General features: G+C 51.4%; 39 protein-coding genes and 1 pseudogene (1 of these 40 only partly in view). 14 read left to right on the top strand and 26 right to left on the bottom strand.

Translation table 11 applies throughout. From position 1 onward, the window contains the following. A protein-coding gene (locus K7X24_RS07725) for a zinc-binding alcohol dehydrogenase family protein (protein ID WP_010300540.1) crosses the window boundary here: on the top strand, positions 1-743 show its 3' portion. The gene continues 259 nt to the left of window position 1, outside the view; only the last 743 of its 1,002 coding nucleotides appear in the window; its start codon lies off the left edge, out of view; the stop codon is at positions 741-743. A 54-nt stretch (positions 744-797) separates the two neighbouring features. Here the strand turns inward: K7X24_RS07725 and serA are convergent, their stop codons facing one another. Beyond that, positions 798-2,030: a phosphoglycerate dehydrogenase gene (gene serA / locus K7X24_RS07730; protein ID WP_224554067.1), complete on the bottom strand. Its 1,233-nt coding sequence runs from the start codon at positions 2,028-2,030 to the stop codon at positions 798-800. A gap of 294 nt (positions 2,031-2,324) precedes the next feature. After that, positions 2,325-2,984: a ribose-5-phosphate isomerase RpiA gene (gene rpiA, locus K7X24_RS07735; protein ID WP_224554068.1), complete on the bottom strand. Its 660-nt coding sequence runs from the start codon at positions 2,982-2,984 to the stop codon at positions 2,325-2,327. A gap of 239 nt (positions 2,985-3,223) precedes the next feature. Here rpiA and K7X24_RS07740 point away from each other — a divergent pair, with 239 nt between their 5' ends. Further along, entirely contained in the window at positions 3,224-4,117 is an 894-nt protein-coding gene (locus tag K7X24_RS07740) for a LysR family transcriptional regulator ArgP (RefSeq protein WP_224554070.1), read from the top strand. Between the two features lie 92 nt (positions 4,118-4,209). Here the strand turns inward: K7X24_RS07740 and K7X24_RS07745 are convergent, their stop codons facing one another. The 7 genes from K7X24_RS07745 to tkt all read right to left on the bottom strand — a co-directional run bounded on the left by K7X24_RS07745 (position 4,210) and on the right by tkt (position 12,779). Next, the gene (locus K7X24_RS07745; RefSeq protein WP_103861989.1) at positions 4,210-4,935 is read right to left on the bottom strand and encodes an oxidative stress defense protein; all 726 of its coding nucleotides are present in this window, start codon (positions 4,933-4,935) and stop codon (positions 4,210-4,212) included. Positions 4,936-5,153: 218 nt separating this feature from the next. Continuing rightward, positions 5,154-5,768, bottom strand: a complete 615-nt coding sequence (gene argO, locus K7X24_RS07750) for an arginine exporter ArgO (protein ID WP_224554072.1) — start codon at positions 5,766-5,768, stop codon at positions 5,154-5,156. A gap of 251 nt (positions 5,769-6,019) precedes the next feature. Beyond that, on the bottom strand, positions 6,020-6,868 hold the full coding sequence (gene mscS / locus K7X24_RS07755) for a small-conductance mechanosensitive channel MscS (RefSeq protein WP_224554075.1): 849 nt from the start codon (positions 6,866-6,868) through the stop codon (positions 6,020-6,022). Between the two features lie 135 nt (positions 6,869-7,003). Continuing rightward, entirely contained in the window at positions 7,004-8,080 is a 1,077-nt protein-coding gene (gene fbaA, locus K7X24_RS07760; RefSeq protein WP_039487408.1) for a class II fructose-bisphosphate aldolase, read from the bottom strand. A 137-nt stretch (positions 8,081-8,217) separates the two neighbouring features. Next, entirely contained in the window at positions 8,218-9,381 is a 1,164-nt protein-coding gene (gene pgk, locus K7X24_RS07765; RefSeq protein WP_039305500.1) for a phosphoglycerate kinase, read from the bottom strand. A 72-nt stretch (positions 9,382-9,453) separates the two neighbouring features. After that, complete coding sequence (epd, locus tag K7X24_RS07770) at positions 9,454-10,470, bottom strand: erythrose-4-phosphate dehydrogenase (protein ID WP_039487404.1); 1,017 nt, start codon at positions 10,468-10,470, stop codon at positions 9,454-9,456. Positions 10,471-10,784: 314 nt separating this feature from the next. Next, positions 10,785-12,779 carry a transketolase gene (tkt, locus tag K7X24_RS07775; RefSeq protein WP_224554077.1) on the bottom strand — a complete coding sequence of 665 codons (1,995 nt, stop codon included), beginning with the start codon at positions 12,777-12,779 and terminating at the stop codon, positions 10,785-10,787. Between the two features lie 411 nt (positions 12,780-13,190). Between tkt and K7X24_RS07780 the strand changes: the two genes are divergently transcribed. Both K7X24_RS07780 and K7X24_RS07785 read left to right on the top strand, forming a co-directional pair. Beyond that, entirely contained in the window at positions 13,191-13,943 is a 753-nt protein-coding gene (locus tag K7X24_RS07780) for a M48 family metallopeptidase (protein WP_103861927.1), read from the top strand. A gap of 677 nt (positions 13,944-14,620) precedes the next feature. Further along, complete coding sequence (locus tag K7X24_RS07785) at positions 14,621-15,166, top strand: helix-turn-helix transcriptional regulator (protein ID WP_010295421.1); 546 nt, start codon at positions 14,621-14,623, stop codon at positions 15,164-15,166. A gap of 58 nt (positions 15,167-15,224) precedes the next feature. Here the strand turns inward: K7X24_RS07785 and speA are convergent, their stop codons facing one another. Beyond that, positions 15,225-17,207, bottom strand: coding sequence for a biosynthetic arginine decarboxylase (gene speA, locus K7X24_RS07790; RefSeq protein ID WP_224554079.1), 1,983 nt, complete (start codon positions 17,205-17,207; stop codon positions 15,225-15,227). 708 nt (positions 17,208-17,915) lie between these two features. Between speA and metK the strand changes: the two genes are divergently transcribed. From metK to ruvX, 7 genes are all read left to right on the top strand, one after another. Beyond that, complete coding sequence (metK, locus tag K7X24_RS07795; RefSeq protein WP_103971105.1) at positions 17,916-19,067, top strand: methionine adenosyltransferase; 1,152 nt, start codon at positions 17,916-17,918, stop codon at positions 19,065-19,067. Between the two features lie 123 nt (positions 19,068-19,190). After that, positions 19,191-19,703: a SprT family zinc-dependent metalloprotease gene (locus K7X24_RS07800; RefSeq protein ID WP_224554081.1), complete on the top strand. Its 513-nt coding sequence runs from the start codon at positions 19,191-19,193 to the stop codon at positions 19,701-19,703. 96 nt (positions 19,704-19,799) lie between these two features. Next, positions 19,800-20,498: a deoxyribonuclease I gene (gene endA, locus K7X24_RS07805; RefSeq protein WP_010285795.1), complete on the top strand. Its 699-nt coding sequence runs from the start codon at positions 19,800-19,802 to the stop codon at positions 20,496-20,498. 117 nt (positions 20,499-20,615) lie between these two features. Next, positions 20,616-21,350, top strand: coding sequence for a 16S rRNA (uracil(1498)-N(3))-methyltransferase (gene rsmE / locus K7X24_RS07810; protein WP_224554083.1), 735 nt, complete (start codon positions 20,616-20,618; stop codon positions 21,348-21,350). 11 nt (positions 21,351-21,361) lie between these two features. Continuing rightward, positions 21,362-22,321 (top strand): glutathione synthase, encoded by a 960-nt coding sequence (gene gshB / locus K7X24_RS07815; protein ID WP_224554085.1) that lies wholly within the window; start codon positions 21,362-21,364, stop codon positions 22,319-22,321. Between the two features lie 83 nt (positions 22,322-22,404). Further along, on the top strand, positions 22,405-22,968 hold the full coding sequence (locus K7X24_RS07820) for a YqgE/AlgH family protein (protein WP_224554087.1): 564 nt from the start codon (positions 22,405-22,407) through the stop codon (positions 22,966-22,968). Next, positions 22,968-23,387, top strand: a complete 420-nt coding sequence (gene ruvX, locus K7X24_RS07825) for a Holliday junction resolvase RuvX (protein WP_103861931.1) — start codon at positions 22,968-22,970, stop codon at positions 23,385-23,387. The genes K7X24_RS07820 and ruvX overlap by 1 nt, the downstream gene beginning before the upstream one ends. Positions 23,388-23,709: 322 nt before the next feature. Here the strand turns inward: ruvX and fbp are convergent, their stop codons facing one another. After that, positions 23,710-24,714, bottom strand: a complete 1,005-nt coding sequence (fbp, locus tag K7X24_RS07830; RefSeq protein ID WP_224554088.1) for a class 1 fructose-bisphosphatase — start codon at positions 24,712-24,714, stop codon at positions 23,710-23,712. 169 nt (positions 24,715-24,883) lie between these two features. Here fbp and mpl point away from each other — a divergent pair, with 169 nt between their 5' ends. Next, on the top strand, positions 24,884-26,269 hold the full coding sequence (mpl, locus tag K7X24_RS07835; protein ID WP_224554090.1) for a UDP-N-acetylmuramate:L-alanyl-gamma-D-glutamyl-meso-diaminopimelate ligase: 1,386 nt from the start codon (positions 24,884-24,886) through the stop codon (positions 26,267-26,269). 109 nt (positions 26,270-26,378) lie between these two features. Here mpl and K7X24_RS07840 read toward each other — a convergent pair whose 3' ends face one another. The 11 genes and pseudogenes from K7X24_RS07840 to K7X24_RS07890 all read right to left on the bottom strand — a co-directional run. Continuing rightward, a complete protein-coding gene (locus tag K7X24_RS07840; protein WP_224554092.1) occupies positions 26,379-27,677 on the bottom strand; it encodes an adenylosuccinate synthase in 1,299 nt (432 codons plus the stop codon). A gap of 99 nt (positions 27,678-27,776) precedes the next feature. Beyond that, positions 27,777-27,977, bottom strand: a complete 201-nt coding sequence (locus K7X24_RS07845; RefSeq protein WP_010285804.1) for a DUF2065 domain-containing protein — start codon at positions 27,975-27,977, stop codon at positions 27,777-27,779. 124 nt (positions 27,978-28,101) lie between these two features. Next, on the bottom strand, positions 28,102-29,097 hold the full coding sequence (gene hflC / locus K7X24_RS07850; protein WP_039490670.1) for a protease modulator HflC: 996 nt from the start codon (positions 29,095-29,097) through the stop codon (positions 28,102-28,104). A gap of 3 nt (positions 29,098-29,100) precedes the next feature. Beyond that, positions 29,101-30,360, bottom strand: a complete 1,260-nt coding sequence (gene hflK / locus K7X24_RS07855) for an FtsH protease activity modulator HflK (RefSeq protein WP_224554094.1) — start codon at positions 30,358-30,360, stop codon at positions 29,101-29,103. A gap of 96 nt (positions 30,361-30,456) precedes the next feature. Further along, entirely contained in the window at positions 30,457-31,737 is a 1,281-nt protein-coding gene (hflX, locus tag K7X24_RS07860) for a ribosome rescue GTPase HflX (RefSeq protein WP_224554096.1), read from the bottom strand. 94 nt (positions 31,738-31,831) lie between these two features. Beyond that, positions 31,832-32,131 (bottom strand): RNA chaperone Hfq, encoded by a 300-nt coding sequence (hfq, locus tag K7X24_RS07865; RefSeq protein WP_224554098.1) that lies wholly within the window; start codon positions 32,129-32,131, stop codon positions 31,832-31,834. Positions 32,132-32,374: 243 nt separating this feature from the next. Beyond that, complete coding sequence (gene miaA, locus K7X24_RS07870) at positions 32,375-33,310, bottom strand: tRNA (adenosine(37)-N6)-dimethylallyltransferase MiaA (RefSeq protein ID WP_224554101.1); 936 nt, start codon at positions 33,308-33,310, stop codon at positions 32,375-32,377. Next, complete coding sequence (gene mutL, locus K7X24_RS07875; RefSeq protein WP_224554103.1) at positions 33,303-35,315, bottom strand: DNA mismatch repair endonuclease MutL; 2,013 nt, start codon at positions 35,313-35,315, stop codon at positions 33,303-33,305. Before mutL ends, miaA begins: the two co-directional genes overlap by 8 nt. 51 nt (positions 35,316-35,366) lie before the next feature. Further along, positions 35,367-37,055 (bottom strand): N-acetylmuramoyl-L-alanine amidase AmiB, encoded by a 1,689-nt coding sequence (amiB, locus tag K7X24_RS07880; RefSeq protein WP_224554105.1) that lies wholly within the window; start codon positions 37,053-37,055, stop codon positions 35,367-35,369. After that, positions 37,052-37,534 (bottom strand): tRNA (adenosine(37)-N6)-threonylcarbamoyltransferase complex ATPase subunit type 1 TsaE, encoded by a 483-nt coding sequence (tsaE, locus tag K7X24_RS07885; protein ID WP_224554107.1) that lies wholly within the window; start codon positions 37,532-37,534, stop codon positions 37,052-37,054. The genes amiB and tsaE overlap by 4 nt, the downstream gene beginning before the upstream one ends. Before the next feature lie 5 nt (positions 37,535-37,539). Beyond that, positions 37,540-38,156 (bottom strand): annotated as a pseudogene (locus K7X24_RS07890) (NAD(P)H-hydrate dehydratase); the annotation flags it as partial. A gap of 198 nt (positions 38,157-38,354) precedes the next feature. Between K7X24_RS07890 and ahpC the strand changes: the two are divergent. Both ahpC and ahpF read left to right on the top strand, forming a co-directional pair. Beyond that, positions 38,355-38,918, top strand: coding sequence for an alkyl hydroperoxide reductase subunit C (gene ahpC / locus K7X24_RS07895; protein ID WP_224554109.1), 564 nt, complete (start codon positions 38,355-38,357; stop codon positions 38,916-38,918). Between the two features lie 95 nt (positions 38,919-39,013). Continuing rightward, the gene (ahpF, locus tag K7X24_RS07900; protein WP_224554111.1) at positions 39,014-40,594 is read left to right on the top strand and encodes an alkyl hydroperoxide reductase subunit F; all 1,581 of its coding nucleotides are present in this window, start codon (positions 39,014-39,016) and stop codon (positions 40,592-40,594) included. 784 nt (positions 40,595-41,378) lie between these two features. Here the strand turns inward: ahpF and queG are convergent. The 4 genes from queG to K7X24_RS07925 form a co-directional block, all read right to left on the bottom strand. Next, on the bottom strand, positions 41,379-42,518 hold the full coding sequence (gene queG, locus K7X24_RS07910) for a tRNA epoxyqueuosine(34) reductase QueG (RefSeq protein WP_224554113.1): 1,140 nt from the start codon (positions 42,516-42,518) through the stop codon (positions 41,379-41,381). 131 nt (positions 42,519-42,649) lie between these two features. Continuing rightward, complete coding sequence (locus tag K7X24_RS07915) at positions 42,650-42,904, bottom strand: acyl carrier protein (RefSeq protein ID WP_224554115.1); 255 nt, start codon at positions 42,902-42,904, stop codon at positions 42,650-42,652. A 3-nt stretch (positions 42,905-42,907) separates the two neighbouring features. Then, positions 42,908-43,237 (bottom strand): hypothetical protein, encoded by a 330-nt coding sequence (locus K7X24_RS07920; protein WP_224554117.1) that lies wholly within the window; start codon positions 43,235-43,237, stop codon positions 42,908-42,910. 64 nt (positions 43,238-43,301) lie between these two features. Then, positions 43,302-43,472 (bottom strand): hypothetical protein, encoded by a 171-nt coding sequence (locus K7X24_RS07925; RefSeq protein ID WP_224554118.1) that lies wholly within the window; start codon positions 43,470-43,472, stop codon positions 43,302-43,304. Positions 43,473-43,726 lie beyond the last annotated feature (254 nt).

Consider the following 43,726-nt stretch of genomic DNA (forward strand, 5'->3'; position numbering starts at 1 on the left):
GGTACGCCGGCGACATCACCCGCCCCGGCAGCAACACCACCCATCAGTTGATTGATTCACGCATCGTGGCACGCAAGCCTGTGTCTTTGGACTGGGCAGCGGCCGCAGCACTGCCGCTCACGGCGTTAACCGCGTGGGAAGGGTTGTTCGAGCATCTGAAAATACAGCAGGCCGACAGCGAGAAAACGCTGTTGATTATCGGCGGCGCAGGTGGTGTAGGCTCTCTCGCGATTTCTCTGGCGGCATTGCGCAGTTCGGTGAATATCATCGCTACCGCGTCACAGCCGGACTCGGCAGAGTGGTGCCGCCAGCGCGGCGCCCATAAGGTCGTTGATTACCGCAATCTGGTCGAGTCTCTGGAAAAAGAAGGGATCAAACAGGTCGATTACATTTTCTGCCTGAACGACACGGACGGCCACTGGGATGCCATCAGTAAACTGATCGCGCCGATGGGGCATATCTGCACCATCGTGGAAAACAAAAATCCGCTCGACCAAACGGCGCTGAAACTCAAAAGCGCAGCGCTGCATTGGGAATTAATGTTTACCCGCAGCATGTTCACCACGCCGGATATCGCGGAACAAGGGAACATTTTGCATGAAGTCGCACAGCTGGTTGATGCAGGAAAACTTCAGGGAACCGCGAGCGAAACGCTGCAAGGGTTAACGGTAGACACGTTGAAGCAGGCTCACGGTAAAGTGCTGGAAGGGCATATGCGCGGCAAGATCGTTATCGCGCTGTAATAACGCAATCAGCCCCTTTCGGGGCTGATTAATAACGCACTACTCAATCACACATCAGAACAGCAGACGGGCACGAATGGTGCCAGGAATTGCCTTCATCAGTTGCAGTGCCGTTTGCGCACCGTCAGTTTCAACATCAATCACCACATAACCAATTTCAGGTGTCGTTTGCAGATACTGCGCGGCAATGTTAATGCCCTGCTCAGCAAAGATCTGGTTAATTTTGGTAATCATGCCAGGACGGTTTTCATGGATGTGCAGCAGGCGACTTGCGCGTGCGCCATGAACAGGCAGCGACACTTCCGGGAAATTCACCGCAGAAAGCGTAGAGCCGTTGTCTGAATATTTCGCCAGCTTACCGGCAACTTCATCACCGATATTTTCCTGCGCTTCCTGCGTGGAACCACCGATATGTGGCGTCAGCAGCACGTTGTCAAACTCGCACAGCGGCGACAGGAACGGATCGCTGTTAGTTGCCGGTTCCTGTGGGAATACGTCAATCGCCGCACCGGACAGATGCTTGCTTCTCAACACTTCGCACAAAGCAGGAATATCAACCACCGTGCCGCGAGCGGCGTTAATCAGGATTGAGCCAGGCTTCATCAGCGCCAGCTCTTCCGCCCCCATCATATCCTGCGTGCTGTCATTTTCCGGCACGTGCAGGCTCACCACGTCGCTCATATTCAGCAAGTCGGACAGGTGGCGCACCTGCTGAGCATTACCCAGCGGCAATTTACTTTCGATATCATAGAAGTAAACGTGCATACCCAGGCTTTCAGCCAGAATACCTAACTGCATACCGATATGGCCGTAGCCGATGATCCCCAGCTTTTTACCGCGTGCTTCAAACGATCCCACAGCCAGCTTGTGCCAGATACCACGGTGCGCTTTCGCGTTGGCCGCCGGGATACCGCGCAGCATCAGCAGCATTTCGCCGATCACCATTTCTGCCACGGATCGGGTATTGGAAAAAGGTGCGTTAAATACCGGGATACCGCGTTTGGTCGCGGCCGACAGTTCAACCTGATTAGTCCCGATACAGAAACACCCTACCGCGATCAGTTTTTCCGCAGCAGCAAAAATCTCTTCTGTCAGATGGGTACGCGAGCGGATACCCACAAAATGCGCATCGCGGATGGAGGCTTTCAGCGCCTCTGGATCCAGTGCACCTTTATGGAACTCGATGTTGGTGTAACCCGCTGCACGCAGGTTATCCAGCGCGCTCTGATGCACGCCTTCCACTAACAGAAACTTAATCTTGTCTTTTTCCAATGATACCTTTGCCATTTCCCGACCTTATTTTCAGACTTCAAATGTGACAGAGTGCTCAATAGCTTCTGCCAACATAACAAAAATTACGCAGTCAGCAATACAAACGATTGCTTCGCCCAAATCGCGCCACAGACGAGCGCGCCTGATTTATGGCAAAAAATACTGCCAAAGATGTGCATCGCCATATCGGCGATAAACAAAATAAGAAAATGTGATATTAAGTACCAAAAATGAGCTATTAACTAAATAGATTTTTTTAGCTAAAAAATTTCTGACGCGGGCATCCGCCACGTCAGAACGATCATGAACTCATCTAACGACGGTTTTTACACCCTCAGCCGTGCCGACTAACGCAACATCTGCACCGCGGTTGGCAAACAGCCCAACGGTCACAACGCCAGGGATTCCATTAATGTGGTTTTCTACCGCGACCGCATCCATGATATTCAGGTTGTGTACATCCAGAATGACGTTGCCGTTATCCGTCAGTACGCCCTGACGATAGACCGGCTGCCCGCCCAACTTCGCCAGTTCACGCGCCACGTAAGACCGCGCCATCGGGATGACTTCGACCGGCAGCGGGAATTTGCCCAGCACATCAACCTGTTTGGATGCATCGACAATGCAGATGAACTGCCGCGACAGTGCTGAAATGATTTTTTCGCGGGTCAGCGCGGCTCCACCGCCCTTGATCATCTGCATGTGTCCGTTGATCTCATCCGCGCCATCCACGTAGACATCCAGCGAATCCACATCATTAGCGTCAAAAACCGGGATACCCAGACTTTTCAACTTTTCCGTCGAGGCATCCGAACTGGAAACCGCGCCTTTGATTTGATGTTTTATCGAACCCAGTGCATCAATAAAGTGTGCGGCCGTTGATCCGGTTCCTACTCCCACAATGGTGTCTGAGCGGACGTAGTCGAGCGCTGCCCATCCCACTGCTTTTTTCAGTTCATCTTGCGTCATAATCTGCTTCTGGCCTGTAGAATCGATATACGAAAACGTGTGCGTATTATAGAACATGCACGTTGGGGAAAGCGTGCAAATTTACTTCACCGCCGATGCATTATTTCATGCACATCATTCCACACCTACCCTGCTGAATCGTGATTGCGCACAATAGCCAAAATAAGATTTCTGCATGGCAAATCTGCAAAATGTGGCATAGTGAAAAAAACAGACTCATTCAGAGGATTTTTACTTTCATGAAACGCCCGGACTATCGAACGCTTCAGGCTCTGGATGCCGTCATCCGCGAGCGTGGTTTTGAACGCGCTGCCCAAAAATTGTGTATTACCCAATCTGCCGTTTCGCAGCGTATTAAACAGTTGGAAAACCTGTTCGGCCAGCCGCTGTTGGTCAGAACCATTCCACCGCGCCCGACGGAACAAGGGCAGAAGCTCTTGGCTCTGCTGCATCAGGTCGAGCTGCTGGAAGAAGAGTGGCTGGGCAATGAAACCAACAGCGATATCCCGCTGCTGCTGTCGCTGGCGGTGAACGCCGACAGCCTGGCAACTTGGCTGCTGCCTGCGTTACAGCCGGTGCTAGTCGATTCACCCATTCGTCTTAATTTGCAGGTAGAAGATGAAACGCGTACTCAGGAAAGGCTGCGCCGGGGTGAAGTGGTTGGTGCGGTGAGTATTCAGTCTCAGCCGCTGCCAAGCTGTCTGGTGGATAAACTGGGCGCACTGGACTATCTGTTTGTCGCCTCACCGGCCTTTGCAACACGCTATTTCCCGAATGGCGTGACGCGCTCAGCGCTGCTGCGTGCCCCTGCCGTCGCCTTCGACCATCTGGATGATATGCATCAGGCTTTTTTACAACAGAACTTTGATTTGTCACCGGGCAGCGTCCCTTGCCACATCGTGAATTCGTCGGAAGCCTTTGTACAACTGGCGCGACAAGGCACAACCTGCTGCATGATTCCTCATCTGCAAATCGAAAGAGAACTTGCCAATAACGAGTTAATCGACCTGACACCGGGGCTGTTTCAGCGCCGGATGCTCTACTGGCACCGCTTCGCGCCGGAAAGTCGGATGATGAGGAAAGTGACGGACGCCCTGCTCTCGCACGGTCATCATGTACTGCGGCAGTCATAGCGTACTGAGAAAGTATGAAAGAAGAACAGGCCTGTCTGAGCAGGCCTGTTGGTATTATCAATGGTTTACGCAACCCTGTTTTAGCGCGAGCATTACTGCGTACGCAGTAGCTCAAACACGACATCCACCTGATCGTCAAAGTGAATGGTTTGCTGTTCATAGGTTTGTGCCGCTTCGCTTTGCACTGCTGCATCTGCCGTTTTAAACATCCGTGCCATTGGCATCGGCTGATAGTTGGCAACGTGATAGCGAACACTGTAGATCGGCCCCAGCTTGGCGTTGAAGCCCTGCGCCAGTGCTTCCGCCTGACTCGTCGCCTGCTCGATGGCTTTCTTACGCGCGTCGTCACGATAGGTTTCTGGGTTAGCAACGCCTAATTCTACCGTGCGAATCTCATTCAACCCCGATTTCAGCGCCCCATCCAGCAGCTCGTTCAGTTTGTCTAGCTGGCGTAGCGTCACTTCCACCTGACGCACGGCACGATAGCCTTTCAACACTGAACCACCGGTTTTCAGATAGTCATATTCTGGCTGCGTACGTAAATTGGCAGCATTAATATCTTTTTTCTCAATGCCATTTTTACCCAGAAAATCAAAGTATTGTGCAACGCGGGCATCGACCTGCTTTTTCGCTTCCGCCGCATCCTTCGATGACACACTCACTTCAATCGCCAGACGCGCGATATCCGGCGTTGCGTCTACGCTGGATGTCCCTGACGTCACGATATGCGGGCCATCCGGCAATTCCGCAGCCTGCGCAGCTATCGACACACCGCCAAATCCTATCGCAGCGGCCAGCGCCAGTGCATTGAGCTTCATCATACCTCGCTTCACACTCTCTCCTTACTTATGTTTCGTCACGCATGCCGCTGGCAGATTGTCTGTGCCAATAGATTGTCTGCACCAACACGGACTCTTCCAGAATGAAAGAGACGGGACGGATTGCTTTACCGACCAACATAACGCATTACCAACTCCATACAATATAGGTGAATTTCTGAAACACAGCCTAAGGGGAGGTTATTTATTTCCAATCATTACTGCCAACCGTGACGCGCCAACTGCAAAGCAATGCCCCACATCACTACGCCGACAAAAAAGTTGATGACCCGCTGTACCCGCGGCGTATTCAGCCACGGTGCCAACCAAGAGGCCAATAGCGCCAGCGCAAAGAACCAGGTGAAAGATGCCGTCATCGTCCCCAGCGCGAACCAGCTTCGGGCATCGTCTGCAAACTGGCTTCCCAGGCTCCCTAGCACCACAAAGGTATCCAGATAGACATGCGGGTTCAGCCAGGTCACCGCCAGCATGGTCGCAATAATGCGCCAGCGGCTTTGTTTCATTACTTCCGCGCTGGCCTGCGCAATATTCTTGCTGAAGGCCGTTTTCATTGCTCCCCAGCCGAACCAGAGCAGAAACGCAACACCGCCCCAAGTCACGGCCCCCAGCAGCAATGAGGACTGACTAAGCAACGCGCTACCGCCAAAAATACCGGCGGCAATCAGCACCATATCGCTCAAGGCACATAACAGCGCCACCATCAGGTGATACTGCCGGCGAATACCCTGATTCATCACAAACGCATTCTGTGGTCCAAGAGGCAAAATCATCGCTGCTCCTAACAGAACGCCTTGTAAATAGACCGCCCACATACTTCTCTCCTACGCCGTTGATTGTTGTCGCGGGGAGTGTATGGAAGCCGATTAGATAAGTGAAATTGAATATTCTAACGCTACATTAGCTATGCTAATGCGCTGAAATGAGAGAACGGAAACGTTAGATGAGAGGGCAATTTCTGACGATGCACCATGCCGATATCAGAACATGGTGCATATTTAGCGGATTATGTCAGCGCATTTACTCTGACTATTTCGATTCGGCGCTAAGCTATGTAGAGGCTACGTTATGCAGAGGGTGCATCGTTATGCAGGTGCACATCCATCTGCGGATAAGGAATGCCAATACGGTGTTCATCCAACACGCGTTTAAAGCTTTCCAGCAGATCCCAATACACCGCCTGCGCATCGCCGTTGGTTGTCCACACCCGCACCACAAAATTCAACGATGACGCCGCCATTTCATTCAGACGGATCGTGACGCCCTTGTCGTGCTGGATGCGTTCATCCGCCGCGACAATATCGCCCAGCAGCTTTTTCACCACGTCGATGTCAGCGTCATAGGCTACGCCGACAATAATTTCAGTACGGCGATCCGGTTCACGAGAGCTGTTGATGATGTTGCCAGCAATGATTTTGCCATTCGGTACCACGATGATTTTGCCGTCAGACGTGCGCAGCGTCGTCGAGAAGATCTGTACCTGCGTAACCGAGCCGGACACGCCGCCCAAATCCACCCATTCGCCGGTACGGAAAGGCCGGAAAATCACCAGTAAAACGCCCGCGGCAAAGTTGGCTAACGACCCCTGTAATGCCAAGCCAACAGCCAAGCCCGCGGCACCCAATACCGCAATCACCGATGCAGTCTGTACGCCAACCCGGCTCAATACCGCAATCAGCGTGAACGCGATAATGCCATAGCGCACCAGCGCAGACAGGAAATCTGCCACGGTTGAATCGATAGAACGGTTGACCATCACTTTATTGAGGGTGCCAGAGACGATCCGAGCGATCACCAGACCAACGATGAGGATCACTAATGCTGCGACGATATTCACGGCATACTGCAAAAACAAGTTCTGGTGTGTCACCAACCAGTCCCCAGCCTGATCCAACCCCGTATTAAGTTCTTCCATTTGAACGCTCCTGTTTTTTAATCACTGAGAAATCATAACGTCCATAACTGAAACCGCAACATTGAGTCCTAAAAGCCCCAAAAATTAAGGCTCCCGTAGGAGCCTTAGCATCAAATCATGTATACGTCGTCTGACTTACAGCACGTCAACAGCATTAAGCTCTTTGAAGGCTTGTTCCAAACGAGTCACCATGCTTGCCTGAGAGGCACGCAGCCACACACGCGGGTCATAGTATTTCTTGTTCGGTTGATCGTCGCCTTTCGGGTTGCCCAATTGGCCTTGCAGATACGCTTCGTTTTCTTTGTAGTATTTCAGGATACCTTCCCACGTTGCCCACTGGGTATCGGTATCGATGTTCATTTTCACTACGCCGTAGCTAACGGAATCTTTGATTTCCTGAGCGCTGGAACCAGAACCACCGTGGAATACGAAGTCCAGGCTGTTGTGCGGCAGGTTATGTTTCTTAGAAACATATTCCTGAGAATCACGCAGGATGGTCGGGGTCAGCTTCACGTTACCTGGCTTGTATACGCCATGCACGTTACCGAAAGAGGCAGCGATAGTGAAACGTGGGCTGATCGCGTTCAGCTTGGTGTACGCGTAGTCAACGTCTTCTGGCTGGGTGTACAGCGCAGAAGCATCCATGTGGCTGTTATCCACACCATCTTCTTCACCACCGGTGCAACCCAGCTCGATTTCCAGGGTCATATCGATTTTGGCCATACGCGCCAAATATTTAGAGCAGATCTCGATGTTCTCTTCCAGAGATTCTTCAGACAGGTCAATCATGTGAGAAGAGAACAGCGGTTTGCCAGTAGCAGCAAAGTGTTTTTCACCCGCGTCCAGCAGGCCATCGATCCACGGCAGCAATTTCTTCGCGCAGTGGTCTGTATGCAGAATCACCGGCACGCCATAATGTTCAGCCATTTGGTGCACATGATGAGCGCCAGAAATCGCACCCAAAATTGCCGCCTGCTGACCTTCTGCTTTCAGGCCTTTACCCGCGATGAATGCGGCACCGCCGTTAGAGAACTGAACGATGACTGGCGCGCGCACTTTGGCTGCGGCTTCCAGCACAGCATTGATTGAGTCGCTACCGACACAGTTCACTGCTGGCAAGGCGAATTTGTTTTCTTTTGCTACTGCGAAAACTTTCTGAACGTCATCACCAGTGATGACACCGGGTTTTACGAAATCAAAAATTTTAGACATGTTACGTGTCCCGTTTCGTTGGCCGTGGAGGGGTTAAAGAGGTCGATGTTAAATCGACAGGCTGTCTCGACACGAGATTGCGAACATCACATATCGAGACAACCACAGGAAAGGGGAAAAACGCCCCTTACCTTAAATTATTGCTTGGCACGTTCTTCCAGCATAACCACTGCTGGCAGTTTTTTCCCTTCGACAAATTCGAGGAATGCGCCACCACCAGTAGAAATGTAGGAGATTTTATCTGCAATACCAAACAGATCGATTGCAGCAAGCGTATCGCCGCCACCTGCAATAGAGAACGCGTCGCTATCTGCGATAGCACGAGCGATGGTCTCGGTTCCTTTACGGAAATTAGGGAATTCAAAGACGCCAACCGGGCCATTCCACAGGATGGTCTTGGCATTTTTCAGAATTTCAGCCAGACGCTCAGCGGATACATCACCCAGATCCAGAATCTGCTCTTCGTCTTTGATTGCCGTAACAGACTTCAGCGTTGCAGCTGCAGTTTCAGAGAATTCTGACGCAACACGCACATCGCTCGGTACTGGAATATCACAGGTTTCCAGCAGCTTTTTCGCTTCAGGAATCAGGTCAGCTTCGTACAGGGATTTACCCACATTGTGGCCTTGTGCGGCAACGAAGGTGTTGGCGATACCGCCACCGACGATCAACTGATCGGCGATTTTAGACAGGGAATCCAGTACGGTCAGCTTGGTGGAGACTTTAGAGCCACCAACGATAGCGACCATCGGACGGGCTGGTTTGCTCAAGGCTTTACCCAGCGCTTCCAGCTCACCAGACAGCAGCGGGCCTGCACAAGCGATAGTGGCAAATTTACCCACGCCGTGGGTTGAAGCCTGCGCGCGGTGTGCAGTACCGAATGCGTCCATTACGAACACATCACACAGCGCCGCATATTTCTTGGACAGGACTTCGTCGTCTTTCTTCTCGCCTTTGTTAAAGCGGACGTTTTCCAGTACAACCAGCTCGCCTTCGGCGACATCAACACCATCCAGGTAATCTTTCGCCAGACGTACAGGAGAAGACAGTTTCTCTTTCAGGTAGTCAACGACAGGCAGCAGAGAAAACTCTTCGTTGTACTCGCCTTCGGTCGGGCGTCCCAGATGGGAAGTGACCATAACGCGAGCGCCTTGTTTCAGGGCGATTTCGATGGTCGGCAGAGAGGCACGGATGCGCGCATCAGACGTCACTTTCCCTTCTTTTACTGGTACGTTCAGATCCGCACGAATAAGAACACGTTTACCAGCCAGATCCAGATCGGTCATCTTAATTACAGACATGGTGAATCCTCTTGTTGATTCTCTTTTAAAGTTGCTTGAGCGAGATAGCGACCCTAGATCGCCACCGTCGTACTAGAAACCGCTGGCCGCCATCGCCCGTGTTGTATCCAACATCCGGTTGGCAAAGCCCCATTCGTTATCGCACCAGACCAATGTTTTAATCAGATGCTGACCACTGACCCGTGTCTGCGTACCGTCGACAATGGCACTGTGCGGATCGTGGTTAAAATCAGCCGACACTAACGGCAATTCAGTATAATCAACTATACCACGAAACGACTCATGCGCTGATTTTTGCAATAGTGCGTTAATTTCATTCACATTTACGGCTTTCCTGACGCTCACGCTCAGGTCAATTGCCGTGACGTTAATCGTCGGCACTCGCACCGAGATCGCCTCAAAACGATCGACAAACTGCGGAAAAATACGGGTGATCCCCGCTGACAGTTTGGTATCTACCGGAATGATCGACTGGCTGGCGGCTCGTGTACGCCGCAGATCGTGATGATAAGCATCGATCACCGGTTGATCGTTCATCGACGAGTGAATCGTCGTCACCGTACCATTCTCGATACCAAAGGCATCATCCAGCAGTTTGATGACCGGGATAATGCAGTTGGTCGTGCAGGACGCATTGGAAACGATGCGATGCCCACTTTCCAACTGATGGTGATTGACGCCAAACACCACCGTGGCATCCAGATCCGTCGTTCCCGGATGAGAAAACAGCACCTTCTTCGCACCTGCCGCCAGATGAGCTTCCCCATCTTCCCGGCTACCGTAGACGCCGCTGCAATCCAGCACGATATCGATACCGAGTTCTCGCCAGGGCAATGGCTGAATCTCTGTCTGATGCAACAGACGAATACAGTCATCACCGACATAAAGCTGGTCACACTCCTGACGCACATCCCACGAAAAACGGCCATGACTGGAGTCGTACTTGAGCAAATGCGCCATGCCTTCCGCGCTCGCCAGCTCATTGATCGCCACAACCGTAATCTCGGCTCGGCGACCCGATTCATACAACGCACGTAAAACACTGCGGCCGATGCGGCCAAAACCGTTTATCGCAATACGAATCGTCATGGCGTTCCTTGTGATTCCTTGTGTCATAGCAGAGTTACCCAGCGCATAGGATATACCCTTCTTAGACACCAGAGAACCCCTGGAGAAACGCCGTCAGCACAACAACTGAAACGCTTCAGCTAGAATAAACGAATTAACGCATAAAAGAAATATTCTCGTTTGGCACACGCCAGAAGAGTGACCTGCGTCATAAAAATGAAAAAGCCGCGATCGGGGGACAAACAACGCACATCAAGAGGTAGGTTAAGTTAAAGATGAAAAAAAGCCGCCAGCGTTAGCTGACGGCTTCTCATATCGAGATTAACGCGGCGTAATTACTTCAGCAGCGCCTGCGCTTTTTCGACCACGTTATCGACCGTGAAGCCGAACTCTTCGAACAGCAGCTCAGCCGGAGCCGATTCGCCGAAGCTTGTCATGCCGACAATCGCGCCGTTCAGGCCGACGTACTTGAACCAGTAGTCCGCGATACCCGCTTCAATCGCGACGCGCGCCGCTACCGCTTTCGGCAGTACCGCTTCACGGTAGGCCGCATCCTGCTTGTCGAATGCATCCGTTGACGGCATAGACACCACGCGCACCTTGCGGCCTGCGGCGGTCAGTTTGTCATACGCGCCGACAGCCAGTTCAACTTCAGAACCAGTCGCAATCAGGATCAGCTCAGGTTGGCCATCGCTGTCTTTCAGCACATAGCCACCTTTCGCCACGTTCGCCAACTGCTCAGCAGTACGGGGCTGCTGCGCCAGGTTCTGACGAGACAGGATCAGCGACGTCGGGCCGTCCTGACGCTCGATGGCGTATTTCCACGCCACCGCCGTTTCCACCTGATCCGCCGGACGCCAGTTGCTCATATTCGGCGTCACGCGCAGGCTTGCCAGCTGTTCAACCGGCTGGTGTGTCGGGCCGTCTTCGCCCAGACCGATGGAGTCGTGGGTGTAAACGTAGATGCTGCGGATTTTCATCAGCGCGGCCATACGCACGGCATTACGCGCATATTCCACAAACATCAGGAAGGTTGCGGTGTACGGTACAAAGCCCCCGTGCAGCGCAATCCCGTTGGCAATTGCCGTCATGCCGAATTCACGCACGCCGTAGTGGATGTAGTTACCCGCGTGGTCTTTATCCAGTGAAACCGAGCCGGACCAGATGGTCAGGTTGCTCGGTGCCAGGTCGGCAGAGCCGCCCAGGAATTCCGGCAGCAGTTTGCCGTAAGCTTCCAGCGCGTTCTGTGAGGCTTTGCGGCTGGCGATTTTCGCCGGATTGGCCTGCAAATCGTCGATAAATTTCTGCGCGTCTGCCTGCCAGTTGGTCGGCAGTTCACCGCTGGTGCGGCGTGTGAACTCAGCAGCCAGCTCAGGGTACGCGCTGGCGTAGGCGGCAAACGCCTCATCCCAGGCCGCTTCCTTACGCTGACCGGTCGGTTTTGCATCCCAGGCAGCATAAATGTCAGCCGGGATATCAAACGGCGCGTGCGCCCAGCCCAGCTGTTCGCGGGAAGCCGCGACTTCCGCATCACCCAGCGGCGCACCGTGGGAATCGTGCGTACCGGCCTTGTTCGGAGAACCGAAGCCAATCACGGTTTTACACATCAGCAGCGACGGCTTGTCGGTGACAAGCTGGGCTTCGCCGATGGCGCGCTTGATGGCGTCCGCATCGTGACCGTCCACGCCACGTACTACGTGCCAGCCGTAGGCTTCAAAACGGGCAGCGGTATCGTCGGTAAACCAGCCTTCAACGTGACCGTCGATGGAGATGCCGTTGTCATCATAAAACGCGGTCAGTTTGCCGAGCTTCATGGTGCCTGCCAGCGAGCAGACTTCGTGGGAAATCCCTTCCATCATGCAGCCGTCACCCAGGAAGGTGTAGGTATGATGGTTAACAATCTCGTGGCCCGGACGGTTGAATTGCGCCGCCAGCGTACGCTCGGCAATCGCCATCCCCACAGCGTTGGCAACACCCTGACCCAGCGGGCCAGTGGTGGTTTCGACGCCGGCGGTGTAGCCGTATTCAGGGTGACCCGGAGTTTTGGAATGCAGCTGACGGAAGTTTTTCAGTTCTTCAATCGGCAGGTCGTAGCCGGAGAGATGCAGCAGGCTGTAAATCAGCATGGAAGCGTGGCCGTTGGACAGCACGAAGCGGTCACGGTTGGCCCAGTTAGGGTTGGCCGGATTATGGTTAAGATAATCGCGCCACAGCACTTCGGCGATATCGGCCATGCCCATCGGTGCACCAGGGTGACCGGATTTGGCTTTCTGCACCCCATCCATGCTAAGCGCACGGATAGCATTGGCAAGTTCTTTACGAGAGGACATGCTTGACTCCAGATCGGATTGAACGACTGCCTTTCTTGAATAATCGATAAAAAACAACAAATTAAACAAGAATGACAAAATAAATATGATTACAAATGTACATGAAAAGCAGAGGGAATGCACATGGAACCGTGAGCAAAAAACAGGGATTTATCGGCTAACGAATCAATGGCGGTTCTTTTGCCAATTGTGCAGTTGATTGCAGCGCCATACGCTATGTTTTCCAGTGGGTTTACCTTTATCCACAGCCTCTTTTTGGAACGCTCTGGAAACAAAATTCATGGCCTACGGGCTATCAGAAAACATACAAATCAGATTTTCCGATCTATTTCTCTACGCGGTTTTCGGGTAGGTTATAGCCGTTTTTCTTTCGTATTAAAAAACAAACACAATCGTAGGGAGATGATTTTTATGGCTATTCGTTCTTCTGTACTGGCGCTGTGTGTCGCAACCTTGCTGACCGGCTGCCAGAACTTAAACACCAGTACCTTAATGCAATCCGGCGCACAGGCTTTCCAGGCGGCAACACTCAGCGATGCTGATGTTAAATCGCTCAGCAATCAGTCCTGTGAGCAAATGGATAAAGAAGCAAAGATTGCCCCTGCCGACAGCAAATACACACAGCGCCTTAATAAAATTGCAGATGCACTGGGCCATGACATCAACGGTACACCAGCCAACTATAAGGTTTATCTGACAAAAGACGTTAACGCTTGGGCAATGGCTAACGGTTGCATCCGCGTATACAGCGGCCTGATGGATATGATGAATGACAATGAAGTGGAAGGCGTTCTCGGCCACGAAATTGGCCACGTTGCGCTGGGCCACACTCGTAAAGCCATGCAAGTTGCCTATGCGGCGACGGCTGCACGTACTGCAATTGGCTCTGCGGGTGGCGTAGCAGCCTCCCTGTCACAGTCTCAACTCGCCGATCTGGGAGAAGCACTGGTTAATTCCCAATTCTCTCAAACTCAGGAAACGCAGGCAGATGATTACTCCTTCGATCTGCTGAAGAAACGTGGCGTCAAGCTGGAAGGTCTGGCAAGCAGCTTTGAAAAACTTGCCAAACTTGATGCTGGTCGTGAGAGCAGCATGTTCGATTCTCACCCTTCATCAGAAGGCCGCGCGAAACACATTCGTGAACGTATTGCTGCTGGGAAGTAATTCCACGCCCTGATTACTTGCAAAACGTCTACCCAAGGGCAATTGAAAAAATCTCAATTGCCCGCAAGTCATCCGACCACTATCATCCCCATCATATTCACAGTAAACTGTTGCATAACAGCTATCTTCGATCGATTCTATCTTTTCCATGATAGGATTTGAGAATTAATAGATATAAATAGATAGTTATTTTCAATCATATTTACTTCCCGTTCTCTTTTTAAGAAACGAATCCTGGCAGATTTCCAGATGCTGGAAGCAGCACTCCGCGAATGCGGCGGCATACGGAAAAACAGACAATCGTGATTAGCACAGAGACATCCGTCGCAATAAACAAGAATGATGGAGTAACCCCCTGTATTTAAAGATAGAAATAAACCAGTAAATCAAGCATACTATGTTAAACCAATAAAAATTTTTCCAGTTTGATCATATAGATATATGATAAAACCTGTTGTCGCGCCCGCAGGTTTCTCTAGAAGCTCCACCTTTTTAGCGATTTAAAGGCATTTCAGGATCGCGATTTCTTAATAACTGGATAACATCAGCAACGATTATTGGTTTATGGCCACTTTCAGACAATAAACTCATATGTGTTAAAAATCATGGATGTGAGAATTTTCAGTAAATGCAATTTTACCACGGTGGGATTACGGGAAATCCTATCCAGTATCCCTATGCTCTCGATAAAACCCGTCAACAGGTTTACGCTGCAGCAAGGAAAGAAGAAATGTATTTTCATCATTGACGGTAGCAGCGAGGGCTTTGAGGAATACTACGAGTCGATAAGAACTCACTTTTATAATATGGCGTCGTCGTTCGTTATCATCAATAATTCTCCCAATCACCCTCCCGTGTGCATTGACGAAAAAACGATTCTTATTTCAAAGTCAGCAGCCATCGATTCTTTTTATAAATTACTCGATTTCGTCCACCTCCACGACCGCCGTTTATTCAGTCCCGTCAGATTGTCAAAATCTGAATATGCCGTATTCCAGCATTGGTGTGCGGGCTACACAGCGGAAGCGATTGCCGATATCATCGGATTAAATAAGAAGTCAGTACTGAACAGCAAATCACGATTACTGAATAAATATGGCGTTCAGGATAAAAACTCTTTACTGCTTATTGCCAAAATTATCTTCAAAGACAGCGTCATTGAAGAATTTGATTCCCTTCCAAAACCAGCAGCCGATATCAATATGAGTAATTCGCTTATCTAAGCGATAGACGAAAAAAAGGGATGCTCACTCGCATCCCTTTTTACTCACTCAGCAACGCTTATTCTTCATCTTCCAAATAAGTATAGCCGTACAGTCCGCTTTCAAACTCCTCCAGGAACTGCGCCTGAAGTTCGGTATCCAGGTCAGTTTCTTTCACCTGATCGCGGAAACGGGTCATCAGCACTTTGGGGTCAAGCTGCACATACTCCAGCATGTCGGCAACCGTATTCCCTTCGTCAGATTCTTCAATCTCAACGGTGCCATCCTGGAAGACAAACACGTCAACGGTCGACGTATCGCCGAACAGGTTATGCATATTCCCCAGGATTTCCTGATAGGCACCGACCATAAAGAAGCCCAGCAGCGGCGGATTTTCTGGATCGTAAGGCGGCATTGGCATCGTCGTCGCGATCCCGTCACCATCGACATAATGATCGATCGTGCCATCGGAATCACAGGTGATGTCGAGCACGACAGCACGGCGCTCAGGCGGCTTGTTTAGCCCTTCCAACGGCATTACTGGGAACAACTGATCGATCCCCCATGCATCCGGCATGGATTGGAACAGCGAGAAGTTGACATACAGCTTGTCAGCCATCCGCTCCTGTAATTCATCAATCACTGGCCGATGCGCACGGTTGCTCGGATCCAGCTGTTCCTGAATCATCTGACAGATGCTCAGATAAAGCTGCTCTGCTTTCGCGCGCTGCGTCAGATCCAACATGCCGTGCGTGTATTGGGTATGCACATCATGCAAATCCATCTGGCTGTCGTGCAACCATTCACGCAGCGAACGGCGTTTTCCCGGCTGCTTGATTTCTTTCCAGGTTGACCACAGGCTCTCCAACGCACGCGGAGCGTCTTCTTCTGGCTCTGTAGGTTCACTGAACTCGTTGCGTTCAACCCCGATAATATTGGAAACCAACACGGTATGGTGCGCGGTTACCGCACGGCCAGATTCGGTGATAACCGTCGGATGTGGCAACCCGTTTTCGTTACAGGCATCACCGATGCCCCAAATCACGTTGTTGGCGTATTCGTTCAGGCCATAGTTCACTGAACAATCGGACTGAGAGCGCGTGCCTTCATAATCCACGCCCAACCCACCACCGACGTCGAAGCACTGGATATTTACACCCAACTTATGCAGTTCGACATAGAAGCGCGCAGATTCACGCACGCCCGTCGCGATATCACGGATATTCGCCAGCTGCGATCCCAGATGGAAATGCAGCAGTTGCAGGCTATCCAACCGCCCCGCTTCACGCAGCATCTCAACCAGTTGCAGCACCTGGACCGCCGCCAGACCAAACTTGGATTTTTCACCGCCGCTGGATTGCCACTTGCCCGACCCCTGAGAAGCCAGACGCGCACGGACGCCGAGGCGCGGCACCACATTCAAGCGCTCGGCTTCTTCCAGCACCAGCCGAATTTCGGACATCTTCTCGATGACCAGATAAACTTTGTGGCCCAGCTTTTCACCGATGAGTGCAAGACGGATGTATTCACGGTCTTTGTAGCCGTTACACACAATCACCGTGCGGGTCATGCCAGCGTGGCCCAGTACTGCCATCAGCTCCGCTTTTGAACCGGCTTCCAGACCTAACGGTTCACCGGAATTAGCCAGTGACTCAATGACACGACGATGCTGGTTAACCTTGATCGGATAAACCAGAAAATACCCACCTTCATAGCCAAATGATTCGCGGGCCTGTTTAAACGCGGCGTTAATAGAACGCAGGCGATGCTGAAGGATTTGCGGAAAACAGAACAGCGCAGGAAGGCGCTGATGGTTCTCTTTCTGCATATCTTTGACCAATCTGGCCAGATCGACGCGAGCTTCTGGTACGTCAGGATCCGGGCACACGCTAATGTGGCCGAGTTCATTGACGTCATAGTAATTATTGCCCCACCAGGCAATATTGTAAGTACGAAGCATTTCGCTGGCATTACGGTCATTCATGGCAACCTCCTGCATAGAGCGCAAATTTTCATGTTTACCCGTCGCTGACGAGCCGTGATGAATCATGTCGTCAGACATAACGAACCTCTTCTTTTTCTGGACTGCGGATCACATCAGTACCTGAATAAACAGCCCACATGAGCATACCTGCAACATGCGGCATCGACAGTGAAAAAACCGACATAGTGAAGTATGCCGTCACTTTATTACTCTTATTAGTGTAAAACACGTTGTCAGGCTCCGTGTTACGGGTCGATAAAACTCGTTGTGAAAATCACCGGGCGAACGTGACCAGAAAAGCGTTAAACACTTCTGGCGGAAAGAATAACAGGCAGGTTAACCAGCCCTGGAGTCCTGTGTCGAATTTAAAGACAGGCAACGTCGAGAAACGGAAAAGAAGGGTTGAGTCGCGGACGCGGTAGCGTCAAAAGGGACATATTGCGAACGCAATATACTCAGTAAACAACGGATCATTAATCCTACCACCTCCACGTGCGCCGCAGGCTATGCGGTCAGCCATCAATAAAAAATTCAAGATGTCGCGGGTTGCATCACCGCCCGCCGTTTATACCTACATGCTGCTGGAAAAGCAAAATGAAAATTATCGCCAGTCATCTCTTGTAAAAGAAAAAATGGCCGATGGTAAAGGACGATGGCGCGCTAATGCGAAAAACTACTGGCACTGAGACCAAAAGGTGACCTAGAATAGCCATCCAGATGTTAATCCGTCTATACCGATTAACTGATACACTGCTTAACGACTTTGATTTGAAGGTAAAGAAACTCATGGCTAAACACCTTTTTACGTCCGAGTCAGTCTCTGAAGGACATCCTGATAAAATTGCTGACCAGATTTCTGATGCGGTTCTCGACGCCATTCTGGAGCAAGACCCAAAAGCGCGTGTCGCTTGTGAGACTTATGTAAAGACCGGCATGGTGTTAGTCGGTGGTGAAATTACCACCAGCGCCTGGGTCGATATTGAAGAAATTACCCGCCGTACCGTGCGTGATATCGGTTATGTCAATTCTGAAATGGGCTTTGATGCCAACTCTTGTGCCGTACTGAGCGCGATTGGCAAGCAGTCTCCTGACATCAATCAGGGCGTTGACCGCCGCGATCCGCTGGAACAAGGCGCAGGCGATCAGGGTCTGATGTTCGGTTACGCGACCAACGAAACCGACGTCCTGATGCCAGCACCCGTGACTTACGCACACCGTCTGGTTCAGCGCCAGTCAGAAGTCCGCAAGAGCGGTTCTCTGCCGTGGCTGCGCCCGGATGCGAAGAGTCAGGTTACATTCCTGTACGACGATGGCAAGATTGCTGGCATCGATGCCGTGGTGCTGTCTACCCAGCATTCAGAAGACATCAGCCAGAAAGATCTGCATGAAGCGGTGATGGAAGAGATCATCAAACCGGTTCTGCCTGCAGAATGGCTGACTGCCAATACCAAATATTTCATCAACCCAACCGGACGCTTTGTTATCGGCGGCCCAATGGGTGACTGCGGTCTGACCGGTCGTAAAATCATCGTTGATACCTACGGCGGCGCGGCACGTCACGGCGGCGGTGCATTCTCCGGTAAGGATCCGTCTAAAGTAGACCGCTCTGCTGCCTATGCTGCACGCTATGTTGCCAAGAATATCGTCGCGGCTGGCCTGGCCGATCGCTGCGAAATTCAGGTGTCCTACGCTATCGGCGTGGCAGAACCAACCTCCATCATGATCGAAACCTTCGGCACAGAGAAAGTGTCCACCGAGCAACTGACGCTGCTGGTGCGCGAATTCTTCGATCTGCGTCCTTACGGCTTAATCCAGATGCTGGATCTGCTGCATCCGATTTATCAGGAAACGGCTGCCTACGGTCACTTTGGCCGCGAACATTTCCCGTGGGAAAAAACGGACAAAGCCGCACAGCTGCGCGAAGCTGCGGGCCTGTAATTCGGCGATGCAATAAATACCAAACGGCGAATGAAAATTCGCCGTTTTTCATTCTAGCTCCCTGAATATTTCGCTTCAGCTTCCCTATTGCGTCTCCCTGCCACTCAATTTATGCTCACAGCAATGAACACACCCCGAATCCCCATTGCCAGCCATCAGGCTGTGATGCGCTGCCTGCGTGATAAATTGCAGCAGGCTAACCTCACTTTGCAAACGAACTACACCGAGCCAGCAGTAAATTACCAGCAACGCGGTTCAACCGCAGGAACGGCCTGGCTGCAACACTGGGAAATTCGGCTGAATCCTGTCTTGTTGCAGGAAAACCAGCAGGCCTTTATCGATGAAGTCGTTCCTCATGAACTGGCTCATCTGCTGGTCTATGCGCGTTTTGGCCGTGTCGCACCGCATGGCAAGGAATGGCGCTGGATGATGGAAAACGTGCTGAGCGTCCCGGCAAAACGCACGCATCGGTTTGCGATACAATCCGTACAGGGGAAAACCTTCACCTACCTGTGTGATTGCCAACGGCATGAGCTGACGATCCGTCGGCACAATCGGGTGCTGCGCGGCGAAACAGAATATCGCTGTCGTCGTTGCGGGAAAATCTTACGTCATGATGTAAAAAGTTCTATTTAAAAGGGAATTTCCAGTTTTAAAAACTGCTTTTGCATTTGCCTGCCGACGAGACATCCGGTAGTCTGCCAACTTTACAGCCTGTGGATTATTTGGAATATGCTACGCAAAATTCTCGCTATCGCCGCCGTGGGCGCGGGTCTGTTTTCGGCTACCGCGCTGGGTCAAAACATCAATAATTTTTCGCAGGCAAAAGCCGCCGCTGTCGACATTAATCGCGATGCGCCGGGCTCGTTCTACTGCGGCTGTAAGATTACGTGGCAGGGCAAGAAAGGTACGCCCGATCTTGAATCCTGCGGTTATCAGGTCAGGAAAAATGAACAGCGTGCCAGCCGCATCGAGTGGGAGCATGTTGTGCCCGCTTGGCAGTTCGGCCACCAGCGCCAATGCTGGCAAGACGGCGGCAGAAAGAACTGTAACAGCGACCCTGTCTACCGCGAGATGGAAACCGATTTGCATAACCTGCAGCCTGCTATCGGCGAGGTCAACGGCGATCGTGGCAATGCCATGTATGGGCAATGGAACGGTGGTGCATCCCAATATGGTCAATGCGAGATGAAGGTCGACTTCAAAAATAATCTGGCAGAACCGCCCGCTCGCGCTCGCGGCCAGATCGCTCGAACCTATTTCTACATGCGCGACCGCTATCAGTTACGCCTTTCCAGCCAGCAAACCCAGTTGTTCGAAGCCTGGGATAAACAATACCCAGTCACTCAGTGGGAATGTACCCGCAATCAGCGCATTGCCGCAAAACAGGGAAACCCAAATCCCTACGTTCAACAAGCTTGCCAGCGTTAGTTCGTCTACCTACTATAGCGAATCTGTTTCCAACAAAACCACCGCCAGATAACGGTGGTTTTGCCTATTTCTGGCGTTCCTATACCCGTTAATTTCATTCAAAGGTCTTAATTCAGCATGCGAGTACCACGCATTTTTCATCCCGAAACGCTCCCCCTTAACGGCGGTGAAGTCGAACTGAGTGACGATGCCGCCAATCATGTTGGTCGCGTGTTACGCATGACGACGGGTCAGTCATTGCAGCTGTTTGATGGCAGCAATCATGCCTTTGATGCAGAAATCATCGCGGCTGGCAAAAAGAGTGTGCGCGTTCGCTTCACAGCAGGTAAGTTGGAAGATAAAGAATCGCCCCTACATTTACATCTGGGACAAGTGATGTCACGCGGCGAGAAGATGGAATTTACCATTCAGAAATCCATCGAACTGGGCGTCAATGTGATTACCCCACTGCTTTCTGAACGCTGTGGCGTCAAACTGGATGCCGAGCGTATGGAGAAAAAAATTAGCCAGTGGCAGAAAATTGCGGTCGCCGCCTGTGAACAGTCCGGCCGCAATTGTGTGCCGTTGGTGAGGCCAGCGATGACGCTGGAAGCCTGGTGTGCAGAACAAGACAACGCGTTGAAATTGAATCTGCACCCACGCGCCACACAGAGCATCAATACGTTACCACTGCCGGTAGATCGGGTCAGGCTACTGATCGGCCCAGAAGGCGGACTCACCGCCGGTGAAATTATCATGACCTCAGAACACGGATTCACTGATATCCTGTTGGGGCCACGCGTCTTGCGCACAGAAACCACTGCACTCACCGCCATGACCGCCTTACAGGTACGTTTCGGCGATTTGGGGTAAAGGAGAAAAGAATGATCAAACTCGGTATCGTGATGGACCCGATTGACACCATCAATATCAAGAAAGACACCAGCTTTGCCATGCTGCTGGAAGCACAGCGCCGTGGTTGGGAACTGCATTATATGGAGATGAACGATCTCTATATGCATGCGGGCGTCGCGCGTGCAACAACGCGTCGCCTGAGCGTCCAGTACGATTACGACGGCTGGTACGATTTCTCCGGTGAACAGGATATTGCGCTGGAAGAGTTGGATGTGGTGCTAATGCGTAAAGATCCGCCGTTCGATACGGAATTCATCTACGCCACCTATATCCTTGAACGTGCGGAAGAGAAAGGCACGCTGATCGTCAACAAGCCGCAGAGCCTGCGTGATTGCAATGAGAAGCTGTTCACCGCCTGGTTCCCGCATCTGACCCCTGATACGCTCGTTACGCGTCGTGCAGACAAACTGCGTCAGTTCCATGAAAAACACGGCGACGTCATTCTCAAACCGCTCGACGGCATGGGCGGCGCGTCTATTTTCCGTTTGAAGCAGGATGATGCCAACGTCTCGGTCATCATCGAAACGCTGACCGAACACGCGACCCGCTACTGCATGGCGCAAAACTATCTGCCTGCAATTAAAGATGGCGACAAACGCGTACTGGTGGTTGATGGCGAACCTGTGCCTTACTGTCTGGCGCGTATCCCGAAAAGCGGTGAGACACGCGGCAATCTGGCAGCTGGTGGCCGCGGTGAAGCGCGTCCGCTGACCGAAAGCGACTGGAAAATTGCCCGAGACGTCGCTCCGACGCTAAAAGCCAAAGGCCTGATTTTCGTCGGTCTGGATATTATCGGCGACCGCCTGACAGAAATTAATGTCACCAGCCCGACCTGCGTGCGCGAAATCGAAGCAGCCTACCCAGATGTTTCCATCACTGGCATGCTGATGGATGCCATTGAAAAACGTCTGGCTGCACGTATCCGCTAATACCAGAGACACCTGACACACCATCCGGCCCGTGCAATACGGGCCGTTTCTCCAACGCTGACGGATATCGATTAAAATACACAATGAATTTACAGCATCACTTCCTCATTGCTATGCCAGCACTACAGGACTCTGTATTTAAACGTTCGGTGGTCTATATCTGCGAACATAATGAAGACGGAGCCATGGGGCTGATCATCAACAAACCGATGGATCAGTTTTCCGTGGAAAATGTGCTGAAAAAGCTAAAAATAGACCCGACACCGCGCGATCCTGCCATTCGATTGGATAAACCCGTCTTCATAGGCGGCCCACTGGCCGACGATCGTGGCTTTATTCTGCATACGCCCTGCCCCGGATTTGGTTCCAGCATCAGTATTTCTGAGGACACCATGATCACCACGTCCAAAGACGTGCTGGAAACGCTAGGCACGCCCCAACAACCGAAAAATACGCTGGTCGCCTTAGGCTATTCCGCCTGGGAGAACGGCCAACTGGAAGAAGAACTGCTGGAGAATGCCTGGCTGACGACGCCTGCCGATGAAGACATTCTGTTCCACACGCCGATTGCCGAACGCTGGCGGGCAGCGGCCAGGAAGTTGGGCATCGATATTCATAATATCTCCACTGAAGTAGGACATGCCTGATGAGCAGCAGAACCATTCTTGCCTTTGATTTTGGGACAAAAAGTATCGGTGTCGCTATCGGTCAGGAGATTACCGGTACGGCACGCGCACTGACATCGTTCAAGGCGCAGGAAGGAATACCCGACTGGCAAAAAGTGGAGAAGCTGTTGTCAGAATGGCAGCCCGATCTGGTCGTCGTCGGCCTGCCGCTCAACATGGATGGCACCGAGCAACCACTGACGGCACGGGCACGGAAGTTCGCTAACCGACTGCATGGCCGTTTTGGCATCGCTATTGAGTTACACGATGAACGCTTGAGTACAGTGGAAGCGCGAGCCGATCTCTTCGAACGCGGTGGCTTTAAAGCGCTGGATAAAGGTAGCGTAGACGCGGCTTCTGCGGTGATTATTCTGGAGAGCTGGTTCGACGCACAGCTTTAAAAGACAATCCCGTGTAGCCGAGGATCCGACCACACGGGACTATACCCGTCATACTTCAAATTGCATGTGCGTTGGCTGCGCTCAAATACTTGGCCCGTCGTGGGCCTCGCCCTAAAGGGCCGCAGCAAGCAGCGTTCAAATCTACTCCAGGCAGATTTGTCACCCGAATCACTTACCTATGTAAGCTCATCGGGATGAAATGAGAGACATCCTGTCTCTCACCGGAGGCCAGCCTTTGGCTGGTCAAATTCGTTCCTGACGAATTTGTCCTTCCCTTGCCGCCTGCCTGAAATTTGAATTATTTAGGGTATATAGATGTTAATTAGGTATCTGGGAATTCACGGATGAAACGTTCGACATCATCAACCATAGATTCTGTTCCTACGAAGAACGGTGAGCGCTGATGCAGTTTCTCTGGCGTGATATCCAGAATACGGTTTTTACCGTCGCTGGCCTTGCCGCCTGCCTGCTCCGCCAGAAACGCCATCGGGTTGCACTCGTATAGCAAACGCAGTTTGCCTTTCGGATAGCTCGCCGTGCTCGGGTACAGGTAAATCCCGCCTTTCAGCAGATTACGGTGGAAATCTGCGACCAGTGAGCCGATGTAACGCGACGTATAAGGACGCTGCGTCTCTTCATCCTGCTCCTGACAGTATTTGATGTATTTCTTCACGCCAGCAGGAAACTTGATGTAGTTCCCTTCGTTGATGGAATACATATTCCCTTTTTCTGGGAAGCAAACTTTTTCATGCGAGAGACAGAATACACCGAGCGACGGATCGTAGGTAAAGGCGTGAACGCCGTGACCCGTGGTATACACCAGCATGGTAGAAGAACCGTAAACGATGTAGCCCGCAGCAACCTGCTGACTACCCGGCTGTAAGAAGTCAGCTTCCGTGACTGACGTTCCCAGCGGCGTAATACGGCGATAAATAGAGAAAATCGTACCGACGGAGACGTTCACATCAATATTCGACGAACCGTCCAGCGGATCCATCAGAACCACATACTTGGCATTTTCCGCCTTATCACCTTCAAAGATAACAATTTCGTCTTCTTCTTCGGAGGCAATACCTGCTACTTCACCACGCGCTTTTAATGCAGCTTTCAGTTTCTCATTGGCATACAGATCGAGCTTCATCTGTACTTCGCCCTGAACATTAGAAATACCGCTGGCTCCCAGGATATCAACCAGACCCGCTTTATTGATATCACGGTGAATAATCTTGGCACCCAGTTTAATAGCAGACAGCAGCGCGGTAAGCTCACCTGTGGCGTGAGAGAAATCGTGCTGTTTTTCGACGATAAATTCGCCTAACGTTTTCATAACACTATTCCAGAATCTACGGATGAAAAGCGGTTTCATTTCTGCACCGCCAACGTTTGCGCATGCAGTGTAGCCCAAAGAGAAAGTGAGTACCTAGTCAAATCCATTTCTTATGGCGGATTCATAGCGTTAGAATGTGACACAGACTCACTGTGAAGATGGAAAATGTATGCGTATTCATATTTTAGGTATCTGCGGCACCTTTATGGGTGGCCTTGCCCTGCTTGCTCGTTCGCTGGGGCATGACGTCACAGGCTCAGATGCAAATGTTTATCCCCCCATGAGTACCTTACTTGAAGAGCAGGGAATCACGCTGATTCAGGGCTACGATCCGGCACAGCTTAGCTCCGTGCCTGATTTAGTCATCATCGGTAATGCGATGACGCGCGGAAACCCGTGTGTCGAGGCCGTACTGGAACAGGGATTACCTTACGTTTCCGGTCCACAGTGGCTGCATGATTATGTGCTGCGCGATCGCTGGGTGATTGCCGTTGCAGGAACGCATGGCAAAACCACCACGGCGGGGATGGTCACCTGGATTCTGGAAGATTGCGGCTACCAGCCAGGCTTTGTGATCGGTGGCGTTCCCGGCAACTTCACCGTTTCCGCACGCTTGGGTGACAGCCCGTTCATGGTGCTCGAAGCCGATGAATATGATTGCGCATTCTTCGACAAGCGTTCCAAATTCGTACACTACTGCCCAAGAACGCTGGTGCTCAACAATCTTGAGTTCGATCACGCCGACATCTTTGACGATCTGAAAGCCATTCAGAAACAGTTCCATCATCTTGTACGACTGGTGCCGAGCAGCGGGAAGATCATCCTGCCAACCAACGACCTTAACCTCAAACAGGTGATGGGAATGGGATGCTGGAGCGAGCAGGAACTGGTCGGCGAAGAAGGCACATGGCGGGCACAAAAAGTGTCGACCGATGCCAGCCAATATCAGGTTTACCTGAATAAGGAACTCGTCGGTGAAGTCCACTGGAAGCTGGTGGGTGAACACAACATGCACAACGGGCTGATGGCCATCGCTGCCGCTCACCACGTCGGCGTGCTACCCGCAGATGCCTGCCGCGCGCTGGGCGGATTTATCAACGCGCGCCGCCGCCTTGAATTACGCGGTACAGAGCATGGCGTCACCGTTTATGACGATTTCGCGCACCACCCGACTGCGATTCTGGCGACGCTGTCGGCGCTACGTAGCAAGGTTGGCGGCACGGCTCGTATTCTGGCCGTACTTGAACCCCGTTCAAACACCATGAAATTGGGAATGTGCAAAAATGAACTGGCGCCGTCATTAGGTCGCGCCGATGAAGTTTTCCTATTCCAGCCCACACATATTCCGTGGCAGGTCGTAGAAGTCGCGGAAGCCTGCGTACAGCCCGCTCACTGGAGCGCGGATATTGATACGTTGGTAGAAAACATCGTCAAAACCGCACAGCCTGGCGACCATATTCTGGTGATGAGCAACGGCGGGTTCAGCAACATCCACAATAAGCTGCTGGATAGCCTGAAGAACAAAGCGCGGAAGGCGAAAGAAGCTCAGGAATAACAGGTAGAAGCCGTTGTTGCTTACATCACGGCGGCTAAACAGTAGACAGCAAAAAGGACGGGAACCCCGTCCTTTTTCATCTTCGCATCACCCGTTAAGGGTGGCAAAATCAAGCGTCGAACGGATCGCGCAACACCATCGTTTCGCTACGATCTGGGCCAGTAGAAATAATATCAATCGGCACACCAGTGATTTCTTCGATACGTTTGATGTAGTTCAGCGCAGCCTGCGGCAGTTTGCTGTGATCTTTCACGCCAAACGTGCTTTCAGACCAACCCGGCACTGTTTCGTAAATCGGCTCAAGACCTTCCCAGCCTTCAGCAGCCAGCGGAGTAGTATCCACTTCGGTGCCATTCGGCAAACGATAGCCTACGCAGATTTTAATCTCTTTCAGACCGTCCAGAACATCCAGCTTAGTCAGGCAGAAACCAGACAGCGAGTTGATCTGTACCGCACGACGTACGGCAACCGCATCCAGCCAGCCGGTACGACGACGACGACCCGTTGTCGCGCCAAATTCGTTACCTTTCTGAGACAGATACTCACCCACTTCTTCAAACAGCTCAGTCGGGAATGGACCTGCACCTACACGGGTAGAGTAAGCTTTAACGATACCCAGTACGTAGTCTACATAGCGAGGACCCAGACCAGAACCGGTAGCAACGCCGCCCGCAGTGGTGTTTGAGGAAGTCACGTACGGATAAGTACCGTGGTCGATATCCAGCAGCGTACCCTGCGCGCCTTCAAACATGACGAAATCGCCACGCAGGTGTGCTTTGTACAGCAGATCGGAAACATCAACGACCATCGCGGTCAGAATATCGGCAATCGCTAACACGTCGTCCAACACTTTCTGGTAGTCGACAGCATCCGCTTTATAGTAGTTAACCAACTGGAAGTTATGGTATTCGACGATCTCTTTCAGTTTGACGGCAAAGGTTTCTTTATCAAACAGATCGCCAACGCGCAGGCCACGGCGAGCAACTTTATCTTCATACGCAGGGCCGATACCGCGGCCAGTCGTACCAATTGCTTTCGCACCACGCGCTTTTTCACGCGCGTTATCCAACGCAACGTGATAAGGCAGAATTAACGGACAGGCTTCAGAAAGCAGCAGACGTTCGCGTACCGGGACGCCACGCGCTTCAAGCTCCGTCATTTCTTTCATCAATGCGTCAGGCGCCAGCACAACACCGTTACCGATGATGCTAACAACATTTTCACGCAGAATGCCAGAAGGAATTAAATGAAGGACGGTTTTTTCACCGTTGATAACCAGCGTGTGGCCAGCGTTGTGTCCGCCCTGATAGCGCACAACATATTTAGCCCGTTCAGTCAGCAGGTCAACGACCTTGCCTTTACCTTCGTCACCCCATTGGGTGCCCAGTACGACGACGTTCTTACCCATTTCAAGAATCACCAGGTTGCTTAAAAAAGGATTCTACCATCTCATTTGGATGCTTTCAGTACTTTTAGCACACGATTGCGCACATTTTTCCGCTTAATTTTAGCCACCCATCCGGCTACGCAACATGTAGTAGATCACGCACCCTGCAACAACTATTCCGCCGCCAAAACGGCGCAAAATAGTATCCGGCAACTGCGCTATTCCCAAAATCATACGTCGCCAGAGTCGAGGAAACAGCAGCGGCCCCAGCCCTTCAAGCACCAAAACCAGCCCAAGCGCCAGCCAAATCGTTGAATTCATAACCCCCCCTTTTCCCACTTCGAATACAAGCAGGAGCAAACCCTTAGACATATCTCTGCCAGAAAATGGCAAAAAAAAGCCCGGAGAAAGAACCCGGGCTTGATGGGACGTCAGTTAATGACTATCAGCGGCGTGGTACCATGCTGCTGTCCGGCGACTTCATGTAGCGGAAGAAGTCGCTATCCGGGCTGAGAACCATGACGTCCTGATTATTACTGAAGCTGCTTTCGTAAGCACGCAGGCTACGAACGAAAGAGTAGAAGTCAGGATCTTCACTGAATGCGTTAGCGAACAGTTTCGCCGCTTCGGCATCCCCTTCACCACGGGTAATACGCCCTTGACGCTCAGCTTCAGCCAGCGTACGGGTAACTTCATAGTCTGCCGTCGCTTTCAGCTTTTCAGCTTCTTCCTGACCTTGTGAACGGTGGCGACGCGCTACCGCTTCACGCTCTGCACGCATACGTTGGTAAATAGCGTCAGACACTTCAGTTGGCAGGTTGATTTGCTTAATTCGCACATCGATAACCTCAATACCCAGCGCAGCCATGCTGTTAGGGTTGATGTGAGGCTCGTTGCTCGCCGTCTCTTTCTCGACACGTGCAGCAGCAGAAGCAATCGCATTATCGGCCTCGGTCGTTTCACCGGTACCCGTATTCAGCGCTTCACGCACGTCGGACATCAGTTGACCACGTGAGTCGGTAACGATGCCTTTTACATCCAGACGACCAATCTCGGAACGCAGACGGTCACTGAATTTACGTTTCAGCAGTACTTCAGCCTGAGAGATGTCACCACCGCCCGTTGCCAGATAATAGCGGCTGAAATCGCTGATACGCCATTTCAGGTAGGAATCGACAATCAGGTCTTTTTGCTCTTTAGTGATAAAGCGGTCAGCCTGGTTTTCCATAGTCTGAATACGCGCATCCAGCATTTTCACTGAATCGATAAATGGAATCTTGAACTGCAATCCCGGCGCATAAATCAGCGGTTTGTTGTCGTCATCACGCAATACTTTGCCAAAACGCATCACGATGCCGCGCTGGCCTTCCTGCACCACAAACAGTGACGCATAGACCACCATCAGTACCAGGATCAGGATAAATAGTAAGGGCTTACGCATCGATTATTCTCTCCCTACTCGAGTGAAGTCATCACGCTGCGCATTTGCTCTGCGCTGATCCATGATATTTCCATTGTTACTGCTGCGCGTCTGGTTGCTATTCGTCGCACCGCTGCTGTTGCCAGGCAAACGCAGTGGGCTAGCGCTGCTGCTGTTATTGCTTTGCGTATTGTCACTGCCTTGTCCACGCAGCATCTGATCCAACGGCAGCACCATCAGGTTGCCCCCCTTGTCATTGACCAGAACTTTACGGGTATGACTCAGCACGCGTTCCATGGTTTCGATATACAAACGCTCGCGGGTGATTTCAGGGGCCGCTTTATATTCCGGTAAGACTCTGGCAAAACGGGCAACTTCACCCTGAGCTTCCAGAACAGTACGGGTTTTATAAGCGCGAGACTCTTCCAGAATACGCTGAGCCTGACCGTTGGCACGCGGTTGCACTTCGTTCGCGTAGGCTTCCGCTTCACGAATATACTGCTGTTCGTTTTCACGCGCGGCAATCGCATCATCAAACGCGGCCTTCACTTCTTCCGGCGGACGCGCGGTCTGGAAGTTGACGTCCAGCAGCGTGATACCCATGTTGTACGGACGAACGGTTTCTTCCAGTACACGCTGAGTATCTGTACGCACAATGGTACGGCCTTCCGTCAAAATTTTGTCCATCGTGTACTTACCAATAACGCCGCGCAGCGCGCTGTCAGTTGCCTGACGCAGGCTGTCATCCGCATTGGTTACACTGAACAGATATTGTTCTGGCTGCGTGACACGATACTGCACGTTCATTTCAACGCGCACGACGTTTTCATCTGACGTCAACATCACGCCCGACGTCGCCAGTTCACGCACCGATTCAACGTTCACCGCGCGAACAGAATCGATAAAGGTCGGTTTCCAGTTAAGACCCGGACCAACCAAATGGCTGAACTTACCAAAGCGCGTGACGACACCGCGTTCCGCTTCTTTAATGGTATAGAAACCAGTAGCAGCCCAGATGACAACCGCAGCGACGGCAGCGATACCGACGATCCGGCCACCCAATGCTGGGCCACCAGAATTTCCACTGTTGCTTGAGCCAGAACCTTTTCCGCCACCCAGATCGCTGAGTTTTTTGCTCAGTTTACGGAAGATGTCGTCCAGATCCGGCGGCCCCTGATCTCGGCCACCTTTATTGTTATTTCCGCCAGAGTTGCCGCCATTATTGCTGCTGCTCCCCCACGGGTCGCGGTCTTGTCCGTTATTACCGGGCTGATTCCACGCCATGTTTTAGCTCCATTCTTTATGATAGGTGTTCTTCAGGTTCAATATCCCAGAGTCCGTCAGACTATTTCACCGTTCAGACTGTTTATGCCAGTCAAATCAGACAATATAGTCCATCAGTTCCTGCTCTTTTTTGCAGAGGCGGCGCCAGTCAGCAATCGGCATACGAATAACCAGACCAATTTGCCCATCCTCTTCAATCCATTCTTTTTCTATTGCCTGAAGCTGGTAAAAACGACTACGCAAGCGTCCTGCCTGCGGGGGAAGATGCAAGGTATGTTGTGCGATTTCCCCGGAAAGTCGCTCAGTCAATGCCTGAAATAGCAACGGAATACCGTCTCCGGTCTGTGCTGAAAGCCAGACCCGTACCGGTAGATTTTCTTCGTTGCGATCGATACGCGGAACGAAATCATCCAGCATATCAATCTTGTTCATTACCAACAGCGCAGGTATTTCATCTGCCTCAATTTCCGCCAGTACGTCATCAACCGCATCAATATTCTCGTCAAGACGAGGGTCTGCGGCATCAACAACGTGCAACAGCAGCGAGGCCTGACGTGTTTCCTGTAGTGTAGCCTTAAACGCAGCCACCAAATCGTGAGGTAACTGCCGGATAAAACCTACGGTATCCGCCAGCACTGTATCACCGACATCATCCACTTGAATGCGGCGCAATGTTGGATCCAGAGTGGCAAATAACTGATCGGCGGCATAAACGCCTGCCGATGTAATCTTGTTAAACAGCGTGGATTTACCCGCGTTGGTATAGCCCACCAGCGAAACGGTGGGAACATCGGCACGAACCCGCGACCGACGCCCCTGTTCACGCTGTTTTTCTACCCGTTCGAGACGCGACAGTATCTGACTGATACGGTTACGCAATAAACGACGGTCGGTTTCAAGCTGGGTTTCACCCGGGCCACGCAGACCAATACCGCCTTTCTGACGTTCAAGGTGCGTCCAACCGCGAACCAACCGGGTTGCAAGGTGGCGCAGCTGTGCCAGTTCTACCTGTAATTTCCCTTCGTGAGTACGCGCACGCTGGGCAAAAATATCTAAAATCAATCCGGTACGGTCGATTACTCGGCACTCGCACAAACGCTCCAGATTACGCTCTTGGGCCGGCGTCAGTGCATGATCAAACAGCACGACAAACGCGCCAGTTTCTTTTACTGCCTGAGCAATTTCTTCGGCTTTGCCTTCCCCAACAAAATACTTGGGATGAGGAGCCTTACGGCTACCAGTAACAACCTGCAAAGACTCGATACCGGCAGAAGAAACCAGAGACTCAAACTCCAGCAGATCTTCCGTATCTCTATCTTGCGAGAAATAAATATGAACTAATATGGCCCGTTCACCTGATTCATAACGGTCAAACAAGCGAGTAACCTCTCAAACGAGCAAAAAACACCACAGCGAAGGGGCCGAGCGATGCGTCCAGCTCTCCCGCGCCGTGGTGAATTGACAATACGCCTTACTCGGCGTCATCAGCTTCTGGCGACTGCTGCTGAGCAGTCGTGTTACTACCGTGATAGTTGTTGCTGCCGCCTGGATTGTTGCTATGGTGAGAGACTGGGCGAGAAGGAACAACTGTAGAGATAGCGTGCTTATAAACCATCTGACTGACCGTGTTTTTCAACAAAATCACGAACTGATCGAAAGATTCGATCTGACCTTGCAACTTAATACCGTTCACCAAATAAATCGAAACCGGAACACGTTCACGACGCAAAGCGTTCAAGAACGGATCTTGCAAAGATTGCCCCTTAGCCATTCTATATTTTCCTTATTTGTATGTTGTTTGTAACAAAGAACCCTATGGCTCTAAAATAACGGTGTAAAAAACTTGCACGCTGAGACTCATCGATTGTACACAATCACTCAACCTATGCACTAACAACCTGTCCACTCGTCATACTTCAAGTTGCATATGCGTTGGCTGCGCTCACTCACCCGAATCACTTACCTGAGTAAGCTCATCGGGACTCCTTCCCTTGCCGCCTTTCTGAAACTTGAATTATTTAAAGTGTATTACCTTGTCCAGTGCTTCAATCGGTTTTTCGCTATCCAGCCAGCAGACATCGTCCCAACCGCGCAGCCAGGTCATTTGCCGCTTCGCTAACTGACGCGTCGCACAAATTCCCCGATAAACCATCTCATCGTAATCAATTTCACCGGATAAATATGACCACATCTGGCGATAACCAACGCAACGAACAGAGGGCATATCCGTATGAAGGTCTTGCCGAGCAAACAATGTCCGGGCTTCTGTCTCAAAACCTGCCGCCAACATCTGATGAAAACGCTGTTCAATCCGCTCATGCAACAATTCACGCGTCGCTGGGGCGATAGCAAACTGATGAACCTGATAGGACAGCGCGTCGCCAGACGTTTTTGTCAGTTCAGTTAAAGTGTTACCTGAAACGAAAAAAACTTCCAGTGCTCGCGAGAGTCTCTGCGGATCATTTGGATGAATCCGAATGGCAGCTACCGGATCGATCTCACTGAGCTGCCGATGCATCGCTTCCCAGCCGATTTCTTTTGCCTGCTCTTCAATGCGTTGACGTACGGCGGCATCGGCTGACGGCAGAGGAGAAAGTCCCTCCAGCAGCGCCTTGAAATACAGCATCGTCCCCCCGACTAACAGGGGAATGCGCCCAGCAGCGGTAATGTCCGCCATCTCACGTAACGCATCGCGGCGAAAATCAGCCGCAGAATAGGATTCTGTCGGATCGAGAATATCGATTAACCGATGCGGGGCCAATGCCAGCTCTTCCGCACTCGGTTTCGCCGTCCCAATATCCATATCTTTATAGATGAGGGCGGAATCTACGCTAATCAACTCTACCGGCAAATATTCTCGTAACGCCATTGCCAATGCCGTTTTTCCTGACGCCGTCGGCCCCATGATAAAAATGGCGGGCGGCAACGACATTTGTTCTACATCACTCATGCTTTAAAGCCTTGATGGCATCCTGGATGTCCATCATCGATAAAAGTTCAGACGGCGGCGTTTTCGCCAACTGCGGACAAAGCCGCTCGACATCCGCCAGTAATTGTATGGCCTGAGAATGGCTCCAGCTTTCCTGCTCACTCTGCAATCGCGTTGCCATCCACGATGCCAATTCACCAGGCTCCACCTGCTGTGTTTCAACCGTCTGATAGTCGGCCAGATAGCCTATCAGTTCAGAGATCAAGTTTTGTAAATTTTGTTGGCGCAATGGTAAAGGTACGGCACGCAATGTGGCACGCTGTGACTCAACCACGACTTCAATACCAAAACGCGCCAGCAAAGCATGATGGGCAGACAAAACGTTCAGCTCAGATTTACTCAACGTCAGGCGCTGAGGAATCAGCAACGGCTGCGCCCGCAACCCTTCTTCCGACGGCGTCAACTGCACCGCTTTCAGATAACGTTCAGCAACGGAAAGCGACAGCATCGCCAAGCCCTTATGGTACTCCAACAGCGCGTAGCACGGCGGATAAACCGTCAATACTCGCCCAAAACCGTTTGATTGGCTTTCCAGCGGTGATTCAACCGGCGCACGTTGTTTGTTATTGCTGGCTGCAATGTTATCCGTCGTGGTTCGATTTGGCGGTGCGTCATGCGATACCGTGGATGGGACAACCCTATCCGACGACATAATGTGATTCGACGGTACAGAAATACGCTCGCCAGACGGCGGCGGTGCACTTGCTGCGCTATCCGTCGGTTGCAGCAAGGTTTTATACAGCTCACCCTGCTTTTTCTGGTACGGATTCTCTGGCTGATAGCCGGAATAGGCCGATTCTTTCGCCTGACCGGAATGACCCGCGCGCGGCGTTTTCCCACCATACGATGGCGAACTATCGGTACGTGACGGCTGGGCAAAGTGGTTTTCACCTGCGGCGATACGGTTTTCCTGCTGCCATTGCACGGGTTTCCCGGTCTCCGGCTCTGTCATGCCAAGTGCCGGTGAGGATGCCTGTTGCAGAACGGACATCACGGCCTGATAGATAAAGTCATGCACCAACCGAGCCTGATGGAACCGTACCTCATGCTTGGCAGGATGCACATTCACATCAACCTGATGCGGGTCGATCTCCAGATACAGCACATAGGCGGGCTGCTGATCGCCACTAAGCTGATCTTGATAGGCCTGTCGGATGGCATGATTAATCAGCCGATCGCGCATCATGCGCTGGTTCACATAGCAGTACTGCATATCAGGCAGTTGCTTGGCGCCAACCGGGTCGGCAACCCAGCCATGAATAGTGAGATCGCCGTGTTGCCATGACACCGCGAGCGCATGCTGTAAGAATGTCGCACCACAAATACTACCCAACCGGCGCTCATACTGGCTTTTATCCGGCGCAGCACGATACTGCCGCATCAGCTTACCGTTATGATGCAGCGTGATGGCGACAGCGAAACGCGCCAGCGCGATGCGGCGCACAACCTCATCAATATGGGTGAATTCGGTTTTTTCCGTGCGCATAAATTTACGGCGGGCGGGCGTGTTATAAAACAGATCCAACACTTCCAGCGTGGTGCCCACAGGATGGGCAGCTGGCTTGACTGTCACCGCCATGTCGCGCCCTTCGGCGTAGGCCTGCCAGGCCTCGGACTGTTCGGCAGTGCGCGATGTCAGCGTTAAACGGGAGACGGAACTGATACTTGCCAACGCTTCGCCACGGAACCCCATACTGACGATCGCTTCCAGATCGTCGAGCGTGGCAATTTTACTGGTCGCATGACGCGCCAACGCCAGCGTTAATTCATCTTTTCCGATGCCTGAACCGTTGTCACGAATGCGAATCAGCTTCGCACCGCCGCGTTCTATGTCGATATCAATCCGGGTCGCCCCTGCATCCAGACTGTTTTCCACCAGTTCCTTCACGACCGAAGCCGGACGTTCGACCACTTCTCCGGCGGCGATTTGGTTAGCCAACTGCGGTGGCAACACCTGAATCGGCATGGCGTATCCCTCTTACTATCCTCAATCTATCGACATCGTCAGCATGAAGAATCAGGCGGACGGTATAATCAGCGTTTGCCCCAGCTGTACCGTACCAGAGCGCATATTATTCGCCTGTTGGATCACTTTCATACTGACACCGTAACGGGCAGCAATCGCACTCAGGCTATCACCCTTTACAACCTTATGCTTCACCGGCACAGCCTTTTGGGGCGCGGGCGTTGATGCCGTCTGCTTCGTCCCTGTCGCCGGAATATTCAAACGCTGCCCAACCCAGACGATGTCCTTGTTTAACTTATTCACATCACGCATGGCTGCGAGGCTGACGCCATAACTCCGAGCAATCGAAGAGAGCGTTTCGCCACGCGCAACGGTATGACGCGTACTACCCGCACTCGCTTTTGCCGCAGTTACGTTACCGCCTGGCGTTTCTTTATCACTTGCCGCCGACTGTAGTGGGCGGCTTTCCTGCTTTGGGAGAGTGTTTTTGGGAACGGATTGCATCGGGTGTGTTTGGAAATAACTTCTCAGCCCCTGATAAATCGCATTGGCGAGTTTTTCCTGATAGTCGTTACTCCCCAAGAGCCGCTCTTCTGAGACATTAGTGATAAACCCAGTTTCCACCAGCAGAGAAGGAATATCTGGCGAGCGCAACACCCCCAAACTGGCGTGCTCAGGACGTCGTTTATGCAGCCCTCCAACACGCTGGAGCTCACGCAGCACCTTGGTCGCGACGTCATACCCAACGCGCTGGGAGTGACCAAATTGCAGATCCAACACCGCCTGGCTGAGGTAAGGGTCCGCGCTGCTGTTCGCCAGCAGATCGCCCGCGCCGCCCAACAGTTCAGACTGTTTCTCATGCTGTTCCAGCCAGTTTGCCATTTCGCTGTTTGCGCGGCGGTTGGACAGCACCCAGACAGAGGCACCTTTAGCATTGCGGTTCGGCGCAGCATCCGCGTGAATCGATACTAACAGGTTCGCGCCCTGCTTACGCGCCACGTCCGAACGCCCCATGACGGAGATAAAGTAGTCGCCATCACGCGTCAGCACGCCTTTAAAGGCCGGATCGCTATTCAGTAAGGCTTGTAATTTACGCGCGATAGAAATGGTGACATTTTTCTCCCGCAGCCCGTTCGTCCCAATCGCACCAGGATCTTGTCCACCGTGACCGGCATCAATCGCCACAACAATCCGTTCATTACCCTGTCGGGCCGGCACTCGCGTAGTAGACGACGCATTGCTATTCACGACAACAGTAGGCTTGTTGGTAAACGGATTTTTGGCGGGTTCTGTCGGCGCACTATTTTGCTGTCGTGAAGCCGGAGGCGCTGAGGCTTGTACCGTTTTCGCTTTATCACCCGTGATGGTGAAGACAACAACGTAACCCGAGCCTTCTTTTTGCGTCACCGCCCGCGTTTTCGCCGCCTGGGTCAAATCCAGTACCAAACGCAGGCTTTGTGCGTCCTGCGCGTTGCTGGTTCGCACACGCTTAATCAGATTTTGCCCGCTGAAATCCAACGGCAAGCCCTGAATGACGCCAGTCTGACGAATATCGATGACCACTCTGGCGGGGTTACTGAGCGGGAAAAAAGCATAAATAGGCTGACCACTAAAGCTCAGACGCACCGTGGCCTGGCCTGACGCATTATCCACCTTGATATCAGACAGATTGGCTGCCCACGCCGTTCCTGCCAGTAACAGCCATACACCGATGAACAGCTTAACCATACGACTCATCATGATTCTGTTGTTCCTGGCTGAAGAGAAAAACGTTGTAACATCGCGTCTCCCGTCGCAGAGACAGCGGACAGTTCAGCCTGTCGGCCCTGATCCTGATAGCGCAAATGCAGTTCGATATCCGCATCGGGCAGCACGCCAGCACCCTGCTGCGGCCATTCAATCAGACAAATGGCATCCTGCGTCAGATAATCGCGGATCCCCATAAACTCCAACTCTTCTGGGTCGGCCAGTCGATAGAGATCAAAATGGTAAACTGCCAGCGGCAATAACGCATAAGGCTCGACCAGCGTATAAGTGGGGCTTTTGACATTGCCCTGATGACCACGCGCTTGCAGAAAACCACGACTAAACGTCGTTTTCCCCGCACCAAGGTCGCCATAAAGGTGGATAACACAAGCGCCGTCGCAGGCTTTCGCCAGCGCCGTGCCTAAAGAGATCGTTGCTGCCTCATCCGGCAGAAGTAAGACTATTCTTTTCATTCTATCTATTGTTCTAAAAACATCGGTTCTAAAAACATCGGTTCCGGATTAACATATCGGAACAACACAGGCAATAAATCGGTTGCCAGCAAACCGCCAACGATACCCGACAGCACATCCCCCATGCCACCTGTCGCCATGCTGGGGTTCCCCACATCAGCAATGGCAACCTCGTCTCGCTCGCTGGCAATCACCGTTCCCGCACCTTTCAATACGACAACACCACCATAGCGTTTTACCAACTTTGTGACCGCAAGTAAGCGATCACTTTCACTATCAGAGGCGCGGCAATTCAGTAAACGTGCCGCCTCGCCGAGGTGAGGTGTCAGCACGCGATTCTGCCGCTTATGCGGATTGATTGCCAGCAGGTTAAGCACATCCGCATCTCATAACACGGGTTTATTACAATTTTCTGCCGAGCGCCGTGCATTTTTACTCCATTTATTCTGCCCTAAGCATGGCCCAACCACCACGACATTAGCTTATAGCCGCCCTTATCACCGCGTTTCTGTCGTCAACGCTTGTAAGCTCACATCGTCAGTAACGCGGCTTGGTATTGTTTGTGAGTAAGTACTCGCACTAGGCCTGCACCGCAGATTGAAGGAGAATTCTCTGCCACGAAACAAAGAACAATTCGATTCCCTCGCTACCAAGTATTGTTGTCTATGTTCATTAAAGCGATTTTTAATACATCGAGTACACCCGACATAATAGACCGCAAGTTAGGTATGACTTATTGATTCGATAAAGACAACGGATTGGTGATAGCGATCACATTTCTGTACTTTAGCTACATGCAAAAACACATGAGGATAAAGTGATGTCAGTAATTAACACCCAAGTTAAACCATTCAAAAACATGGCATTCAAAGACGATCAATTCATTGAAGTGACTGAGAAGAGTATCGAAGGAAAATGGAGCATATTCTTTTTCTATCCAGCTGACTTTACGTTTGTTTGCCCGACCGAACTGGGCGATGTCGCTGACTACTACGACGAATTCCAACAGCGTGGCGTAGAAATCTACTCGGTTTCCACCGACACCCACTTCACGCACAAAGCGTGGCACAGCAGCTCTGAAACGATTGGTAAAATCAAATACACCATGATTGGTGACCCAACGGGCCAGCTGACGCGCAACTTTGAAAACCTGCGTGAAGCAGAAGGTCTGGCCGATCGCGGTACGTTCATTGTTGACCCACAGGGCATCATCCAAGCGGTAGAAATCACAGCGGAAGGTATTGGTCGCGACGCGTCTGATCTGCTGCGCAAAGTGAAAGCCGCTCAGTACGTAGCCTCTCATCCAGGTGAAGTGTGCCCAGCAAAGTGGCAAGAAGGCGAAACCACTCTGGCACCGTCTCTAGATCTGGTTGGAAAAATTTAAAACATACGCTAGCACCTCGGAAAAATTGATTTTTTTGTCGGGTGCATAGCACCCGATTTTTCTTTTGTACCCACTTGCCTAATTAAGGACGACTGATGCTCGACAATACGATGAAAGTCCAGTTGAAAGCCTATCTGGAAAAATTAACCAAACCTGTTGAGTTGATTGCGGCTCTGGATAACTCCGCTAAATCTGCTGAAGTCAGAACCTTGCTGGCTGAGATCGCTGAATTGTCCGAACGGGTAAGTTTTATTGAAGATAATACGTTAGTTGAAAAGAATGGCCTACCAGCGCGTAAGCCTTCGTTTCTGATTACCAATCCAGGTTCCCAAAGCGGCCCGCGTTTTGCCGGCGCGCCGATGGGACACGAATTTACCTCCCTGATTCTAGCGTTATTGCAGATGGGGGGCCATCCGTCGAAAGAAGCGAAAGAATTACTCGATCAAATTCGCCATCTTGACGGTTCGTTCCACTTTGAAACCTATTACTCGCTGTCCTGCCACAACTGCCCGGACGTGGTGCAGGCGCTGAATTTAATGGCGGTGTTGAATCCGAATATCACCCATACCGCAATTGACGGCGGCGTGTTTCAGGATGAGATTCAAAACCGTAACGTCATGGGCGTTCCCACCGTTTTCCTGAATGGCGAACACTTCAGCCAGGGGCGGACGAGCTTGGCTGAGATTGTGACTAAAATCGATACCGGCGCGGGCGCTAAACAGGTTGAGAAGCTGAACCAGCGTGACGTCTATGATGTGTTAATCATCGGTAGCGGTCCGGCGGGGGCCGCAGCGGCGGTCTATTCGGCGCGTAAAGGCATCCGTACTGGGTTAGTCGGCGAGCGCTTTGGCGGCCAGGTATTGGATACTGTCGATATCGAAAACTACATTTCTGTCCCGAAAACGGAAGGTGCCAAACTGGCGACCGCGCTGAAGAGCCATGTTGATGACTACGATGTTGACGTGATTGACGCGCAGAGTGCAGAGGCCCTCATTCCTGGTGGCGAACCGGGTAAACCGCATCAGGTGATCACCGCATCCGGCGCGACGCTGACAGCGCGCAGTGTGATCATTGCGACCGGCGCACGCTGGAGAAACATGAATGTACCCGGCGAAGATCAGTACCGTACGCGTGGCGTAACGTACTGCCCGCACTGTGATGGCCCGCTGTTTAAAGGCAAACACGTTGCAGTGATTGGCGGCGGAAACTCCGGTGTAGAAGCGGCTATCGATCTGGCTGGCGTGGTGAAACATGTCACATTGCTTGAGTTTGCTCCAGAACTGAAAGCAGATTCTGTATTACAGGAAAAAGTGCGTAGCCTGCCGAACGTTGACATCATTCTGAATGCGCACACCACAGAAGTGAAAGGCGATGGGCAGAAGGTGACGGGGCTGAGCTATAAAGATCGTATTACCAATACGGTGCATGATTTAGCGCTGGAAGGGATCTTCGTGCAGATTGGCCTGCTGCCTAACACTCACTGGCTGGAAGGTACGGTAGCCAGAAACCGCATCGGTGAAATTGAGATCGATGCCAAGTGCGAAACCAGCGTGAAGGGGGTATTTGCTGCCGGTGACTGTACGACAGTACCGTACAAGCAGATCATTATCGCGACTGGGGAAGGCGCAAAAGCGTCCTTGAGCGCATTTGATTACTTGATCAGAACCCGTACCTAAATAGCTTCGCCAAATAGTCGAGCACTTGAAGGGAACTCAGTCCGAGTGGAGCGATCTGATCAATCGCCAAATCAAAATAAATCACCAACCGGACTGAGCAATGTCGATCATGAAACGATAACGCGCAATCATCGGTGCTGGTATATGTGGCAGTTACTGGAACAGGTAACGCAATTTATGAATGCAGCTTCACCGTTTCCCAGCAATCAACCTAGCCCTGGCTAAAGTGGAGCGGTAATATGAGAAGCTATTTAGCATCAGCCTATAGGAGACGATAAGGAGACATATTTGTCACCATTCTGTTTCTCTGGCGATGTTCTTAGCTTTCTGCGCGGCGATGCTTCATAAAAAGAGGCGTCGCCGCATTTTGCTTTTCATCTAAATTTCTCTTTTGATCATAAAAATTAGAGTTCCCCCCCTTGCCAAGGGGTAATAACAAATTCATAATGTCGGCCGTTTGTCCTATTGCCCATCTTTCTTTGTTGTCTACGCCGCTTAGTATTTCGAGCGTTGGCGTTAATTCAAGTCACATTATTTTTTTATCAGTTAATAAAAAATTTATATTCTTTTTAACAGACTTATCCACAGACAGACTGTTGTTTATTTATTGTTCACACTATATTTTTGATAAAATGGTGTAGCATATCCTATTGATATTTATTAATAATTTTTACTTATAAAATATTGTGACGTTTGCTTTTACTTTTCTTGACAGTTGATTGTCAACGGTTTTTTTATTTATTCACAGCCTGTGCGACAAACTGATGACAACCATTTTGACCGCTCATGCATCGCGCGGTAATCCTTTCTCTACTGCACGAATAAGTCGTTTTTTCTGCGTGGATTGGACGTCAATTTCCAGTGACGCGCGACGTTCCAACTGCTGATGAATCGCCCAGTAGATATGCTCATCCAACAGTTCGCTTTCGCCCAAACGGGCTTGCAATGCCAGTACGATACTACCCTGATAGGGGGCATTCCCCAGTGCGACAGCAATATTGCGTAACCAGCGGAGATGGCCGATGCGCCTGATGGACGATCCTTCCGTAATTCGCAGAAATTTCTCTTCATCCCAGCCAAATAGTATCAGCAGTTCTGGCGTATGCAGCACGGCACGCGGGCTGAAATCAGCTTCGTCGGTGAGCTGTGAAAACCGATTCCACGGGCAAATAAGCTGACAATCATCGCAACCATAGATGCGATTACCCATCAGCGGACGAAATTCTTCCGGAATCGAACCTTCCAATTCGATGGTCAGGTAGGAAATGCAGCGTCGGGCATCGACAGTGTATGGAGCGACAATTGCGCCTGTTGGACAGGTAGTCATGCAGGCAATACATCGACCGCACTGCTCTTCCTGCGGCCGATCGATAGGCAGGGGTAAATCGATCAGAAGTTCACCGAGAAAGAACCAAGAGCCTGCTTCTCTATTCAGAATTAGTGAGTGTTTACCAACCCAGCCAAGCCCAGCTTTCGCAGCCAAAGGACGCTCCATAATAGGAGCAGAATCGACGAAGGGGCGAAAATTCAGTTCACCGCAGTATTCCTGAATCTGATCGCCGAGTTTTTTCAGACGCTGGCGTAATAGCTTGTGGTAATCGCGACCCAGTGAGTAGCGGCTGACGTAGCCGAACTGTGGATTCTTTAGGGTACTGGCGAATGCGGCTTTGGTGGGCAGATAATTCATACGTACGCTGATGACGCGCAGTGTACCAGGCAACAGTTCGTGCGGACGCGCTCGCAGCATGCCATGACGCACCATCCAGTCCATTTCTCCGTGGTATTGCTTATCTAGCCAGGCTTGAAGCCGAGGCTCTTCTGTGGACAGATCGGTGTCGCAAATGCCAACCTGCTGGAACCCTAATGTCTGTCCCCATTGTTTGATGTGCCGCGCTAATTCATTAAGATCGTAGGGGTATGACATGATGAACCGTAAAAATATACTGTATAACCCGATTTTATCACAAAATAAGAATACCTCTGAGGCACGTGGTTCACGATATTCAGGTAAGCAGCTATTGCTCCGGTTTCCCGAAGCAATAGCTCAATGAATATTTACCGTCTAAACTCCGCCATCATAAATTCAACAACCTGCTCCACGGTTAGATCACTTGTGATTTGTGAACGATCTAGCACCAAGCCAAGATCTTCCAGTTTTATCAGAAAATCAACTAACTCCACAGAGTCCATTGCAATATCTTTAATCAAGCTATCCTGTGCTTTAATTTCATCAGGGGCTATGCCGTTAACCTGATAAATAACATCACATATCAATGCAAACACATTATCTTTCATGAGCAATGCATTCAATCTTCACCTCCGCAGATTTTTAAGTTGTTCCAGCTTTTTTTGGAACTCTAAAGGCTCTGTTGGCTGGTTATTTATGGATCGCTCCTCAAGTTTGCTGAATACAGAAAAATCTCTGTTTTTTAACGCCGCAAATTTTTCATACAGTTCCTGTCGTTCGCTGTTCGCTACCGAATGTTCATCCCGACTGAGCTGTCTGGTAAAATGCAGTGGACGATTATCACGTGAATTGAAAATATCGCGAGTACGGCTTCGGGGATAAACATCACCTTTCCCAGTATTCGCCCGCTGTGTTGTTGGCTCTTCTACACTGGTACGATGCCCATCACCTTTCATAACGGATGTCCGCAAACTACTTTCGGTGTTTCCCTGCGAAACGATGGAGGTTGACGATGGTGTGTTATGCCGTGCGTCCTGTGTCCGCACAAGTTGCGGCGAAATTAATTGCGAAGTCGCAGAGATTGACGGCGCTATAGCTGGTGCGATCTTCCCAGAAGCTATGCCACTCGCAGGCGGTACCGGAGCCAAACCAGGACTGACTCGTTCTAAGATCGATTGCTGCGCTCTCCATTGCTGAACACCTTGGAGCAGATCGGTCTCTGAGTAAGATCCTTGTTTCATCAAATCCCGAAGATTGTTCTGTAAAGTAAGCTCCGCAGGCGTGAGGATAATTTTAGCACCAGTCGGTGATATAGATTCCCCCTCACTCGTAACAAAGGGCTGCGGACCATTCTGACGTGAAGTTGATGGCGTCACAGGCGTTGCTGATGCACGCGCTGTTGATGCGTCCATTGAAGCTGAACCACGCGCAGGCTGTTTCAGTGT

It is taken from the genome of Pectobacterium versatile, assembly GCF_020166435.1.
In the GTDB taxonomy this organism is placed as follows: Bacteria; Pseudomonadota; Gammaproteobacteria; order Enterobacterales; family Enterobacteriaceae; genus Pectobacterium; species Pectobacterium versatile.

Coding starts and splice junctions, on each gene's coding strand:
- serA (WP_224554067.1), bottom strand. CDS start 2,030: ATGGCAAAGGTATCATTGGAAAAAGACAAGATTAAGTTTCTGTTAGTG.
- K7X24_RS07920 (WP_224554117.1), bottom strand. CDS start 43,237: ATGAAAGGTGATGGGCATCGTACCAGTGTAGAAGAGCCAACAACACAG.
- K7X24_RS07845 (WP_010285804.1), bottom strand. CDS start 27,977: ATGAATTCAACGATTTGGCTGGCGCTTGGGCTGGTTTTGGTGCTTGAA.
- mutL (WP_224554103.1), bottom strand. CDS start 35,315: ATGCCGATTCAGGTGTTGCCACCGCAGTTGGCTAACCAAATCGCCGCC.
- hflK (WP_224554094.1), bottom strand. CDS start 30,360: ATGGCGTGGAATCAGCCCGGTAATAACGGACAAGACCGCGACCCGTGG.
- hfq (WP_224554098.1), bottom strand. CDS start 32,131: ATGGCTAAGGGGCAATCTTTGCAAGATCCGTTCTTGAACGCTTTGCGT.
- K7X24_RS07740 (WP_224554070.1), top strand. CDS start 3,224: ATGAAACGCCCGGACTATCGAACGCTTCAGGCTCTGGATGCCGTCATC.
- amiB (WP_224554105.1), bottom strand. CDS start 37,055: ATGATGAGTCGTATGGTTAAGCTGTTCATCGGTGTATGGCTGTTACTG.
- K7X24_RS07800 (WP_224554081.1), top strand. CDS start 19,191: ATGAACACACCCCGAATCCCCATTGCCAGCCATCAGGCTGTGATGCGC.
- K7X24_RS07820 (WP_224554087.1), top strand. CDS start 22,405: ATGAATTTACAGCATCACTTCCTCATTGCTATGCCAGCACTACAGGAC.
- ruvX (WP_103861931.1), top strand. CDS start 22,968: ATGAGCAGCAGAACCATTCTTGCCTTTGATTTTGGGACAAAAAGTATC.
- mpl (WP_224554090.1), top strand. CDS start 24,884: ATGCGTATTCATATTTTAGGTATCTGCGGCACCTTTATGGGTGGCCTT.
- hflC (WP_039490670.1), bottom strand. CDS start 29,097: ATGCGTAAGCCCTTACTATTTATCCTGATCCTGGTACTGATGGTGGTC.
- speA (WP_224554079.1), bottom strand. CDS start 17,207: ATGTCTGACGACATGATTCATCACGGCTCGTCAGCGACGGGTAAACAT.
- tkt (WP_224554077.1), bottom strand. CDS start 12,779: ATGTCCTCTCGTAAAGAACTTGCCAATGCTATCCGTGCGCTTAGCATG.
- queG (WP_224554113.1), bottom strand. CDS start 42,518: ATGTCATACCCCTACGATCTTAATGAATTAGCGCGGCACATCAAACAA.
- K7X24_RS07745 (WP_103861989.1), bottom strand. CDS start 4,935: ATGAAGCTCAATGCACTGGCGCTGGCCGCTGCGATAGGATTTGGCGGT.
- K7X24_RS07840 (WP_224554092.1), bottom strand. CDS start 27,677: ATGGGTAAGAACGTCGTCGTACTGGGCACCCAATGGGGTGACGAAGGT.
- K7X24_RS07925 (WP_224554118.1), bottom strand. CDS start 43,472: ATGGAGAGCGCAGCAATCGATCTTAGAACGAGTCAGTCCTGGTTTGGC.
- K7X24_RS07780 (WP_103861927.1), top strand. CDS start 13,191: ATGGCTATTCGTTCTTCTGTACTGGCGCTGTGTGTCGCAACCTTGCTG.
- mscS (WP_224554075.1), bottom strand. CDS start 6,868: ATGGAAGAACTTAATACGGGGTTGGATCAGGCTGGGGACTGGTTGGTG.
- ahpF (WP_224554111.1), top strand. CDS start 39,014: ATGCTCGACAATACGATGAAAGTCCAGTTGAAAGCCTATCTGGAAAAA.
- rsmE (WP_224554083.1), top strand. CDS start 20,616: ATGCGAGTACCACGCATTTTTCATCCCGAAACGCTCCCCCTTAACGGC.
- pgk (WP_039305500.1), bottom strand. CDS start 9,381: ATGTCTGTAATTAAGATGACCGATCTGGATCTGGCTGGTAAACGTGTT.
- K7X24_RS07785 (WP_010295421.1), top strand. CDS start 14,621: ATGCTCTCGATAAAACCCGTCAACAGGTTTACGCTGCAGCAAGGAAAG.
- ahpC (WP_224554109.1), top strand. CDS start 38,355: ATGTCAGTAATTAACACCCAAGTTAAACCATTCAAAAACATGGCATTC.
- gshB (WP_224554085.1), top strand. CDS start 21,362: ATGATCAAACTCGGTATCGTGATGGACCCGATTGACACCATCAATATC.
- fbp (WP_224554088.1), bottom strand. CDS start 24,714: ATGAAAACGTTAGGCGAATTTATCGTCGAAAAACAGCACGATTTCTCT.
- rpiA (WP_224554068.1), bottom strand. CDS start 2,984: ATGACGCAAGATGAACTGAAAAAAGCAGTGGGATGGGCAGCGCTCGAC.
- endA (WP_010285795.1), top strand. CDS start 19,800: ATGCTACGCAAAATTCTCGCTATCGCCGCCGTGGGCGCGGGTCTGTTT.
- argO (WP_224554072.1), bottom strand. CDS start 5,768: ATGTGGGCGGTCTATTTACAAGGCGTTCTGTTAGGAGCAGCGATGATT.
- epd (WP_039487404.1), bottom strand. CDS start 10,470: ATGACGATTCGTATTGCGATAAACGGTTTTGGCCGCATCGGCCGCAGT.
- miaA (WP_224554101.1), bottom strand. CDS start 33,310: ATGAGTGATGTAGAACAAATGTCGTTGCCGCCCGCCATTTTTATCATG.
- fbaA (WP_039487408.1), bottom strand. CDS start 8,080: ATGTCTAAAATTTTTGATTTCGTAAAACCCGGTGTCATCACTGGTGAT.
- metK (WP_103971105.1), top strand. CDS start 17,916: ATGGCTAAACACCTTTTTACGTCCGAGTCAGTCTCTGAAGGACATCCT.
- tsaE (WP_224554107.1), bottom strand. CDS start 37,534: ATGAAAAGAATAGTCTTACTTCTGCCGGATGAGGCAGCAACGATCTCT.